Source organism: Bradyrhizobium sp. SZCCHNR1002 (assembly GCF_032381435.1).
GTDB classification, from domain to species: Bacteria; Pseudomonadota; Alphaproteobacteria; order Rhizobiales; family Xanthobacteraceae; genus Bradyrhizobium; species Bradyrhizobium aeschynomenes.
Window position 1 is genome coordinate 626,413 of record NZ_JAUHIS010000003.1, and the last position, 55,195, is coordinate 681,607.

The 55,195-nt window shown below is 66.6% G+C and carries 54 protein-coding genes, 1 tRNA gene and 1 pseudogene (1 of these 56 cut by a window edge); 28 read left to right on the forward strand and 28 right to left on the reverse strand.

The genetic code is table 11. The features are described 5' to 3' along the window. A protein-coding gene (locus QX108_RS19150) for a primosomal protein N' (protein ID WP_315781298.1) crosses the window boundary here: on the forward strand, positions 1-50 show its 3' end. The gene continues 2,161 nt to the left of window position 1, outside the view; 50 of the gene's 2,211 nt are visible here — the last part of the coding sequence; the start codon falls outside the window, past its left edge; the stop codon is at positions 48-50. A 122-nt stretch (positions 51-172) separates the two neighbouring features. Here the strand turns inward: QX108_RS19150 and QX108_RS19155 are convergent, their stop codons facing one another. Further along, positions 173-718: a septal ring lytic transglycosylase RlpA family protein gene (locus tag QX108_RS19155; protein WP_315781301.1), complete on the reverse strand. Its 546-nt coding sequence runs from the start codon at positions 716-718 to the stop codon at positions 173-175. A 655-nt stretch (positions 719-1,373) separates the two neighbouring features. Between QX108_RS19155 and QX108_RS19160 the strand changes: the two genes are divergently transcribed. From QX108_RS19160 to QX108_RS19185, 6 genes are all read left to right on the forward strand, one after another. Then, entirely contained in the window at positions 1,374-1,934 is a 561-nt protein-coding gene (locus QX108_RS19160; RefSeq protein WP_315781305.1) for a F0F1 ATP synthase subunit delta, read from the forward strand. After that, entirely contained in the window at positions 1,934-3,466 is a 1,533-nt protein-coding gene (gene atpA / locus QX108_RS19165; protein ID WP_172112905.1) for a F0F1 ATP synthase subunit alpha, read from the forward strand. The genes QX108_RS19160 and atpA overlap by 1 nt, the downstream gene beginning before the upstream one ends. A 154-nt stretch (positions 3,467-3,620) precedes the next feature. Continuing rightward, positions 3,621-4,499 (forward strand): F0F1 ATP synthase subunit gamma, encoded by an 879-nt coding sequence (locus QX108_RS19170; RefSeq protein ID WP_172112904.1) that lies wholly within the window; start codon positions 3,621-3,623, stop codon positions 4,497-4,499. 96 nt (positions 4,500-4,595) lie between these two features. Continuing rightward, the gene (atpD, locus tag QX108_RS19175) at positions 4,596-6,038 is read left to right on the forward strand and encodes a F0F1 ATP synthase subunit beta (RefSeq protein ID WP_315723625.1); all 1,443 of its coding nucleotides are present in this window, start codon (positions 4,596-4,598) and stop codon (positions 6,036-6,038) included. 93 nt (positions 6,039-6,131) lie between these two features. Next, the gene (locus tag QX108_RS19180) at positions 6,132-6,539 is read left to right on the forward strand and encodes a F0F1 ATP synthase subunit epsilon (RefSeq protein WP_315723627.1); all 408 of its coding nucleotides are present in this window, start codon (positions 6,132-6,134) and stop codon (positions 6,537-6,539) included. Between the two features lie 165 nt (positions 6,540-6,704). Further along, positions 6,705-8,399, forward strand: a complete 1,695-nt coding sequence (locus tag QX108_RS19185; RefSeq protein ID WP_315781310.1) for an adenylate/guanylate cyclase domain-containing protein — start codon at positions 6,705-6,707, stop codon at positions 8,397-8,399. A gap of 231 nt (positions 8,400-8,630) precedes the next feature. Here QX108_RS19185 and QX108_RS19190 read toward each other — a convergent pair whose 3' ends face one another. The 10 genes and pseudogenes from QX108_RS19190 to QX108_RS19235 all read right to left on the reverse strand — a co-directional run. Then, a complete protein-coding gene (locus QX108_RS19190) occupies positions 8,631-9,137 on the reverse strand; it encodes an RNA pyrophosphohydrolase (RefSeq protein WP_315781313.1) in 507 nt (168 codons plus the stop codon). Positions 9,138-9,276: 139 nt separating this feature from the next. Continuing rightward, positions 9,277-9,783: an RNA pyrophosphohydrolase gene (locus QX108_RS19195; protein ID WP_172184337.1), complete on the reverse strand. Its 507-nt coding sequence runs from the start codon at positions 9,781-9,783 to the stop codon at positions 9,277-9,279. 83 nt (positions 9,784-9,866) lie between these two features. After that, positions 9,867-11,075: a divergent polysaccharide deacetylase family protein gene (locus tag QX108_RS19200; RefSeq protein ID WP_315781320.1), complete on the reverse strand. Its 1,209-nt coding sequence runs from the start codon at positions 11,073-11,075 to the stop codon at positions 9,867-9,869. A 185-nt stretch (positions 11,076-11,260) separates the two neighbouring features. Further along, positions 11,261-12,613, reverse strand: coding sequence for a S41 family peptidase (locus QX108_RS19205; RefSeq protein WP_315723636.1), 1,353 nt, complete (start codon positions 12,611-12,613; stop codon positions 11,261-11,263). Beyond that, entirely contained in the window at positions 12,610-13,995 is a 1,386-nt protein-coding gene (locus QX108_RS19210) for a murein hydrolase activator EnvC family protein (RefSeq protein WP_315723638.1), read from the reverse strand. Before QX108_RS19210 ends, QX108_RS19205 begins: the two co-directional genes overlap by 4 nt. A gap of 33 nt (positions 13,996-14,028) precedes the next feature. After that, positions 14,029-14,511, reverse strand: coding sequence for a 23S rRNA (pseudouridine(1915)-N(3))-methyltransferase RlmH (rlmH, locus tag QX108_RS19215; protein WP_315781375.1), 483 nt, complete (start codon positions 14,509-14,511; stop codon positions 14,029-14,031). 56 nt (positions 14,512-14,567) lie between these two features. Beyond that, positions 14,568-14,894 carry a ribosome silencing factor gene (gene rsfS / locus QX108_RS19220; RefSeq protein WP_315726552.1) on the reverse strand — a complete coding sequence of 109 codons (327 nt, stop codon included), beginning with the start codon at positions 14,892-14,894 and terminating at the stop codon, positions 14,568-14,570. Between the two features lie 360 nt (positions 14,895-15,254). After that, positions 15,255-15,866, reverse strand: a complete 612-nt coding sequence (locus QX108_RS19225) for a nicotinate-nucleotide adenylyltransferase (protein WP_311976384.1) — start codon at positions 15,864-15,866, stop codon at positions 15,255-15,257. 78 nt (positions 15,867-15,944) lie between these two features. Further along, entirely contained in the window at positions 15,945-17,234 is a 1,290-nt protein-coding gene (locus tag QX108_RS19230; protein WP_315781324.1) for a glutamate-5-semialdehyde dehydrogenase, read from the reverse strand. 154 nt (positions 17,235-17,388) lie between these two features. Next, a pseudogene (locus QX108_RS19235) lies at positions 17,389-17,746 on the reverse strand (PUA domain-containing protein); the annotation flags it as partial. A gap of 366 nt (positions 17,747-18,112) precedes the next feature. On the opposite strand from QX108_RS19235, the gene QX108_RS19240 reads away from it, so the two are divergent. Together QX108_RS19240 and QX108_RS19245 are read left to right on the forward strand one after the other, a co-directional pair. Further along, positions 18,113-18,787, forward strand: coding sequence for a hypothetical protein (locus QX108_RS19240; protein WP_315781327.1), 675 nt, complete (start codon positions 18,113-18,115; stop codon positions 18,785-18,787). A 144-nt stretch (positions 18,788-18,931) separates the two neighbouring features. After that, entirely contained in the window at positions 18,932-19,231 is a 300-nt protein-coding gene (locus tag QX108_RS19245) for a hypothetical protein (RefSeq protein ID WP_315723650.1), read from the forward strand. A gap of 115 nt (positions 19,232-19,346) precedes the next feature. On the opposite strand, the gene proB is transcribed toward QX108_RS19245, so the two are convergent. Beyond that, complete coding sequence (gene proB, locus QX108_RS19250) at positions 19,347-20,480, reverse strand: glutamate 5-kinase (RefSeq protein ID WP_315781330.1); 1,134 nt, start codon at positions 20,478-20,480, stop codon at positions 19,347-19,349. 145 nt (positions 20,481-20,625) lie between these two features. After that, positions 20,626-21,696, reverse strand: coding sequence for a GTPase ObgE (gene obgE / locus QX108_RS19255; RefSeq protein WP_315723655.1), 1,071 nt, complete (start codon positions 21,694-21,696; stop codon positions 20,626-20,628). Positions 21,697-21,897: 201 nt separating this feature from the next. On the opposite strand from obgE, the gene QX108_RS19260 reads away from it, so the two are divergent. Then, positions 21,898-22,815 carry a DMT family transporter gene (locus QX108_RS19260; protein ID WP_315781334.1) on the forward strand — a complete coding sequence of 306 codons (918 nt, stop codon included), beginning with the start codon at positions 21,898-21,900 and terminating at the stop codon, positions 22,813-22,815. Positions 22,816-22,976: 161 nt separating this feature from the next. Here QX108_RS19260 and QX108_RS19265 read toward each other — a convergent pair whose 3' ends face one another. From QX108_RS19265 to rplU, 3 genes are all read right to left on the reverse strand, one after another. Continuing rightward, positions 22,977-23,567 (reverse strand): GNAT family N-acetyltransferase, encoded by a 591-nt coding sequence (locus QX108_RS19265; protein ID WP_315781337.1) that lies wholly within the window; start codon positions 23,565-23,567, stop codon positions 22,977-22,979. 139 nt (positions 23,568-23,706) lie between these two features. Next, on the reverse strand, positions 23,707-23,976 hold the full coding sequence (gene rpmA, locus QX108_RS19270; RefSeq protein WP_315723661.1) for a 50S ribosomal protein L27: 270 nt from the start codon (positions 23,974-23,976) through the stop codon (positions 23,707-23,709). 132 nt (positions 23,977-24,108) lie between these two features. Beyond that, positions 24,109-24,492: a 50S ribosomal protein L21 gene (gene rplU, locus QX108_RS19275; protein ID WP_257170023.1), complete on the reverse strand. Its 384-nt coding sequence runs from the start codon at positions 24,490-24,492 to the stop codon at positions 24,109-24,111. A gap of 360 nt (positions 24,493-24,852) precedes the next feature. Here rplU and QX108_RS19280 point away from each other — a divergent pair, with 360 nt between their 5' ends. The 5 genes from QX108_RS19280 to QX108_RS19300 all read left to right on the forward strand — a co-directional run bounded on the left by QX108_RS19280 (position 24,853) and on the right by QX108_RS19300 (position 30,440). After that, positions 24,853-25,992: an ROK family protein gene (locus tag QX108_RS19280; RefSeq protein ID WP_315723664.1), complete on the forward strand. Its 1,140-nt coding sequence runs from the start codon at positions 24,853-24,855 to the stop codon at positions 25,990-25,992. A 459-nt stretch (positions 25,993-26,451) separates the two neighbouring features. Continuing rightward, positions 26,452-26,541 (forward strand) — tRNA-Ser (locus QX108_RS19285). 49 nt (positions 26,542-26,590) lie between these two features. After that, positions 26,591-27,349, forward strand: a complete 759-nt coding sequence (locus QX108_RS19290; RefSeq protein WP_315781345.1) for a DUF2786 domain-containing protein — start codon at positions 26,591-26,593, stop codon at positions 27,347-27,349. A gap of 162 nt (positions 27,350-27,511) precedes the next feature. Then, positions 27,512-28,414: an HNH endonuclease gene (locus QX108_RS19295; RefSeq protein WP_315781347.1), complete on the forward strand. Its 903-nt coding sequence runs from the start codon at positions 27,512-27,514 to the stop codon at positions 28,412-28,414. A 721-nt stretch (positions 28,415-29,135) separates the two neighbouring features. Beyond that, a complete protein-coding gene (locus QX108_RS19300) occupies positions 29,136-30,440 on the forward strand; it encodes an IS4 family transposase (RefSeq protein WP_315783851.1) in 1,305 nt (434 codons plus the stop codon). 138 nt (positions 30,441-30,578) lie between these two features. On the opposite strand, the gene QX108_RS19305 is transcribed toward QX108_RS19300, so the two are convergent. Then, positions 30,579-31,187 (reverse strand): hypothetical protein, encoded by a 609-nt coding sequence (locus tag QX108_RS19305; RefSeq protein ID WP_315787210.1) that lies wholly within the window; start codon positions 31,185-31,187, stop codon positions 30,579-30,581. A 203-nt stretch (positions 31,188-31,390) separates the two neighbouring features. On the opposite strand from QX108_RS19305, the gene QX108_RS19310 reads away from it, so the two are divergent. Further along, entirely contained in the window at positions 31,391-31,723 is a 333-nt protein-coding gene (locus QX108_RS19310; protein WP_315787212.1) for an MmcQ/YjbR family DNA-binding protein, read from the forward strand. 52 nt (positions 31,724-31,775) lie between these two features. Here the strand turns inward: QX108_RS19310 and QX108_RS19315 are convergent, their stop codons facing one another. The 3 genes from QX108_RS19315 to QX108_RS19325 form a co-directional block, all read right to left on the reverse strand. Further along, entirely contained in the window at positions 31,776-32,813 is a 1,038-nt protein-coding gene (locus QX108_RS19315) for a hypothetical protein (protein WP_315787213.1), read from the reverse strand. Between the two features lie 521 nt (positions 32,814-33,334). Continuing rightward, positions 33,335-34,363 carry a hypothetical protein gene (locus QX108_RS19320; protein ID WP_315787214.1) on the reverse strand — a complete coding sequence of 343 codons (1,029 nt, stop codon included), beginning with the start codon at positions 34,361-34,363 and terminating at the stop codon, positions 33,335-33,337. Between the two features lie 28 nt (positions 34,364-34,391). After that, positions 34,392-34,583 carry a hypothetical protein gene (locus tag QX108_RS19325; protein WP_315787215.1) on the reverse strand — a complete coding sequence of 64 codons (192 nt, stop codon included), beginning with the start codon at positions 34,581-34,583 and terminating at the stop codon, positions 34,392-34,394. Between the two features lie 124 nt (positions 34,584-34,707). On the opposite strand from QX108_RS19325, the gene QX108_RS19330 reads away from it, so the two are divergent. The 3 genes from QX108_RS19330 (at position 34,708) to QX108_RS19340 (ending at position 39,204) form a co-directional block, all read left to right on the forward strand. Beyond that, positions 34,708-35,205, forward strand: coding sequence for a YchJ family protein (locus QX108_RS19330; protein ID WP_315787216.1), 498 nt, complete (start codon positions 34,708-34,710; stop codon positions 35,203-35,205). Positions 35,206-35,814: 609 nt separating this feature from the next. Continuing rightward, a complete protein-coding gene (locus QX108_RS19335) occupies positions 35,815-37,323 on the forward strand; it encodes a bifunctional class I SAM-dependent methyltransferase/glycosyltransferase family 2 protein (RefSeq protein WP_315787217.1) in 1,509 nt (502 codons plus the stop codon). A gap of 282 nt (positions 37,324-37,605) precedes the next feature. Continuing rightward, a complete protein-coding gene (locus tag QX108_RS19340) occupies positions 37,606-39,204 on the forward strand; it encodes a hypothetical protein (protein ID WP_315787218.1) in 1,599 nt (532 codons plus the stop codon). Here the strand turns inward: QX108_RS19340 and QX108_RS19345 are convergent. From QX108_RS19345 to QX108_RS19360, 4 genes are read right to left on the reverse strand one after another with little or no spacing between them, the layout of a single operon-like run. Then, positions 39,144-39,674 carry a DoxX family protein gene (locus tag QX108_RS19345; RefSeq protein WP_409998532.1) on the reverse strand — a complete coding sequence of 177 codons (531 nt, stop codon included), beginning with the start codon at positions 39,672-39,674 and terminating at the stop codon, positions 39,144-39,146. The genes QX108_RS19340 and QX108_RS19345 overlap by 61 nt on opposite strands. Further along, on the reverse strand, positions 39,674-40,456 hold the full coding sequence (locus QX108_RS19350; protein ID WP_315787219.1) for a DNA-binding domain-containing protein: 783 nt from the start codon (positions 40,454-40,456) through the stop codon (positions 39,674-39,676). Before QX108_RS19350 ends, QX108_RS19345 begins: the two co-directional genes overlap by 1 nt. After that, a complete protein-coding gene (locus QX108_RS19355; protein WP_315787220.1) occupies positions 40,443-41,363 on the reverse strand; it encodes a DUF692 domain-containing protein in 921 nt (306 codons plus the stop codon). The genes QX108_RS19350 and QX108_RS19355 overlap by 14 nt, the downstream gene beginning before the upstream one ends. Before the next feature lie 39 nt (positions 41,364-41,402). Beyond that, on the reverse strand, positions 41,403-41,708 hold the full coding sequence (locus QX108_RS19360) for a DUF2282 domain-containing protein (protein WP_315723689.1): 306 nt from the start codon (positions 41,706-41,708) through the stop codon (positions 41,403-41,405). Positions 41,709-41,993: 285 nt separating this feature from the next. Here QX108_RS19360 and QX108_RS19365 point away from each other — a divergent pair, with 285 nt between their 5' ends. After that, positions 41,994-44,084 (forward strand): adenylate/guanylate cyclase domain-containing protein, encoded by a 2,091-nt coding sequence (locus QX108_RS19365; protein WP_315787308.1) that lies wholly within the window; start codon positions 41,994-41,996, stop codon positions 44,082-44,084. Between the two features lie 9 nt (positions 44,085-44,093). Here QX108_RS19365 and QX108_RS19370 read toward each other — a convergent pair whose 3' ends face one another. Further along, positions 44,094-44,834, reverse strand: a complete 741-nt coding sequence (locus QX108_RS19370; RefSeq protein WP_315787221.1) for a GntR family transcriptional regulator — start codon at positions 44,832-44,834, stop codon at positions 44,094-44,096. Positions 44,835-45,030: 196 nt separating this feature from the next. Between QX108_RS19370 and QX108_RS19375 the strand changes: the two genes are divergently transcribed. The 5 genes from QX108_RS19375 to QX108_RS19395 are packed head-to-tail and all read left to right on the forward strand — an operon-like array spanning position 45,031 to position 49,708. Continuing rightward, complete coding sequence (locus QX108_RS19375; RefSeq protein WP_315787222.1) at positions 45,031-46,065, forward strand: extracellular solute-binding protein; 1,035 nt, start codon at positions 45,031-45,033, stop codon at positions 46,063-46,065. Further along, on the forward strand, positions 46,062-47,138 hold the full coding sequence (locus QX108_RS19380; RefSeq protein ID WP_315787223.1) for an ABC transporter ATP-binding protein: 1,077 nt from the start codon (positions 46,062-46,064) through the stop codon (positions 47,136-47,138). The genes QX108_RS19375 and QX108_RS19380 overlap by 4 nt, the downstream gene beginning before the upstream one ends. Then, positions 47,135-48,001 carry an ABC transporter permease gene (locus QX108_RS19385; protein ID WP_315787224.1) on the forward strand — a complete coding sequence of 289 codons (867 nt, stop codon included), beginning with the start codon at positions 47,135-47,137 and terminating at the stop codon, positions 47,999-48,001. Before QX108_RS19380 ends, QX108_RS19385 begins: the two co-directional genes overlap by 4 nt. Beyond that, positions 48,001-48,798, forward strand: a complete 798-nt coding sequence (locus tag QX108_RS19390; protein WP_315787225.1) for an ABC transporter permease — start codon at positions 48,001-48,003, stop codon at positions 48,796-48,798. Before QX108_RS19385 ends, QX108_RS19390 begins: the two co-directional genes overlap by 1 nt. 4 nt (positions 48,799-48,802) lie before the next feature. Beyond that, entirely contained in the window at positions 48,803-49,708 is a 906-nt protein-coding gene (locus QX108_RS19395; protein ID WP_315787226.1) for a polysaccharide deacetylase family protein, read from the forward strand. A 3-nt stretch (positions 49,709-49,711) separates the two neighbouring features. Here the strand turns inward: QX108_RS19395 and QX108_RS19400 are convergent, their stop codons facing one another. Further along, the gene (locus tag QX108_RS19400; RefSeq protein WP_315723701.1) at positions 49,712-49,864 is read right to left on the reverse strand and encodes a hypothetical protein; all 153 of its coding nucleotides are present in this window, start codon (positions 49,862-49,864) and stop codon (positions 49,712-49,714) included. Between the two features lie 111 nt (positions 49,865-49,975). On the opposite strand from QX108_RS19400, the gene QX108_RS19405 reads away from it, so the two are divergent. After that, entirely contained in the window at positions 49,976-50,791 is an 816-nt protein-coding gene (locus tag QX108_RS19405; RefSeq protein WP_315787227.1) for an NAD-dependent protein deacetylase, read from the forward strand. A gap of 267 nt (positions 50,792-51,058) precedes the next feature. On the opposite strand, the gene QX108_RS19410 is transcribed toward QX108_RS19405, so the two are convergent. Next, complete coding sequence (locus tag QX108_RS19410; protein WP_315787228.1) at positions 51,059-51,232, reverse strand: hypothetical protein; 174 nt, start codon at positions 51,230-51,232, stop codon at positions 51,059-51,061. A 63-nt stretch (positions 51,233-51,295) separates the two neighbouring features. Next, complete coding sequence (locus tag QX108_RS19415) at positions 51,296-52,600, reverse strand: sorbosone dehydrogenase family protein (protein ID WP_315787230.1); 1,305 nt, start codon at positions 52,598-52,600, stop codon at positions 51,296-51,298. A gap of 361 nt (positions 52,601-52,961) precedes the next feature. Here QX108_RS19415 and QX108_RS19420 point away from each other — a divergent pair, with 361 nt between their 5' ends. Together QX108_RS19420 and QX108_RS19425 are read left to right on the forward strand one after the other, a co-directional pair. Further along, complete coding sequence (locus QX108_RS19420; protein ID WP_315787232.1) at positions 52,962-54,287, forward strand: DUF3422 domain-containing protein; 1,326 nt, start codon at positions 52,962-52,964, stop codon at positions 54,285-54,287. A 70-nt stretch (positions 54,288-54,357) separates the two neighbouring features. Beyond that, a complete protein-coding gene (locus QX108_RS19425) occupies positions 54,358-55,050 on the forward strand; it encodes a DUF2848 domain-containing protein (protein WP_315787234.1) in 693 nt (230 codons plus the stop codon). Positions 55,051-55,195: the final 145 nt, after the last annotated feature.

Below are 55,195 nucleotides of genomic sequence, written 5' to 3' on the forward strand. Positions count from 1 at the left end.
AGGGCAATCTCAAGCTCGAGGTCGACGTCGACCCGCAGAGCTTCTTGTAGCGGTCGGCACCGCTCTCTCCACCGTCATTGCGAGGAGCGCAGCGACGAAGCAATCCAGAGTCCCGACGAGGCTCCTGGATTGCTTCGCTGCGCTCGCAATGACGCGCGGATAGATGGGTGGCTTACGACACGACCTCGGCGGTCACGCGGCCGACGCCGGAGCGGGTCAGGCCGATGGCGCGGGCGGCGCCGGTCGAGAGGTCGAGCACGCGGCCGCGGATGAACGGGCCCCGATCATTGACCGTGACGATCACGCTGTTGCCGCCATGGGTCACGCGCAGCTTGGTGCCGAACGGCAGCGAGCGGTGGGCGCAGGTCATGGCGTTGGCGTTCATGCGCTGGCCGGAGGCGGTGCGGCTGCCGGACTCGTTGCCGTAATACGACGCGATGCCCGAGAAGGTACGGCCGGTGCCGGAGGTCGGCGCGACCGACGCGTTGGAATTCATCCAGGACGAGTTGTTGGACCAGCCGTTCGAAAAGGAGTCTGCCGCGGGCTGAGCAGCCTGACGCGCACTGTGGTGATGGTGGTGGCGCGCATGATGGTGGTGATGCCTGGACCGAGCCGAGGCTTCGGTGGCGGAGCCGCCGACGATCAGCGTGACGGCGACGGCGAGCGCGGTACGCGAGCCGGCGATCTTGCCAGCCGAGAGGTTCTTCAATTTCAGCATCTAGATCAGTCCCTCGAAACAGTATTGCTGCGTTCTGCAGCCAGTGGACCCCCGTCAGGTGTTGAGGCGGCCGCCGTTTGCTGGCGCAATGAGGCACGAATGGGGCAGTAGAAATTGTTCCGCTCGTCTCGCAATATCTTCGGGCTGGTGTCGTTCATCACGGAAAATTCCGTAATCCGACAGTTTAACATTCTATTAACTACTCAATACTTTCGATTACTGTTGAGTTAAGTCCTCATTGAGATTGATGCCCTCTTGACAAGTAATCCTGGCTGAAGCGGGCTGGTTGCGTTCAACCCTACTCCAGCACCAGGCAAGCCCAAACGAGCATAGCGGCCATGCAGCAACAGCTGGAACAAGATTGACGGGGAGCGGTATTTGGGGCGGGCGCAGCAGGCCGCGCGACGGCGGACTCGAATTGACTGCTGGCGCCATCGCATCGCGCCGCGGCAACAAGGTGCCGAATAGCGGGCCGCCGCTTGTTGCGGCTGCGCGTACGCTATGTTAGCAAAGCGCCGCTTTTCGTGATCAAGCTGCTTCCGCGGCGATCGAAAATCAAAGTCCTGCTTGAATTCCAAGGGCTTAATCGGTTTGCGCTGCAGCGGCGCGCCGGTTTCCCTCTTGTGGGTTGGGCACTTATAAAAAGAGCACGTCTGTGGCTGCTGAAGATCCCTCCGTATCCGGTGTGTCCGGTCGTTACGCGACGGCCCTGTTTGAACTGGCCCGTGACGAAAAGTCCGTCGATGCGGTCAAGGCCGATCTCGACAAGTTCAAAGCCCTTCTGGATGAGAGTGCCGACCTCAAGCGTCTCGTGCGCAGCCCGGTGTTCGGCGCGGACGTGCAGCTGAAGGCGCTCAACGCCGTGCTCGACAAGGCCGGCATCTCCGGCATCGCCGCCAACATCCTGCGGGTGCTGACCACCAACCGCCGCCTGTTCGCGGTGGCCGACGTGATCCGTGCCTTCAACGCACTGGTCGCCAAATACAAGGGTGAGGCCACGGCCGACGTCGTCGTCGCCGAGCCGCTCTCGGACAAGAATCTCGACGCCCTCAAGGCCTCACTGAAGACGGTGACCGGCAAGGACGTTGCGCTCAACGTGAAAGTGGATCCAGCGATCATCGGCGGGCTCGTCGTCAAGCTCGGCAGCCGGATGATCGACAGTTCGCTTCGCACCAAACTCAACTCGATCAAGCACGCGATGAAAGAGGCAGGCTGATGGACATCCGCGCCGCGGAAATTTCCGCGATCCTCAAGGACCAGATCAAGAATTTCGGGCAGGAAGCCGAAGTCACCGAAGTCGGACAGGTGCTGTCCGTCGGTGACGGTATCGCCCGCGTCTACGGTCTCGACAACGTCCAGGCCGGTGAAATGGTCGAGTTCGAGAACGGCACCCGCGGCATGGCGCTGAACCTCGAGACCGACAATGTCGGCGTCGTCATCTTCGGCGCCGACCGCGAGATCAAGGAAGGCCAGACCGTCAAGCGCACCCGCGCCATCGTCGACGCTCCAGTCGGCAAGGGCCTGCTCGGCCGCGTGGTCGACGCGCTCGGCAACCCGATCGACGGCAAGGGTCCGATCCAGTTCACCGAGCGCAAGCGCGTGGACGTTAAGGCACCGGGCATCATTCCGCGCAAGTCGGTCAACGAGCCGATGGCCACAGGCCTGAAGGCGATCGACGCGCTGATCCCGGTCGGCCGCGGCCAGCGCGAGCTGATCATCGGCGACCGTCAGACCGGCAAGACCGCGATCGCGCTCGACACCATCCTGAACCAGAAGCCGCTGAACGTCGCTGGCGCTCCCGAGAGCCAGAAGCTGTACTGCGTCTATGTCGCCGTCGGCCAGAAGCGTTCGACCGTCGCCCAGTTCGTCAAGGTGCTCGAAGAGCAGGGCGCGCTGGAATACTCGATCGTCGTCGCCGCGACCGCGTCCGATCCGGCTCCCATGCAGTATCTCGCCCCGTTCACGGGTTGCACCATGGGCGAGTACTTCCGCGACAACGGCATGCACGCCGTCATCATCTATGACGACCTCTCCAAGCAGGCCGTCGCCTATCGTCAGATGTCGCTGCTGCTGCGCCGCCCGCCGGGCCGCGAAGCCTATCCGGGCGACGTGTTCTATCTGCACTCCCGCCTGCTCGAGCGCGCCGCGAAGCTCGGCAAGGATCACGGTCTGGGCTCGCTGACCGCGCTGCCGGTCATCGAGACGCAGGCCAACGACGTGTCGGCCTACATCCCGACCAACGTCATCTCGATCACCGACGGCCAGATCTTCCTGGAGACGGACCTGTTCTTCCAGGGCATCCGCCCGGCCGTGAACGTCGGTCTGTCGGTGTCGCGCGTCGGCTCCTCGGCACAGACCAAGGCGATGAAGAAGGTCGCCGGCAAGATCAAGGGCGAGCTGGCGCAGTACCGCGAGATGGCGGCGTTCGCGCAGTTCGGCTCGGACTTGGACGCCTCGACCCAGCGCCTCTTGAACCGCGGCTCGCGCCTGACCGAGCTCCTGAAGCAGCCGCAGTTCTCGCCGCTGAAGATGGAAGAGCAGGTCTGCGTGATCTGGGCCGGCACCAACGGCTATCTCGACGCGTTGCCGCTCGGCAAGGTGCGCGCTTTCGAGGACGGCCTGCTGTCGCTGCTGCGCGGCAAGAACGCCGACCTGCTGAACGCCATCCGCGACAGCAAGGACCTGTCCGACGACAGCGCCGCCAAGCTCAAGGCGGTGGTCGAAGGCTTCGCCAAGACCTTCGCCTGATTGCGAAGGCGTGGCCGGCTCTCGCCGGCCATCCACGCCTTCGGGGTGGGACAACGTGACATCTCATGCCCGGCGCCAGGCCGGGCATGACCAATCTCAGGGTTGAGCGGTCGGGTCCTCCAGGGATCGGCCGCCGGGGTGAGCTAGACGAACAATGGCGTCACTGAAAGACATGCGGGTCCGCATCGCCTCGACCAAGGCGACGCAGAAGATCACCAAGGCGATGCAGATGGTCGCCGCCTCCAAGCTGCGCCGCGCGCAGCAGGCGGCCGAGGCGGCGCGTCCCTATGCCGAGAAGATGGACGCCGTGATCTCCAACATCGCGAGCGCCACCATCGCCACCGCCGGTGGGCCGACGCTGCTCGCGGGCACCGGGCGTGATCAGGTGCATCTGCTGCTGGTCTGCACCGGTGAGCGCGGCCTGTCCGGCGCGTTCAACTCCTCGATCGTGCGCCTGGCGCGCGAGCGGGCGCTGGCCCTGATGAACCAGGGCAAGGAAGTGAAGTTCTTCTGCGTCGGCCGCAAGGGCTACGAGCAGCTCCGCCGCCAGTTCGACAAGCAGATCGTCGAGCACATGGACCTGCGCTCGGTGCGCCAGATCGGCTTCGCCAATGCGGACGACATCGCCAAGAAGGTGATCGCGCGCTTCGAGGCCGGCGAGTTCGACGTCTGCACGCTGTTCTATTCGCGCTTCCGCTCGGTGATCGCGCAGATCCCGACGGCGCAGCAGATCATTCCCCTGGTGGTCGAGGCGCGTCCTGCCAATGCAGCGCCGCTCGCTCCTTACGAATACGAGCCGGAGGAGGACGAGATCCTCGCTTCGCTGCTGCCGCGCAATCTCGCCGTGCAGATCTTCCGCGCTTTGCTGGAAAACAACGCCTCGTTCTACGGTGCGCAGATGTCGGCGATGGACAACGCCACGCGCAACGCCGGCGAGATGATCCGCAAGCAGACGCTGATCTACAACCGCACGCGTCAGGCGATGATCACCAAGGAACTGATCGAAATCATTTCGGGCGCCGAGGCGGTCTAGTCGGATCGCGCAGCGCCCGTTGAAGCGCAACTCTAGGAACACATCCCGGTCGAGCCGACCGTGGTTTCGTATACGGATCGTAAGGAGAGAGACTCAATGGCTACCGCAGCCAACCAGATCGGTCGCATCACCCAGGTCATCGGCGCCGTCGTCGACGTGCAGTTCGAAGGTCACCTGCCGGCCATTCTCAATTCGCTCGAAACCAAGAACGCCGGCAACCGCCTGGTGCTCGAGGTCGCCCAGCATCTCGGCGAATCCACCGTGCGCACGATCGCGATGGACACCACCGAAGGTCTGGTGCGCGGCCAGGAGGTGACCGACACCGGTTCGCCGATCCGGGTGCCGGTCGGCGAGGGCACGCTCGGCCGCATCATGAACGTCATCGGCGAGCCGATCGACGAAGCCGGCCCGGTCAAGGCCGAAGGCCTGCGCCCGATCCACGCGGACGCGCCGAGCTACACCGACCAGTCGACCGAGGCCGAAATTCTCGTCACAGGCATCAAGGTCGTCGACCTCCTGGCGCCGTACGCCAAGGGCGGCAAGATCGGCCTGTTCGGCGGTGCCGGCGTCGGCAAGACCGTGCTGATTCAGGAACTGATCAACAACGTCGCCAAGGCGCATGGTGGCTACTCGGTGTTCGCCGGCGTCGGCGAGCGCACCCGCGAGGGCAACGACCTCTATCACGAGTTCATCGAGTCCAAGGTCAATGCCGATCCGCACAATCCGGATCCGGCCGTGAAGTCGAAGTGCGCGCTGGTGTTCGGCCAGATGAACGAGCCGCCCGGCGCCCGCGCCCGCGTCGGCCTCACCGGCCTGACCGTCGCCGAGCACTTCCGCGACCAGGGCCAGGACGTGCTGTTCTTCGTCGATAACATCTTCCGCTTCACCCAGGCGGGTTCGGAAGTGTCGGCGCTGCTCGGCCGCATTCCGTCGGCGGTGGGCTATCAGCCGACCCTCGCCACCGACATGGGCGCGCTGCAGGAGCGCATCACCACCACCAACAAGGGCTCGATCACCTCGGTGCAGGCGATCTACGTGCCGGCCGACGACTTGACCGACCCGGCGCCGGCGACGTCGTTCGCGCACTTGGACGCCACCACCGTGCTCAACCGCGCGATCTCGGAAAAGGGCATCTATCCGGCGGTGGACCCGCTCGACTCGACCTCGCGCATGCTCTCGCCGCTGGTCGTCGGCGAGGAGCACTACACCACCGCGCGCATGGTCCAGCAGATCCTCCAGCGCTACAAGTCGCTGCAGGACATCATCGCCATCCTGGGCATGGACGAGCTCTCGGAAGAGGACAAGCTGACGGTGGCCCGCGCCCGCAAGATCGAGCGCTTCCTGTCGCAGCCGTTCCACGTCGCCGAAATCTTCACCGGCTCGCCCGGCAAGTTCGTCGACCTCGCCGACACCATCAAGGGCTTCCGCGGCCTGTGTGAAGGCAAGTACGACCACCTGCCGGAGGCCGCCTTCTACATGGTCGGCAACATCGACGAGGCGGTCGAGAAGGGCAAGAAGCTGGCCGCTGAGGCGGCGTAAGAGGCGAATAGCGGATAGGGAGTAGCGAATAGTCGTTCGCTGCTCCCTTCTTCCCTACTCGCCATTCGCCATTCGCTACTCGCAGGTTTTCTCATGGCAACTTTCCATTTCGATCTCGTCTCGCCGGAAAAGATCGCCTTCTCGGGCGAGGTCGACCAGGTCGACGTCCCCGGCCAGGAGGGTGATTTCGGCGTGCTCGCAGGCCATGCGCCGTTCGTCGCCACGCTGCGGCCGGGCATCCTGACCGTGACAACGGGCGGATCGCAGCAGAAGATCATCGTGCTCGGCGGTCTCGCCGAGATCTCGGACAAGGGTCTGACGATCCTCGCCGACGTCGCGACGTCGCTGAAGGATCTGGACCACACCGCCTTCGCCGCCGAGATCTCCGGCATGGAAGCCAAGCTGAACGAGAAGCAGGGCAACGAGCTCGATCGCGCGATCGAGCGGCTCGATCACTTCAAGACGATCCAGCAGCAGCTCAACACGACGGCGCTTCACTGATCGAACAGCTGTCTCTGAATGAACGTTCATGGCCGGGCTCTGCCCGGCCATTTTCGTTGGCAGGCTCGAACGTTGCGCGCGTCGTAGGGACTACTTCATGGGATGCGGGTTGCGTGCTCACGGATCTGATTGCATGCTCCCGGCCGTTCGAGCGGACGTGGTGACATGGCAGAGCAGATCGTCCTGAAGCGCAAGATCGCGGCGATTTTCGCAGCCGACATCGCCGGCTATTCGCGCCTCGTCGCCGAGGACGAGGAGGAGACCTTGCGGCGTCTGGCGGCGTATCGCGAGGTCGTCGACGATTTCATCGCGCGTGCCGGCGGCCGCATCTTCAACACCGCCGGTGACGCCGTGCTCGCGGAGTTTCCGAGCGCGGTCGAAGCCGTCCGCTGCGCCATCGACATCCAGGAGAGCCTGCGGACGCGCAACATGGCGTTTCCGCCGAACCGGCAGATGAGCTATCGCATCGGCATCACCATCGGCGACGTCGTCGAGCGCAACGGCGATCTACTCGGCGATGGCGTCAACATCGCTGCACGTCTCGAGGGTCTCGCCGACGTCGGCGGCATCTGCATCTCGCGCGCGGTGCATGAGCAGGTCGCCAACAAGCTGTCGGTGCAGTTCGCCGACATGGGCGCGCGCGAGGTCAAGAACATCCCGACGCCGGTGCACGCCTATCGCGTGGCAATGCGCCGTGAGGACGGAACCTACGCAACGCCGAACGAGAAGAGCGCGCCCAAGTCTGTCGGCAGGCGCGTGCTCCAGGCCGGCGTCGCCATCGTGGTGCTGATGGTCGCCGTCGGTGTCGGCACGGCGCTCTACCTCGATCATCGCGACCCTCCTCATCCGGTGCAGCGCGATGCGGCGAAGGCCGCGGCCGAGGCGCTGTCGCGGCTGTCGGCGACGCCGAAGTCATCCGGGCAACCGTCAACTTCCGCGTCGCCATCGCCGGAGCCGTCGGCCTCGCCGAGCAGCGCGCAGGCCACCCCTTCGCTCCAGCCGCAACAATCTCCTCAGCCCGGCCCCGTCGTAGCGGCCGAGAAGTTCGCTCCCGATGCCGTGCCGTTCGTCAGCGAGCGCACGCGCATCGCTCTCGCACGCGACTACGCGCCGGCTCAGGGCTACAAGGCGTTCGCGACCACGATCAACGGCGTCAGCGCTTACGTCACAGCACAGTCCAGCGAGGAGGCCGCGAAGACGGCGGCGCTCGATCAGTGCCACCAGCGCGCCGAGACGTCGAACGGCCCACGCAAATGCGAGCTCTATGCGGTCGGCGACACGGTCGTTTATCCGCACAGCAAACCGCCTTTGCCGCCGTTGCCGTGGGTGCGGCACGATCCCACGACGGAGCGTGCGTTCAGCGCGGCCGAGATGCCGCTGGTGCGCGACACCGGACGCGCCCGGCTGGATGCGAACTACGGCGGCGCGCGACGCACCAAGGCGATCGCGCTCGGCCCGGGCGGCCAGTTCTTCTACAGCGTCGGCGGTGACCTCGTGGATGACGTGGTCCGGCGCAATCTCGAGGCCTGTGGTGCCCAGGCCGGCACGGCGTGCCTGATCGTTGCCCTGGATGATGCCTTCGTGGTGCCGGTGCCGACGGTCATGAAGGCGACCGGCTTCTTCCACGCGGCCAGTCACACCGCGATCGCCGCAGAGGCACGCGACGAGATCGCGCGGCGCCTGGCCGGCGCGGCGTCCGGCTGGAATGCGATCGCCGTCGGGACGGCCGGCCGTCCCGGCTACGGCCTGAACGGCGACCGCGAGGAGACCGCGATCGGCGGCGCCCTGGCCGATTGCTCAACGCGCGACAGCGACTGCCGCGTCATCGCGATCGGCCCATTCACGGTCGAGGATAATTAGCCGGACTCTCGCCGCCGTCATTCCGGGGCATCGCGCAGCGATGAGCCCGGAATCCATAGCCACGAGCGGAAGTTGTCTCGACGACAAGCGCCACATCCGTCTCGTGCCTCATGACATCCTGTGGTGATGGATTCCGGGCTCGCGCTACGCGCGCCCCGGAATGACGAGAGGAGAGAGCCCCGTTCACGGCCGTCTAAGCACCAATTGCGGGCGGCAATGGATATTGGCCGATCAATCGTCCGCCTTGGCCAGATGCGCGAACGCCAGGGCCACCGCGCGGTAAACCTCGCGACGGAACGGCACCACCAGCTCCGGCACGCGCGCCAGACACTCCCAGCGCCAGGCATCGAACTCGGCGGGCTGGCCGTTGCGCGGCGTCACCGGATCGATGTCGGCCTCGCGCCCGGTGAAACGCATCGCGAACCATTTCTGGCGCTGGCCGCGGAAGCCGGCGAGCCGGTGGTTGGGATCCTCGAACGGCGGAAATTCGTAGGTCAGCCAGTCCGTCTCGGCGAGAATGTCGGCGTCGCGAATGCCGGTCTCCTCCCACAACTCGCGCCGCGCGGCCGCCTGCAGGTCTTCGCCCGGATCGACGCCGCCCTGCGGCATCTGCCATTCCAGGCCGGGCAGCACGATTTCCGGACCGTCGTCGCGGAAGCGGCGCCCGAGGAAGACGAGGCCGTCGGCATTGAGCAGGGCGATGCCGACATTGGGACGATAGGGTCTGGTTTCGGTCATGGCTCGCATCCGGGGCGCGTCGTCGCGGATAGCAACGCAACGTGACGGCGTTGTCGCGACGGTTCTGCAGAGATTTTCTGCAGTGCAAGCGTATGACACGGTTTCACCGTCCGCGTCGTGAATGATCTGCGGGGCTGGCTCAGCCGCCCGCCAGCGTCGCGAATTCCTTGACCACGCGCTCATAAACCGGCCGCTTGAACGGCACGATCAGCGTGGGCAGGTTCTGCATCGGCTCCCAGCGCCAGGTGATGAACTCGGCCTTGTGGTGGCCGCCACCGGGACGCTCGACGTCGATCTCGGCGTCCTTGCCGGTGAAGCGCAGCGCGAACCATTTCTGGCGCTGGCCGCGATAGCGGCCTTTCCAGGCCCGCCCCGCCACCGTGCGCGGGATGTCGTAGGTCAGCCAGTCGTCGATCTCGGCGAGCTTCTCGACCGAGCGGACGCTGGTCTCCTCATACAACTCGCGCTTGGCGGCTTCCCAGGCATCCTCGCCGGGATCGACGCCGCCCTGCGGCATCTGCCAGACATGGGTGTCGTCGACATGCTCGATGCCGCCGGCGCGGCGGCCGATGAACACCAGCCCTTCCGCGTTGATCAGCGTGATGCCGACGCAGGTGCGGTAGGGCAGGTCCTCGTAGCGCGTCATTCCGTCTCGGCCTTCCTGCGTTGTGCTCTGCGCCTCGTCGCGCCGACCCCGCATTGCGTCGCCGCTGAGCGGCGTACGCCCGTTCAATTCGATTTTGATTTCAGCATCGCGGTTGTCAATGGCACCAGCAGAATGCCCTTGCGGTCGAGGCCCTTGATCCAGGTACCGATGCGGTCGATCGAGACCGGCAGCGCCGATGCCGTGCCGACCGCGACGCCGCGCTCCTTGGCGAGGCTCTCGAGCTTGGTCAGCGCGTTGTCGATCTCGACCGGCGTCGGCACCGCATCGATGGCGACGTCGCCCTTGGCGAACGGCATCGCGCGACCTGTGGCCAGCGACGCCGCCACGCTGCGCGGCGCAGCGCCATCGTCGAACAGCGCAAGGCCGCGCTTGGCGGCCTCGTTCACGATCGGCTGCATCGCCGCCTCGGTCGCGACGAAGCGCGCGCCCATGAAATTGCCGATGCCGACATAACCCTGCAGCCGGCTCATGTGCCAGAACAGCCGGTCGATGTTCTGGTCCGGCCCCAACGTCGCGAGCAAGGTCTGCGGGCCAGGATCGTTGTCCGGATAGTCGTAGGGCTCCATCGGCACCTGCAGCAGGATCTCGTGACGCTGCGCCCGGGCGCGCTCGGCGAGCTTGGTCGGATCGGCGCCATAGGGCGTGAAGGCCAGGGTCACTGCGGGCGGCAGCTTCATGATGGCGTCCACGGTCTTGGCCGCGCCGACGCCGAGGCCGCCGATGACGATCGCGACCGCCGGCATGCGCGCAGCCTTGGCGCGGTCGGCGTCGGCCGCGTAGGCGGTGAACGGCTTCACGCCGTCGGCCATCACCGGGATCATGCCATAGCGCGATTTCTCCAGCAGGCGCGGGTCGACGCCCGGCATCTGGCTTGTCGGAGCGGCAGCGCCCGGCTCGGCGGTGTCGCTTCCGGCCGGGCCGATCGCGACCTCCTGGCGGGCGCCGCTGGAGCCGTCGATGATGGTGACCGTCTTGCGCTCGCCACCCTCGGACTTGGCGGCGGGCGCCGCGCCGTGGTCCGGCTTGGCCTCGGGCTTGATCGCGGCCGGCTTGTCGTCGGGCTTGGCGCCCTCGTTGATCGCGACTCTGGCGACCGGCTCGCCGCCGAGCGGATTGTCGCTGAACATGGCAAAGCCTGCGAACACGACCAGGAACAGGCCGAGCAGCATGGCGAGGGCCTGCAACGCCGTGAAGGGAAGCCGAATGCGGCGCCTGCGACGCTTTTCCGTCTGTCCGAGCGGGGCGCTCAGCTCGTCGGCCGTCTCTGTCATCGAAATTCCCGAATCAATCGGGTCGACGATACCACGGCAGGGATTCGGGTGCAGGCGCAGTGTCCGCGAGCCCGTAGATCGGCGGAGCCTGACCCGGGAAACCCGCGGAAACAAAAAGGGCGGCCCGGAGGCCGCCCTTCAAACCCGATCTTGAGATCAGCCGGCTGCTTAGTTGGCTGCCTTCGTCAGTTGGCAGCCTTGGCCGGCTTGTCGGCCGCGGCCTTCTCGGTCGGCGCCGGCGTATTGGCGCTGTTCTTGATGCCGTGGAGCAGGTCGGCGGCGAGCTTGAGCGCCTTGTCGTCCTTGGCATCCGGCGGCACGTAGGACTGCGAGCCGGTCTTCTCGTCGCCGTCATTCTTGAGGTGGCCGCGCAGCGAGGCCTCGCCCTTGGTGTCGGTGCGCGACTTCAGCTCTTCCGGCACGTCCTGCAGGACCTCGATGTCGGGCACGATGCCCTTGGCCTGGATCGACTTGCCGGACGGCGTGTAGTAGCGCGCGGTGGTCAGGCGCAGCGCGCCATTGCCGGCGCCGAGCGGAATGATGGTCTGCACCGAGCCCTTGCCGAACGAGCGCGTGCCGACCAGCGTGGCGCGCTTGTGGTCCTGCAGCGCGCCGGCCACGATCTCCGACGCCGAAGCCGAGCCGCCATTGACCAGCACGATGACCGGCTTGCCCTTGGTGAGGTCGCCGGCATGCGCGGAGCGGCGCTGCGTCTCCTCGGCATTGCGGCCGCGGGTCGAAACGATCTCACCGCGCTCCAGGAACGCGTCCGACACGGTGACGGCCTCTTCGAGCAGGCCGCCCGGGTTGTTGCGCAGGTCGATGATGTAGCCCTTCAGCTTGTCGCCGATCGAGCCTTGCAGATCGGCGATGCTCTTCTTCAGGCCTTCGGTGGTCTGCTCGTTGAACGTCGTGATCCGGATGTAGGCGATGTCGTCGCTCTCGGTCCGCGAACGCACCGAACGGACGCGGATGTTGTCGCGGGTCAGCGTCACGTCGAGCGGATTGTCGGCGCCCTTGCGCATGACCTTCAGCTTGATCTTGGTGCCGACCGGGCCGCGCATCTTCTCGACCGCCTGGTTGAGGGTCAGGCCCTGCACGGCTTCGTCGTCGAGATTGGTGATGATGTCGTTGGCCTGGATGCCTGCCTTCGAGGCCGGCGTATCGTCGATCGGGGAGACGACCTTGATCAGGCCGTCCTCCATCGTCACCTCGATGCCGAGGCCGCCGAACTCGCCGCGGGTCTGCACCTGCATGTCGCGGAAGCTCTTCGCATCCATGTAGCTCGAATGCGGATCGAGGCCCGACAGCATGCCGCTGATCGCGGACTCGACGAGCTTGGAATCGTCGGGCTTCTCGACGTAGTCGCTGCGCACCCGCTCGAACACGTCGCCGAACAAATTGAGCTGGCGATAGGTATCGGAGGTCGCGGCGCGCGCGGTCGATCCCATCAACACCGCGCGCGGTTGCGACACGAACAACGTCAGTGCCGCACCGGTGGCCGCGCTCAGGAGAATTACCGAAGTCTTACGCATCATCCGCGTACCTTTTCGCCTTCATTTGCGGCCCACCATGGGCCTGGATCGATTGGAGTGCCATCCTTGCGGAACTCGACATAGAGCACTGGTTGACTCGCAGTGGTGGCGAGAATGGAGGCGACCTGGGAGGTAATACCCATTGTCGCGACCGGCTCTCCCGTCTGAACAAACTGCCCGATATTGACGGAAATGCGCTCCATCCCGGCGATCAGGACATGATACCCGCCACCGGCGTTGAGGATCAAGAGTTGTCCGTAGCTGCGGAAGGGGCCGGCATACACAACCCAGCCATCACACGGGGTTGTGACCTGGGCGCCCGGACGGGCTGCCAAAGAAATGCCTTTATCGGAGCCGCCGGCGCCGTCGGATGCGCCGAATTCGCGAATCTTGCTGCCATTGACCGGATAGGTCAGCATGCCCTTGGTCGAGGCGAACGCAATCGCCGGCGCCTTGCGGGCGGGATTGCGGAGCGCATTCGCGTCAGGCTTCGCATTCACCGGAACGCCCTGCAGGCTTGCCGTCGATGCGGCCTTGGCCGCGCTCTTGAGGTCCAGCTCCATCGTCGTGATCAGGCTTTGCAGCGAGTCGATCTGCTGCGCCAGCGCGGTGGCGCGCAGGCTCTCCGCTTCCATGTCCTTCTCGGCCGAGGCCTGCTTGCGCTGCCGCTCCTCGACGAGGGCGGCGAGACGGGTTTGATCGGTCCGCAGCCTGTCGCGGTCGGCGGCGACCTTGTCTCGCTCCGACGCGATGGTCTTGCGGATGGCGACGAGCTCGCCGAGATCGGTCGAGAGCTTCTCGGCACGAACGCGCATTTCCGGAATGACCGAGCCCAGCAGCATGGCGGTGCGCAGCGATTGGAGCGCATCCTCGGGCCGGACCAGCAGGGCAGGCGGCGTGCGGCGGCCTGCGCGCTGCAGTGCGGCCAGCACCTCGATGATCTCGGTCCGCCGCGCCTCCAGCGAGTTGCGCAGATCCTGCTCACGGCCGTCGAGCCCGCGCAGCCGTGTTTCGGCCTCGCCGACGCGGATCTCGACGCCGCGGACCTGGGCCGCGACGTCGATCAGCTGCTGATTGAGCTTGCCGCGGTCCTCGCCGAGCGCGGCGATATCGGCCTTCAGGCGCTCCTGGGCTTCGGCTGCCGCCTTCTGGGCCGCACGGGCAGCCTCCAGCTCCTGTTCGCGCTGCTTCAGCTGCTCGGGTGTCGCCGGCGTCGGCGAGGCGGTCGTCGGTGAGGCAGTACCGGGGATCGACGGACGAAGTCCTGTCTGCGGCATCGCGGGTCCGGTGGGAAGGACGATCAGCAGCGCGATCAGCGACGCGTGGCGCGCCCGGCGGCGGCGGACGGGAACAGGGGAGGGAGAAAGGGGCCGCGCGGCAAACATCGAGGTCCTTATTGTGCTCCCATCGTCCCTGTTTCAAGCGCGGTGATAGGGGTGACCAGCGAGGATCGTAGCAGTACGGTAAATCTGCTCGAGCAAAAGGACGCGGACGATCTGGTGCGGCCAGGTCGCAGCTCCGAACGCGATCCCAAGCTTGGCTCTGCGCCGGAATTCGGGCGAAAGTCCGTCTGCGCCGCCGATCACGAACGCGGCGGCCGGAATGCCCTCGTCACGCCAGCGTCCGAGGTGACCCGCAAAGGTTGCGCTGTCGATGTTCTGACCACGCTCGTCGAGGCAGACCAGGACGGACTTGTCGGGGATGGCAGCGGAGATCGCCGCGGCCTCCTCGGCCATGCGCGTCGCGGCATCGCGGGCGCGGCTTTCCGGAAGCTCATGGATGTCGAGGCCGCGAAAGCCAAGCTTGCGGCCGATGTCGTCGAAACGCTCGCGGTAACGCTCCGCGAGCTCTCGCTCGGGACCCTGCTTCAACCGGCCGATGGCGACCACGATCAGGCGCATGCGCACGGCCTAGCACGTGCGCGTTGCGATTCGCACCGCTCGCCGCGGCCGGCCGGCTAGACCGTCTTCGCCGGGTTCGGCCCCTGCGTCCACAACCGCTCGAGGTTGTAGAACTCGCGGACCTCAGGCCTGAACACGTGCACGATCACGTCGCCGGAATCGATCAGCACCCAATCGCAATTGGGCAGGCCCTCGATATGGAGCTTCTTGGTCCCGGCTTCCTTCAGGCCCTTGGCGACGTTTTCCGCGATCGATCCGACGTGCCGGTTCGAGCGGCCCGTGGTGACGACCATGTAGTCGGAATACGCCGATTTGCCGTGAAGATCGATGGTGACCGTCTCCTCCGCCTTCATGTCCTCGAGGCGGGAGAGGATCGTGCGCAGAGTCTTATCCGCGTCAGGCTTGTCGGCGTCGGGTTGCGCCTGCAAGGCCGCATCTTGGGTCGAAGCGTTACGCGCAGACTTGGCAACAGATTTGGCAGAAGCCGATTTCGAACTCGTTGCCTTCGTCTTGGGTAAGGCCGACTTGGACAATACAGATGTGGTCAGGGACCATTCCTTTCACTGTATCGCAGGCCGAATCCATCACGGCCTGCTGACCATACTAGGCATGTGGGGTGCATGGTTTCAACAATCCAGTCCCCCGCCACCCCGGTCCGGCGTCTTGCCTGCCGCCCCGCCTCGGACCCCCGACGGGACGGTAAGTTCCATGCACATCCGATGCCGCGGGTGCATGCGTCGATCTCAGAACGACTTCCAGCTGCCGTCCGGGTTCCTCAGCCCGGTCGACGACAGGCTCATTTTCAGCCCGGTGAGGTAGACCCAGGCTGGCGCCGCCCGCCCCGCCAGCCGGCTGGCCTCCGCTTCAGGAATGCGATACCGCGCCAGCGCGCGCGCGGCGGGGGCGTTCAGAGCGCGAAAGCTGCGGGGCGGACGGTCGACCACGGCAATCGGAACCTGAGCCGCGATGTGCTGCCACTTCTGCCAGCGATGGAACTGCGCGAGGTTGTCGGCGCCCATGATCCACACGAAGCGCAGGCGGGAGGCGCGCCGGCGCAGATAATCGATCGTGTCCGCAGTGTAGCGGGTACCGATGACGGATTCGAGACAGCTGATTTCGATGCGCGGATCGGCGGCGACCTTGCGTGCCGCAGCCGCGCGCTCGGCAAGCGCATGCAGCCCGCCATTGTCCTTGAGCGGATTGCCGGGCGTGACCAGCCACCAGACACGGTCGAGCTGCAGCCGCTTCAGCGCAAACAGGCTGATCGCGCGATGCGCCTGGTGCGGCGGATTGAAGGAGCCGCCGAGCAGGCCGATGCGCATGCCGTCGCTGGAGGGCGGCAGCGCCTGGCGGATCGCAGGGCGCACCGCGTCGTCGTCCGTCACGGTTGCCCCCGCTCGCTGGCCGTCCAACTCAACCACAGGCTGCGACGGTCATGGCCGCGTCTGCCCAGTGCCGTGGATCCGGTACTTGAAGCTGGTCAACTGTTCGACGCCGACGGGCCCACGTGCATGGAACTTGCCGGTCGCAATGCCGATTTCGGCGCCGAAACCGAACTCGCCGCCATCCGCGAATTGCGTCGAGGCATTGTGCAGCACGATCGCCGAGTCGACCTCGTTGAGGAATCTGTCGGCCGCGGCATTGTCCGCGGTGACGATCGCATCGGTGTGGTGCGAGCCATGCTCGTGAATGTGCGCGATCGCGCCATCCACGCCATCGACGACCTTGGCGGCGATGATGGCGTCGAGATATTCGGTGTCCCAATCCTCGTCGCCGGCGGGCTTCACGCGGGCATCGGCGGCGCGGACGGCGGCATCGCCGCGCACCTCGCAGCCGGCGCCGATCAGTATGTCGACCAGCGGCTCGATCTTGTCCTGCGCCGCCCGGTCGATCAGCAGCGTCTCGGCCGCGCCGCACACACCGGTGCGTCGCATCTTGGCGTTCAGCACGATCGACTTCGCCATCTCCAGATCGGCGGCGCCGTCGACATAGACGTGGTTGACGCCTTCGAGATGCGCGAACACCGGCACCCGTGCCTCGGCCTCGACACGCGCGACGAGGCTTTTTCCCCCGCGCGGCACGATCACGTCGACGCCGCCGTTCAGGCCGGACAGCAGCAGGCCCACAGCCGCGCGGTCGCGCGTCGGCACCAGCGTGATCGCCGCCTCCGGCAGCCCGGCCTCGCGCAAGCCGTCGACCAGGCATTGATGGATGGCGCGGCAGGAGCGGAACGAATCCGAACCGCCGCGCAGGATCACCGCATTGCCGGACTTCAGGCACAGCACGCCGGCATCGGCCGCGACGTTGGGGCGGCTCTCGAAGATCACGCCGATCACGCCGAGCGGAACCCGGACCCGCTCGATGGTCATGCCGTTGGGCCGCTGCCAGCTCTCGGTGACCACGCCGACCGGATCGGCGACGCCGCGCACCACGGCAATGCCATCGGCCATGCCGGCGACGCGCGCCGGCGTCAAGGTCAGACGGTCGACGAACGACGCCGCCATGCCGCCGGCCTTGGCCTCGGCGACATCCTCCGCATTAGCGGCGATGATCGTCTCAGCGCGGGCGCGGATCAGGCGTTCCATCGCCTCCAGCGCTCGGTTCTTCTGCTCGGCCGGCGCCAGCGCCAGCACCCGCGCGGCGGCGCGCGCCTGCTGGGCGAGGTCGTTCATCAGCGCGGGCAGGTCGGCGCTGCCGTCGATGGCTTTGAGAGGCGCGGTCATGGGCGGTTCAACCTTGAATTAAGGTCATGGTGTAGCACGGAAAACGGCCGGATGCGAAGTGCAGGTGACGCTGTTCGAAGCGGTCAGAGAGAGCCTCAAATCCAAGCGTTGGCTATGCTATGGTGCCGTGAGATCGAGGGCGGGAGGCGCCAGCCTATCCGGCGGATGCCACCCCCGCCAGCCCGATGACCAGGTCGTCGCGATGGATCATCTCGGCCCGGCCGGATATTCCCAGGATGACGGCGACGTCAGGTGAGGAGCGCCCCTTGATGCGCTCGGCGTCGTCGGCCTCGTAGGCGACGAGGCTGCGGCCGATCTCGTCGGTGTCCGGGCCGCGCACGACCACGGCATCGCCGCGGGCGAACTGGCCGTCGACCCGGGATCACGCTGGCCGGCAGCAGGCTCTTGCCGGCGCGGAGCGCACTGACGGCGCCGGCGTCGATCGTCAGTGTGCCCTTGGGCTCCAGCAATCCGGCGATCCAGCGCTTTCGTGAGGTGACCGGATTGGCCGGGATCCCGGGTCGGCGCCGCCCGGAGCACTGACGCGCTGCGGACGTGCCCGGCCCGACACCCATTACGTCGAAGTTGCGTTGTCGCACTTAGTGTCCCGTGGAAGAGCCCTGGCTTAGCGAGGCCGGGCAAGCGCCGGGACTTATGGCCTCGCCTCCGATGCACGCGTGGCGTGCAGACGCTGCCGACAGTCGCGCAACAAACAAAAAACACGGCTGATCGGCAAGATCACAATTTCGATCTAAAATTGTATAATCAATGAGCACTCTTTTTGATTGACAAAACTTCAAATTGTTTTAGCTTTAGTATGCTACCTTTCAGTTGTATGCCGATAAAGCGTTTCGTTGCCGCAATTGCTGAGGTGGCAAATGAACAAATGCGCGCTCGCGCCTCGCCTCGTTCTCATATGGCTCTCTGCCATCTGCGCTATCGCAAGCCTGAGCATCGAGCCTTCATCGGCGCAAGCGGCGAGCGCCGCGCTCCCATCCGACATGCTGTTCTTCATGCCAAGCAATACCTGCCCTGCTGGCAGCAGTCGGGCCAACACGAACGGACGCCTGTTGCTGGTTGCCAACGATGCTGGTGCGATAGGGCGTACCTACGGCGATCCTCTCAAGGACCAAGATGATCGCAAGCATCAGCATGATGCCGGTCTCACAGTCACGCTCGATAGTCACCACGTTGCGGGCTCCGGCAACTGCGGCAATGGGCAAGCGACCAGTCGCGGCGATCGCGTATTCGGCGGCAAGACCAAGGGGGCCACATTGGGGCTTCCCGTGGCGTATTTTTCAAAGGCCTGCCCCATCGGGTGGATTGATCTGGCTCAGGCCCTAGCGCGTCTAATGTACGGCCCTGGACGTGGCGAGAACCACTTCACTATCCCGATCGAGCTTCCAGCGGGAATAGACCCCAACTCGCTCATGGCGTGGGAGGTGCGTTTGCGTGAAGAGCAGACAACCGAGTCCGCTCAGGTTGCTGGCTTGCTGCCGGAGGGCCGGAAGCCGGTCACGAAACGGCGTCTAGCAGAGGCCGGACCGCACTGAGGCATACCCCGAAAAGTGCGAGCCGGTTTGAGATCACCCAATTTCGTCGGGCTCTTTGCGGCGTCTCGCCCGGTCGGGGCGGCAGCTGCTTCGATCACAGGATCGAAAGCAACCTCATCTTCAACAGCAAGGAGGACTAGTTCGATGCGCATACTTCTTTCGTCAATGACGATCACGGTACTCTTGTCGGTCGTTCCAACCGCCGTCGCCACGGCCGGGACCGTCACGGCGACGGCGAAACTCGTCAACCCCGGCGGGAAATGTCCGGTTGGGGATCACAACAAGACGGCGAAATTCACTGGACAAGGTTGCACCAAAGGAGCCTGCACGAGCGCCAAACAGACCGCGATGGCCCATCTCAAGGCCGAGGTGGATGCCGCCTGCGACACCTTCATACGCGCCCCCGGTGATTGCGTCAGGAGCGGATGCGCCGTCAAGAAATAGCATTGAACCGAACCCGAGCTTCTCGAGCGCAGCGATGCTTGAATCATCGCCGCGCTTGGGATTGTTGTCCGAGCACGACCTCCGCCGAAGGGCAGCTTCCCATTGAGATCACGGTCTAGCCCGCGGCACCGGCAGGCCCGATCACCAGGTCGTCGCGATGAATCATCTCGGCACGGCCGGAGATCCCCAGGATCACGGCAACATCCGGCGACGACCGGCCCTTGATGCGCTCGGCGTCATCGGCATCGTAGGCGACGAGGCCGCGGCCGATCTCGTGGGTGTCCGGGCCGCGCACGACCACCGCATCGCCGCGGGCGAACTGGCCGTCGACCCGGATCACGCCGGCCGGCAGCAGGCTCTTGCCGGCGCGCAGCGCGGTGACGGCACCGGCGTCGATCGTCAGCGTGCCCTTCGGCTCCAGCGAGCCTGCGATCCAGCGCTTGCGCGCCGTGACGGGGTTGGCGGGCGTGAGAAACCAGGTGCAGCGGCCGCCATTGGCGATCGCGGCCAGCGGGTGCTCGATCTTGCCGGAGGCGATCAGCATGTGAGTGCCGCCGGTCGTGGCGATCTTGGCGGCCTCGATCTTGGTTTTCATGCCGCCGCGGGAGAATTCCGAAGCGGCGCTTCCGGCCATGCCCTCGATGTCGGCGGTGATGCTCTCGACCACCGGGATCAGGCGGGCGTTCGGATCCTGGGCGGGCGGAGCGGTGTAGAGACCGTCGATGTCCGACAGCAGCACCAAGAGGTCCGCGCTCGCCATGGTCGCGACCCGCGCGGCGAGGCGGTCATTGTCGCCGTACCGAATTTCAGCGGTCGCCACCGTGTCGTTCTCGTTGATCACAGGCACCGCGCGCCAATCCAGCAGCTTGGCGATGGTCGAGCGCGCATTGAGATAGCGCCGGCGCTCCTCGGTGTCCTGCAGGGTCACCAGGATCTGGCCGGCGCCGATGCCGTGCGCGCCGAGCACCTCGGACCAGATCCGCGCCAGGGCGATCTGGCCGACCGCGGCGGCGGCCTGGCTCTCTTCGAGCTTCAGCGGTCCGCGCGGCAGCTTCAGCCGGCTTCGCCCGAGCGCGATCGAGCCCGACGACACCACCAAGAGCTCGCAGCCGCGGCCATGCAGCCGCGCGATGTCGGCCGCCAGCGCCGTCAGCCAGGAGGCGCGGACCTCGCCGGCCTCGGAATCGACCAGCAGCGACGAGCCGACCTTGACGACGATGCGGTGGAAATTTTCGAGACGGGGTGCCATGGCGTGAACGGGGTCGGTTCGAGCTCTCGTCGCGTGTCGAGCGGTTGCGTGACTGGCACGCGGGCCGCGCGGGACGGAGCAAGGAGTGATTGATCGCGGCGGAGTGTCGCAAGCCAGGGCCCGCGAGGCAAGGTTGAGCTTCAGCTCAACCTTGTGGTGGCGAGGGCGCCGCCCATGGCTCTTCGGTTGCCGCGCTCTCGGCCGTGCTCTTGGCCTTGTTGGATACCGGCTGCTCGCTGATCACATCGGCGAGCTTGCGAAGGGCGTCCTTGACGCCTTCGCCGGTCGCGCCGGAGATCAGCAGCGGCGTCTTCTTGGCCGCGCGCTTGAGCCGGTCCTTCTGCTTCTTCAGCTCATCCGGATCGACGGCGTCGATCTTGTTGAGTGCGACGATCTCGACCTTGTCGGTGAGCTCGCCGCCATAGGCCTCGAGCTCGTGCCGCACCGTCTTGTAGGCCTTGCCGGCATGCTCGCAGGTGGCATCGACCAGATGCAGCAGCACGCGGCAGCGCTCGACATGGCCGAGGAAGCGGTCGCCGAGCCCGGCGCCCTCATGCGCGCCCTCGATCAGGCCGGGAATGTCCGCCAGCACGAATTCGCGGCCGTCGGCGTTCACGACGCCGAGCTGCGGGTGCAGCGTGGTGAACGGGTAGTCGGCGATCTTCGGCTTGGCGGCCGACACCTTCGACAGGAAGGTCGACTTGCCGGCGTTGGGCAGCCCGACCAGGCCGGCATCGGCGATCAGCTTCATGCGCAGCCAGATCCAGCGCTCCTCGCCGGGCTGGCCGGGATTGGCGTGGCGTGGTGCGCGGTTGGTCGGCGATTTGAAATGCGCATTGCCGAAGCCGCCATTGCCGCCCTCAGCCAGAACGAAGCGTTCGCCGACGGCGGTAAAGTCGTGAATCAGCGTCTCGCGGTCCTCGTCGAAGATCTGGGTGCCGACGGGAACCTTGAGCACCACGGACTTGCCGCCAGCTCCGTGGCAGTCCTTGCCGGAGCCGTTTCCACCCCGCTGCGCCTTGAAATGCTGCTGGTAGCGGTAGTCGATCAGGGTGTTGAGTCCGTCGACGGCCTCGATCACGACGTCGCCGCCGCGGCCGCCATTGCCGCCGTTCGGACCGCCGAACTCGATGAACTTCTCGCGCCGGAACGCAACGCAACCGTTGCCGCCGTCGCCGGAGCGCACATAGACCTTGGCTTCATCGAGGAATTTCATGATGCGCCTTACGTAGGCGAGGCGGGCCGCCGCGGCAACCGTGGAATGGGTTTAATTCGGCCGGAAGCCTTAATTTCGGGCGGTATCTCAGCGTTGCGCAAGGGGTGTGCGAGCGTTGCGCCGGGGTTGCGGCAGGGCTGCGTCACGCTTTCCGCGGAAGGGCTGGAGCCGGTCAGGCCTGCCTGATAAGGCAGCACCATCATGAGCGTGCTCTCCCGAATCTCCACCGCCACCGACGAGCGTTCGGCGCGACTGGCCGGCATCGGCCTGATGCTGCTGTCGATCGCGATGTTCTCGTTCGGCGACGCGCTGGGCAAGTTCCTGGTGTCGACCTACTCCGTCGGCCAGCTGTTGTGGCTGCGCGCCTGCGCGGCGCTGCTGCTGCTGGCGCCGTTCATCTGGCGCAACCGCGCCGCGTTCCTGCAGCTCGAGCGGCCCTGGCTGCAGCTGGTACGCGTGGTCCTGTCGACCCTGGAGGTCGCGGCGTTCTTCCTCGCCACCGTGTATCTGCCGCTCGCCGACGTCATCACCTATTATCTCGCCGGGCCGATCTTCGTCACCGCGCTGTCGGCGCTGGTGCTGCGCGAGCATGTCGGCTGGCGGCGCTGGACCGCGATCCTGATCGGCTTCTGCGGCGTGCTGATTGCGCTGCGTCCGTCGGCGCAGACCTTCAGCCTGCCGGCGCTGATCGCGCTCGGCGGCAGCCTGTCCTTCGCGGTTCTGATGCTGATCACGCGCTCGTTGCGCTCGACGCCCGACATCGTGATGGCCTCATCGCAGTTCGTCGGCACCTTCCTGCTCGGCGCCGCGATGTCCGCATTCGGCTGGGTCACGCCGACGCCCGGCAGCCTGGTGCTGTTCGCCGCCGCCGGCCTGATCTCGGTGACCGCGCTGTTCTGCGTCAACCGCTCGCTGAAGCTCGCGCCGGCCTCGGTGGTCGTGCCCTATCAGTACACGATGATCGTCTGGGCCGTGCTGTTCGGCTTCGTCGTGTTCGGCGACGTGCCGCATCCGGCGACGATCGTCGGCGCCATCATCATCATCGGCGCGGGGCTGTACATCTACCTGCGCGAGCGCGGCCTGGGGCAGGGCCAGGGGACAGTGAATCCGCCGGTGTAGCGGCACCCCCCGCCGTCGTCCCGGCCTCGAGCCGGGACCCAGACTCCGTGCAGCCCACGTCGGAGAAGGCTGTGGCTCCAGCGTGATCCCACCACCGATTTCGGTGGCTATGGGTCCCGGCTCGAGGCCGGGACGACCGTGAGTTTGGAGCGGTCGCCCGGCTAACTCCGCCGCCCCGTCTTGGCCCACGCCTTCAGCGAGGCCCACACCCCGCGCGTCAGCCGGAACGCATCGACCGGGGCCGACGAGCCGAGCACCTCGAAGCGGTGCAGCTCGACGCCGGTCCATTGGAAGCCGCACTTTTCGAGGATGTTGCGCGAGGCCGGGTTGCTGACCCGCGCATGCCCGATCAGGACATTGTCCTCGCTCGTCTCGAAGAAGTCGTCGATCGCGGCGCGCGCAGCCTCGGTGCCGAAGCCGCGGCCCCAATGCTCGACGCCAAGCCAGTAGCCGAGCTCCGCGCGGCCGGATGCCGGCCGGTTGATGCCGACCATGCCGATCGGCGCATCCAGATGCTCGATCACGAACGCGGTCTCGCCGCTCTGCTCCAGCGCACGCACGAAGCGGGCGGCATCGACCTCGGAATAGGGATGCGGCAGCCGGCGCGTGTTCTCGGCAATGCGCCGGTCATTGGCGAGCCGGGCGATGGCGGTCACGTCGGCGAGCACCGGCGGACGCAGGGTCAGCCGTTGTGTCTCGAGGACGCAAGGTCTCGCCTCGCGCAAGGTGGGAGTGGTGATGTCCTGCAGCATGTCGGGCTCCATCGACGCTTCGGGATCAATCGATCAGCGAAAATGAAAAGGGGAGGCCGGTTGTCCCGCCTCCCCTGGAGCCATCTGGCGCTCCGCCGGTTCGTCAGGACCCGGCGGACGCGAATTGTTCCACCGTATGTTACTCAGCAGCTTGGGCGGCTACCGGGCGTACCGAGATGAACGTGCGGTTGGCACGGTCATGGAACTCGACGACACCCTCGATTTTCGCGAAGATCGTGTGGTCCGTGCCCATGCCGACGTTCATGCCGGGGTGCCAGGTCGTGCCGCGCTGACGCGCAATGATGTTGCCGGGAATCACGCGCTCGCCGCCGAACGCCTTGATGCCGAGGCGCTTGCCCTTGGAGTCGCGTCCGTTGCGGGATGAACCGCCTGCCTTTTTATGAGCCATCGCTCGTCTCCGATCTCTCAGATCACCATTAGCGCGATTCCGCTAAGGGATCATTCACATTTGCTGGGCGCGGACGAAAAATCCGCGCGATGAAGGTTTGAAGCCGATGCGGCGCGCCACGCGCGCCAGCATTTACTCGGCGGCGTCGGCCGCCGGGGCTTCCGCCTTGGCCTTCTTCGGGCGCGGGCCCTTGGTCGGCTTGGCGTTGTCGGTCAGAATCTCCGAGACGCGGACCAGAGTCAGCTCGTCCCGGTAGCCGCGCTTGCGGCGGGAATTCTTGCGGCGGCGCTTCTTGAACGCGATGACCTTGGGGCCGCGCTTGTGGTCCAGCACCTCGACGGCCACGGACGCGCCGGCCACCGCCGGAATGCCCAGCACCGGGGTGTCGCCACCGACCACCAGCACTTCGTTCAGCTGCACGATCGTGCCGGGTTCACCGTCGATCTTGCCAATCTCGAGCACATCATCCGGGGCGACGCGGTATTGCTTGCCGCCGGTCTTGATGACTGCGAACATCGTTCTCATCCTTCGTGTTCGATCCCGGCCTCGGTGCGCGCTGGCCCCGGGTCGGCTTCTTGTTCAGTCGTTATGGTTCATGAGATCCGGCCCAATCGGGGCCGGCGTCGGCGTGTCCCTGGCATCGAGGCCAGTCCGATACGCGCAACGACAATCGGCGCGAGAAGCTCGCGCCGGTCGATCGGGGGCTTATAGCCGCTCGGGGCGACGAGTCAAGGAAAAGGGCGAATGGCGAATAGGGAGTAGCGAGTAGGGAAGGGCGCCGGCCGAGCCCTATTCGCCCTTCGCTACTCGCTATTCGCTGCCTCCCCCGAACCATCTGTTCCGTCCGCCGTTATCGCCGCACACACGGAGCAAGACATGGCCGACGACGTCATGACCACCACGGGCATCGCCCGCCACGGCGCCGCCCGGCTGCCGTCGGTCGAGATTGACAGCTTCAACATCGAGCTGAAGGATGAGGACGGTTTCCTCGGCGACCGCGCCTCCAAGGGCGCCTTCCGCAAGATCCTGGAGCGCTGGCGCAAGCCGTTGCGCAAATCCGGCAAGGATCCGTTCGGCGACGAGGACAGCGAGACCATCAGCAAGAAGGCGCTGGATGAGATCCTGGTCGGCGACGACACCGAGGCCTCGGCGGTCGTCCATTCCGCGACCGAGGAGTTCGCCCAGGAGCTCGCCCATGTCACCCGCCGATTCCTGCGCACCAAGGCTTGGGCCAAGACCGAATGCATCGTGGTCGGCGGCGGTTTTCGCGATTCCCGGCTCGGCGAGCTGGCGATCGCGCGCACCGAGATCATCCTCAAGGACGAGGGCTTTGGCGTCGAGCTCGAGCCGATCCGCTACCACCCCGACGATGCCGGCCTGATCGGCGCGCTGCATCTGGCGCCGTCCTGGATCTTCGAGGCCCACGACAGCATCCTCGCCGTCGACATCGGCGGCACCAACATCCGCTGCGGCGTGGTCGAGACTGCCTGGAAGAAGTCGCCGGACCTGTCGAAGGCGTCGGTGTGGAAGTCCGATCTGTGGCGCCATGCCGATGACGAGCCCACGCGGGAAGGTGCGGTCAAGCGGCTCGCCAAGATGCTGAAGGGGCTGATCGAGGAGGCCGACACCGAAGGGCTCAAGCTCGCGCCCTTCATCGGCATCGCCTGTCCCGGCGTCATCAACGAGGATGGCTCGATCGAAAAAGGCGCGCAGAACCTGCCGGGCAATTGGGAGAGCAGCAAGTTCAATCTGCCGGCCAGCCTGGTCGAGGCGATCCCGATGATCGGCGATCACGACACCGCGGTGCTGATGCACAATGACGGCGTCGTGCAGGGCCTCTCCGAGGTGCCGTTCATGCAGGAGTTCGAGCGCTGGGGCGTGCTGACCATCGGCACCGGCCTCGGCAATGCCCGCTTCACCAACCGGCGCAAGGAGAACGGCCGCAAGGACAAGGACGACAAGGCCAGGGAGGACAAGTCCGACGACAAGAAGGCGGCCAAGAAGAAGAAGGATTGAACGGGCATCTGCCCGTGGCCCGTCCGCATCCGGTGCAATATGTTGCGCAGCATGGATGCCGCGGCAGGCGCCGCCGCGATTCATCGCGTGCGAAAAAGTACCGTGCCACCAATCGGATAGATCGGCAGCCCCGGTAACCTTGACCGGTTAGGTTAAGGACCGGTTTGCGTTGCGGTGCACGCAAGGATGGCCCAGGGTCGGCCGTGTCGCTCAGGCCGGCCGGATTGACCCCCGTCTCTTCCGTCGGTTTCCCCAAGATGTAGCGGCACGGGACCGCCGGCATGTGTCAGCGTACGGCGGTCCCACCTGTCTGGGCCGCCCCCGCCGGCCCGCCTCGCAGCGCAGGCGCAGCCCGCGCTGCCGATTTCGGTTGGAATATCGCAAACCCCGCCTTGTCACCCCCGCCGCCGTGCCCTAGAACGGCGCCCGACCCGGGGGCGCCGCCCCTGATTTGCGCCTGGAGAGGTGGCAGAGTGGTTGAATGCACCGCACTCGAAATGCGGCATAGGTGCAAGCCTATCGGGGGTTCGAATCCCTCCCTCTCCGCCAGCTTTACCCGTCCGCTGCGTGCCGGCCGGGCCTCCTTGGGCCGAGACCGGTGAGCCAGACGTTCGATTCCCTCGCCTCCGATCCTGCCGCGCTCGACAAGCTGAAATCCCGCATCCAGGCGTTGCGCGCGAAAACCATCGCCAATGGCTGCACCGAGGACGAGGCGCTGTCGGCGGCCGCCAAGGTCGCCGAGCTGCTCGACCGTCACGATCTGTCGCTGTCGGATCTCGAGCTGAAGGCGTCGGCGTGCGTGCGCAAGGTCTACGAGACCCATCGCAAGAAGCGCATCCCGCTCGACGACTGCATCGGCGCGATCGCGCTGTTCTGCGATTGCCGGGTCTGGCGCGAGAAGACTGCGAGCGGCGACAACGGCTACGTGTTCTTCGGCCTCTCCGCCGATGTCGAGGTGGCGCATTATCTGGCCGAGCTGATCGACGGCGCGGTGCGCGCCGAGCTCGGCCGGTTCAAGACCTCGGCCGACTACCGCCGCTTCCGCCACCAGGACCGGCATCTCGCCAACGCCTCCTTCGCCCTCGGCATGGTCGCCTCGATCGGAGACCGCCTGGCGGTGATGAAGAAGAGCCGCGATCAGGTCAACGAAAGCACCGGCCGCGGCCTGGTGGTGCTCAAGACGTCGGTCGTGGATGCGGAGTTCGACAAGCTCGATCTCAATCTGCGGACGGCGCGCTCGACCAGCCGGATGGTGTCGATGGCGGCCTACGAAGCCGGCGGCGCCGCCGGCGCCACGCTCGCCATCAACACCGGCATCAGCGGCGCGCAGCGGACAGATTCGAAGGGCGGCGGGTAGGAACTCCGGCTTGGGCCGGTCTTCATATCGGTCTGGTGCGCGAGCGGCGCCTTGCGTTACTTTTTGGCGCGGGCAAGGTGCAGCCAGAGCAACGTCCGCCGCGAAAGTGCAGAATTGCGCTGGTCTGTAGTGCGCGAGGTGCCGATCCGCTAAGCTGGCTGCATGAGCTACTGCGTCTTCATGCATCGGACTGATTCGATCTACGACGACAGTCCGGCGGAGCAGTACCAATTCCCTAGGCAATATCTCGGTCGAGCCCAGGGGAGTATCGGAGATTGGATCGTCTATCTCGAACCCACGAAGGTTCCGGGCACGCGCGGCTATTTCGCAATCGCGCGGGTAGAGCGGATCATCCCCGATCCCAAGGCGCGCGACATGTATCTGGCGCTCATTCAGCCCGGCTCGTATCTCGAGTTCGTCAGTCCGGTTCCGTTCAGCGAGTTGAACAGTCCGATCGAGCGAGGCCTTCTCAATGAGGAAGGCAAGCTCTCAGGAAGAGCGCAGGCGGCCGTTCGCCCGATTTCGCCGGCAGATTTCCAGCGCATCATCGAGCGCGGTTTGGATGAGCGAGACGCGGTGTTACCGCGGGTCCCCGACACGGCCGATCCCGCTGCCGGGCTTGAAGAAGGCCAGACGCCTTTTGTGTCGGAACAGCTACGCGATCGCATACAACGTCTCACGTCACGGATCGTGCGAGATCGCCTGTTTCGGAAGATCGTGCTGCGGGCCTATCGCGAGCGTTGCGCGATCACCGGGTTGAAGCTGATTAACGGCGGCGGGCGAGCCGAAGTTAACGCTGCCCATATCCGTCCCGTCGAGGCGAATGGACCCGATCTGGTGACTAACGGCCTGGCGCTTTCGGGGACGGTCCACTGGATGTTCGATCGCGGATTGATCAGTCTGGGTGATGATCTCGCCATCCTGATCTCGCGGCACGTCAATGACGTCGATCGGATCCGCGGCTTCATCAATTCCTCTGGGTTTGCCCTTGCTCCGGATCGTGCGGGTGATCGGCCGCATCCGCACTTTCTTCAGTGGCACCGCGAGCATTGTTTCAAAAAATGAGCTGAGCCGCCGGCTCAGCCAAAGCGAGGCCGTCAGTTCACCCGAAGGCCATCTCGGCGTTGAGCTTGTCGGGCTCCTCCTTGAACATCGATGCGCGCTGTGCACGTCAGTTTCGAAGATCTGCAGGTTGCGGATTGTCGGGTCGCGCAGCGATTTTGAGTTCCCCGGCCGCATCGCTGATGCCCCCGTCCGGCGAGGCCGGTCGGGGCTACTGCGCAGTTTCACGCAGGCTAGAGCATGATGTGTTTCTTCGGAATCGCATCATGACGGCATGACGCACCTTTTCGATCCCGCAGCGCGCAGCTTCGAGGTCAGCCCCGCTCTCACCCTCCCCTGGAGGGCAGGGCTATCGCATGTGACGGTCGCAGCTTTGTGCTCATCTCTTTCCACGTCGTCATGGCCGGGCCTGTCCCGGCCATCCACGCCGGCCGGCATGCTGAGAACGACGTGGATGCCCGGGACAAGCCCGGGCATGACGGAGTAACTAACTTGCAGGATCGTTCGTCGCCATAGCCCGGAGTTTCCACATGCGACTGCCCTCCCCCTCCAGGGGCTAATTTCAGCACAGATCTTTTGGCGCTTTTTCAAGTATTTAGACTTGAAGCGAGGGAATCGACTGTGATTCTTTTTCTGCCGTCGCGATTCGCGCAAGCAAGCGGTGGCAGAAAATGAGTCTCGGATATTTTGGCGACGCGCGCCTTAAAAAAACGGCGCGCGCCTGTTGCAGCGCGTCTCCGATCGGCAGACGATCTGTCTGCGTCAGCTCGGCGACACGCGAGCGGAGCAGGTCGCGTTTCGACGCTTTGTGAGCAACGATCGGGTCACGGTCTCGAAGATGGTGGTGCACCAGAGGACACGGGTGGCCAAGGCATGCGCCGGCCGCCACGTGCTGGTGATCCAGGACACCAGCGAGATCAACTACGAGAGCCAACGAGGCCGCAAGCGTGGCCTCGGCACCGTCGGCAACGGCCGCGATGTCGGGCTGTTCGTGCATCCGATGCTGGCCGTTGATGCCGAACGCGGATATTGCCTGGGCCTGCTCGACGTCCAGGTCTGGCGACGCACGAAGGCCAAGAGCAAGAACTATCGTCGCCAACCGATCGAGGAGAAGGAGTCCATACGCTGGCTCAAGGGTCCCCAGCGTGCCAAGGCAGCGCTAGGGCAAGCCGCCATGGTCACGGTGATCGATGACCGCGAAGGCGACATCTATGAGAAGTGGGACCGTCTGCCGGACCGGCGGACGCACCTTCTGACCCGTGCGTCGCGTGACCGCGCGGTGGTGGGCGGTGGGACGCTGCTCGCGGCCATGGAGCAGCTTCCCCACATGCACAGCTACCAACTCGATCTGCCGGCACGGCAAGGCAAGCGCCAAGCGCGGCAGGCCAACCTGATCATGCGGTTCGGGCGGATCCGGATCCGCCGTCCCGGATCCTGTTCCGACCCAGACGCCCAGGCGGAGATCGAGCTGTCCGCCATCGAGGTGATCGAACAGAACCCGCCGGACGGCGAGGCGCCGGTTCATTGGCGCCTGCTGACGACCCATGCGGTCGACACGGTCGCCCAGGCCATGACGGTGATCGGCTGGTATCGGCAACGCTGGCACATCGAGCAATTGTTCCGGACCGTGAAGACCCAGGGCCTGGGAATCGAAGAGAGCGTCGTCGAGGATGGCGACGTGCTGGAAAAGCTCGTCGTCATCGCCTTGATCGGCGCAACGATCAGCATGCAATTGGTGCTCGCGAGGGCTTCCCCCCATCACGACCAGCCAGCCAGTCACGTCTTCGACGACAGACAGATCGAGGTCCTCACCGCGCTACAGGCCAAGCTTCAAGGCAAGACCGTCAAACAGCAGAACCCCTTTGCGCCCCAAAGCCTCGCCTGGGCGGCCTGGTCGATTGCGCGCCTCGGCGGATGGACCGGCTATGAAAGCGAGCGATCCACCGGGCCAATCACCATGTCCCGCGGACTGACCCGCTTCAACGCAATCACCGAAGGTTACTTCCTCGGAGATGTGTGCTCAGACTAGCCCTCCAGGGGAGGGTGAAACTGAATTCGCGGGCCTTCCGTCGCCCCTATCAGCACGTTGGCGATGAGAGCATGATGCGTTTCCACATCATCGCATCATGCTCTAGTGGCGTCTCTGACAAATGGTCTCGGCGTCGGCTCAGCTCTTCGGGCCGCTCCCCTTCAACGCATTCCAGGCGGCCTGGTTGGCCGCGTCGAAGGCCTTGCGGGATTCGCTCAAGGCGGCGCTGAACACGGACCAGGATTGAGAGCCGGTCTGTTTCAGCGTCTCGAGATGAGCCCCGGCCTGGGCCGCATCGGATTTGAGCTGCGTGAGCACGGCGTCGAGATCGGTGGTGCCGGCGGTCGTCACCTTGGTGGCCGCCTCGCGAAACCTGTCGGCGGACTCGCGCCACGCCTTGGCCTGCGCTGCCGCGATGTCCTTGAAGGTTGCCTGCTGCTGCTCGGCCTGCTTGCCGGCGGTGTCGAAGAAGCTCTTCATCTGGGTTTCGAAGCCGGCCCAATGCTGGTCCAGCTCGATCTTCGCGCTGGCCAGCGCGGCCTCGCCGGCTTCGACTTGCGTCTTGAGCAGGGCCTCGAGATCGCTGCGGCGCTTCTTCAGGTCCGCGATGATCTCTTGCGCCTTGACCTTGGATGCCGCCTCGGCCTCGGCGGCCTTGACGTCAAGCGAGGCGAGCGCGGCATCCATCTCCTGGATGCGCTCCCTGGCCCAGTTCAAATAGACGCTCATGCTGCTCTGCTCTGACATCGTCGATCTCCCTTGATCTGCCCGGAAGTGAGCATATAAAAACAACACCGTATAGTTTTGACCTGCGTCAAGCCGGACGCTCCGGTGAGTTCACGTTCCGGTGCGCGGTTCCCGGCAACTCGGCCGCGGAGCGATCCGCACCGCGTGGCCCTGCGCCGCCGAAAGATGCTAACCGTGTCGCCGAGCATACGGGAGCGTTTTGAATGACCGGTGACGAATTCCGCGTCCTCGCCCTGTCGTTCGCGGGAACGACGCAAGCGCCGCATTTCGACCGCACGGCGTTCAAGGCCAAGCGCATCTTCGCGACCCTGGCGGCGGACGGACGATCCGCCAACCTGCTGCTCACGCCGGAGGAGCAGGAGTTCTACAGCGGCGTCGATCCGGCCGGCTTCCGCCGGCTGCCCAACAAATGGGGTGACCAGGGCTGGACCTGCGCCACCCTCGCGGATGTCGATCCCGGCCTGATGCGCGACGTGCTCGCCAAGGCCTGGCAGCTGGCAAGCCCGTCGAAGCCGGCGCGATCCCGCCGCAAATGAGCTCGGCTGCCGATCCGTCGCGGCCGCCGGCGCTTGCCGGGCGCTGACGCCCTCACACCCGCCGTCCCACCATCAGCAGGATGCCGCCGATCTGCGGCAGCAGCGCCAGCAGGATCAAACGCAGCATGACGAAATCGTCGGCCGACGGCTTCACCGCGCCGCGCGACACCCAGGCCACCAGCTTGATCGCGGCCTCGGTCTGCGGATCGGCGGTCTGGCTCACCGTGGCCATCGCCGCGTCCAGCGCCTGCCGCCGCTCGGCGACCGCCGCCTCGCGCTCCCGACAGAACTTGCCGACGCCGCCCTTGCACTCGCGGTCGCGCGCGATCATCGCGTCGCTCAGCGCGGTCTGTGCCGCCTGCACCGCCGGCGTCACCCGCGAGGCGCGCGCCAGCGTGACGTCGCTGATGTTGGTCGAGGCGAAGCCGATGCCGGCGGTCACCGCGAACACGAAGGTCATCAGCCACACCAGCCATCCCGTCAGCGCCGAGGCGCGGTGCCGTCCCTGCCACAGCCGGGCCGCGCAGGTCGGCATGACCAGCGCGACCAGGTCGGCGGTGACGCCGACCGCGAGAAACATCCAGCCCGCGGTGCTGTTCGAGCCCAGCGAATGCGCGAACCAGCCGTTCATGGCCATGCCGACGGCAGCGAGCGCCAGCGCGGCCAGCTGCAGCAGGACCGAGGAGGCGGTGATGCCGACACGCACAGGCTTCGCCGGCGCGACCGGCGCGGCGGCCGGGACGACCTCGCCCGCGATCGCGGCCGACGCTTCGCGCGGCGGCAGCGCGGCCGGCGGCGGCGCTGCGGCCGGAATCGCCGCGGCCGCCGCGCTGGCAGCCGCCTCCGTGCGCGACGCCTCGGCAACGGCCGGAGCTTTCGCCGGCTCGTTCACATAGTCCAGGAAGTCCGGCATGATCAGCGTTTCGGACGCCAGCATCTCGTCGTCGAGCGCTGACGCCTTGGTCTTCTCCGACCGCTCGGTTTTTGGCCGCGAACGCGGCTTGACGACCTTGGGACGCTTCGGGCGCGGCTTGGCCGTCTTCGGCTGCTGCCAGGGAATGATCGAGGCGACTACGGACTCATCAGCCATCGGGGCTGCTCCAATCGGTGGTGATGGGCGCGCGGCTGCGTTTGCACGCAGCGCTGATCGCGCCGGCATCGGGGTGCACGTCTGATCGGGAGGTGAGCAGCGGCCCGCATCGAGGGCGGGCTTGAGGTGTCTTGCGGCCTGGCTGGCGTCGCGCGAAGAAATCGTTGGCATCTCACGCGCCCTGAACCGCCGATGATGCGGTGGGCTGCGGTCACGGACGCCGCGTAATGAGGCGGCGCCCGGAAGGTTCTGGTCCGCGCGGGGCCGGGCCGGTCAGCAATCTGCCCAACACCCTTGTTCTTAACCAATGGTTAACACGGATTCGCCGGTTTCGAAACCGCGCGGCGCGTGTAGCGGGACGGTGCGAGCTGAAGAGTGGCGAGCTGCGGCTTTGGAGTCACAACCGGCGGATGAGAAGTGTTGCCAGGGCGCTGGCAACAGCGCTACGTGCGATAGTCGAACATGGTCTATGCGGCCGGCCTCAACATGAGCGCGTCATCCCTCGCCGGAGCGAGTGACATTCAGCGCGGCACCAGCATGGGTGTGCTGCCGCTCACCGAGAAGCGCCGGTTGGCGGAGGTCAGCAGCAACGCAAGTCCGGGAATGTCGAAGCTCACCGCAACGTCATTAACCGGCTTGAAGTTTGGGAGTGGAATCTGGCGCACCAGATCGCCCTGGCTAATCCTGTACAGGCCATCGTGCCCGACAGCGAGGAGATCCGAACCCGCCTGCTGCAGTCCGAAAAATGCCGTCTCCTGATCGAACCAATCCGTCGCCGTCTGCCCGTCAGGTGTCTGATAGGTGTGGGCCGGGATGACGTGCGTAAAGAGCTGGCGCAACGAGCTGTCGCACACTTCGACAATGCGTCCGTGCGCGGCCATATGGATCAGCCCGACCGCGACGGCGATGCAATGCGGCTTCCACGGAATGATGGCGATGCCGTTGACCGGATCGCACTCGGGGTTCAGCTTGCCGCCGCACAGGTCGCCCTCGACATCGTCGATATCGGAGACGATCCCGGTGATCCGATCGATCCGCTGTAGCCCGCCGCCCCATTCTCCGGCGTTGTAGCCGACGAACACATGTTTCGCCGTGAGGAGGACGCTGGCGGCCGGCGATCTCCGCAACGGCTTTTTGCGTTCCAGCGTTTGGTTGGAGGGAGGCATGAGGGGAGCCGCCTCCCATGGCATGCCTTCGGTGAGATCAATGGTCCTGCCGTCTTCCAGCAGCATGATGGCTCCGCCGAACCCGAAATGCTTGCCCTCGTTGAGCGGCCTTGGGGCGGCGCGCGACGACGTGGACGACGATGTAAGTGCCGTCTCCGCTAGTTCACCGCCGGTGAGGTCGATCATCCTGCTGTCTGTCAGGAAGAGGGTGGACGTCGCGGCCACGAACTTCTCGCCCTTCGTTGCGATATTGGCCACCGTTCCCCAGCCGTCGCCATCCCGTCGGCGCACCGTCCATCGCTCCACGGAGGTCCACGGCGCGCAGAACTCCTGCGGGCAAGTCACGATTGCCGCTCGTCCATCCTGGACGAACAACTCGATCACCGGCTCCGGCGTAGCAACGTCGCTTCGTTCACCGCCCTCCGGCATGCTCGACAGCCCGGCCGCCGGTATCGAGCAGCCAGAGCCGTCCCTGCGCAAACACGGCGCGCTGAATGGACGAACTCCGATCGAGTCCCGGCTGCCCGACGGCGACGCCGTAACCGGCGTGCATGGCGACCAGCGCGACAACGATCGAGACGAGCCGCACGACCATCATCCTCACGTTCCGAGCCTCCAAGCTGAATGGGCTTCGTTTCGTTACAACCACCGTCATTCCTGGCCAAGGCCGCAGGCCAGCCGTCGCCGTCAGATTTCATCAACCCAGAAAAGGGTGCTAGCGTCATTTCATGCCATGTCCCTGCGGCTCAGGCCTTCCCTTCGACCGCTGCTGCGGTCCCTATCTCAGTGGCGATGCGCTGCCGCCGACCGCCGAGGCTTTGATGCGCTCGCGCTACACAGCCTATACGCGCGGCGACATCGGCTACATCGCAGCGACGCTCGCGGCCGACCAGCGTCGCGCGTTCGATGCCGTCGCGGCAAAGAACTGGGCGACGCGTGCGACCTGGCTTTCCCTGCGCGTCGTCTCGACGACGCACGGCGGGGCTGACGACGCCGACGGCGTCGTCAGCTTCGTCGCCACCTATCGCGAGGGCGGCAGGACGATCGAGCACCACGAGGTCTCGCAGTTCCGCCGCGACGATGACGGCGCCTGGCGCTTCGTCTCGGGCGACACGCGCGCCGCGGTCACGGAGCAGAAGCGGGCGGCCGGCACGGCCAAGATCGGACGCAACGATCCCTGCCCCTGCGGCAGCGGCAAGAAATTCAAGTTCTGCTGCGGGCGGTGAGCCATTCGGAATGAACGAAATTTCTGTTGCTATTTTTCAGAAATCATGGTTTGATCCGCGCATCCCGTCCTCATGCAGAGGGACGTACGCGTCGTCACGATACGTAGAGGCGGGGAGCGGTGGCCGCGGGCCTGTCAGGTGCTTTTGGCGCTGGACGATTGGCAGCTCGCGGACGTTCAAGCCGTGTGGTCCTGGCGCCCCGACGCTGGCGCCAAGTCGGTGTGACATGACGTGTCGTACTGACGACGGGGGCAAACAAGCCGGTCCCCGGGGAGAGCTCGGAGCAGACGTTAAACCCATCGCGCAGGGAGGGCCGGGTCTGTCCGGCTGAACCTGTGGTACCTGCCGCCTGCATTTTTTTGAGCAGGCGGGCCACGGGCCTCAGTCGAGGTCCGGCCTTCCCTGCGCCCTCGCATTTGAGAGCGCGAACGACTCGCAAAGCTCGGGCGCGAATGCGCCGCGTGGACGATTGCGGCCGCCTGTTTCGCTTCGTGGCTGGATGGATCATGCCGTCGCATGCGCCGGGCGCAGCGCGTCTTGGCCCAGCCTTGACTCCGCCCAACCCGGCTGGCCTTAGAGAGGCGGGAAAAATCACGAGGACGGTATCAGGTGGCGGAGTTGGACGGTCAGGTCTTGCAGGACGAGCACGAGCGGCCCCCGGCCGCGGCAATCGCGACGCCTGCGCCGCAGGCGCTCTCTCCGCGGAAGGCGGCGATCCTCGATCACGTCAACCGCTTTGCCGCCGAACGCGCCGGCTGGCGCGACAAGGCGTCCTTCTTCCACGGCGAGGACGAGTGCTATCTGCGCTTCCTGATTCCGCCCGGCAGCCGCGTGCTGGAGATCGGCTGCGGCCTCGGCGACACCTTGGCGTCGCTCCAGCCCTCCTATGGCGTCGGCATCGATTTCAGCGAGGCCCAGATTGCGCTCGCCCGCACCCGCCATCCGAACCTCACCTTCGTCGCCGGCGATGCCGAGGACCCGGCGACGCTGGCCGCCGTCACCGGCCCGTTCGACGTCATCCTGGTGCTCGACACGATCGGTTCGCTCGACGATTGCCAGCAGTTCATCGAGCAGTTGCACCCCTTGTGCACGCGCGAGACCCGGCTCGTGATCGGCTATTTCTCGCATCTCTGGTATCCGCTGCTGAAGGCGGCCGAGGCGATGGGCCTGCGCATGCCGCAGCCCGAGCAGAACGTGCTGTCGCCGGCCGACCTGCGCAACCTCGCGCAGCTTGCGGATTTCGATCCGGTGAAATCCGAGCAGCGCGTGCTGTCGCCGCTGCGGCTCTATGGCCTGGGCCGCTTCGCCAACCGCTTCCTCAGCGTGCTGCCGGGCCTGCGCGCGTTGTCGCTGCGGCATTACCTCGTGGCGCGGTCGATGCGCTGCGTCTCCGACGACGTCCGCTCGGCCACGGTCGTCATCCCCGCCCGCAACGAGCGCGGCAACATCGAGCCGGCGGTGCAGCGCATCGCCGAGTTCTGCAACGACATCGAGATCATCTTCATCGAGGGCCACAGCAAGGACGGCACCTATGAGGAGATGGAGCGGGTCCGTGCGGCCTTCCCGGATCAAGACATCAAGCTGATGCGCCAGCCCGGCAAGGGCAAGGCCGACGCGGTGTTCACCGCCTTCGACGCCGCCCGCGGCGACGTGCTGATGATCCTCGACGCCGACCTCACCATGCCGCCGGAGCAGCTGCCGAAGTTCTTCGAGGCGCTGCGCTCGGGCAAGGGCGAGTTCATCAATGGCTCGCGCCTGGTCTATCCGATGGACGAGGGCGCAATGCGCTTCCTCAATCTAATCGCCAACAAGACCTTCTCCTACCTGTTCTCCTGGCTGCTCAACCAGCGCTACACGGATACGCTGTGCGGCACCAAGGTGCTCCGCCGCAGCGACTATCTCAGGCTCAAGGCCGGCAAGGCCTATTTCGGCGATTTCGATCCGTTCGGCGATTTCGACCTGATCTTCGGCGCCTCCAAATTGAACCTGAAGACCATCGACCTGCCGATCCGCTACGCCGCGCGCAGCTATGGCGAGACCCAGATCTCCCGCTTCCGCCACGGCTGGATGCTGCTGAAGATGGTCGTGTTCGCGTTCTTCAAGATCAAGGCGATCTGAGGATGGTGGATGCCGAACGGACGGGACCATCGAAGTTGAGCGCGCGATGGCCTCTGACGAATGGCGCCATCGCGGTACGAGCGTCTGCGAGTGCCTTGCTCCGTCATGCCCGGGCTTGTCCCGGGCATCCACGTCGTTCCGCGGGCGCAGGACAACGTGGATGGCCGGGACAAGCCCGGCCATGACGACGTGGAAACGGGTGGCCACGATACGTAAAGCGCTCTGTGCGGTCGCGCCGCAAGCGGGGCGAGAGGGCAGCCGCACAGTTGGCGGGACTCAGGTGTGACCAGGGATGGCGACCCGCTCGATCGTCTGACGCCGTTCGGCTGGCGCGGCGGCATCCTGGTGACGCTGCTGCTCTCGCTCGTCTCGTTCGTCGCCGCCGGCTATTTCACCGTCTATTGGCGCAACGCCGACATGGACTTCATGGTGATCTACAACGCGCTCGTCATGAATGACGGCGGCGCGCAGGCGTTCTTCGATCATCCGGCCTATCTCACCATCCTTTCGGTCAAGGCCTGGTTTGCGCAGCTGCACCGCGCAGGCCTGCTCGACGCCTGGACGCTCTCGGCGATTCCGGCTGCCTCGGATCGCGCCGCGTTCGACGCCGCGATGACGTCAGCGGTTCATGCCGGGCGTGTCGCCGCGCTGCTCACCGCATCCGGCGTCATCCTCGCTTTCGCCTTGCTGGCGCGCCGGCTGGTGTCCGACTGGCGGATCGCCATGCTGGCCGTCACCGCCTTCGCGTTCTCCGGCGGCGTGCAGATGCATCTGCGCATCCTGCGCAGCGAGATGATCGCGGCGTCGTTCTGCATCCTCGCCTTGATGCTTCTGATCGTCGCGGCACGCCGCGCCAGCCTCGCGCGTCCGCTCGCCGTCGGCGCCGCCGCGCTGCTCTGCATGCTCGGGCTCACGAACAAGGTCCACGCCATCCTGCTGATCGCGGCGATCCCGGTGCTGGTGCTGCCATTCGGATCGGAGGCGAGCGCAAGCGTGGCGTTCTGGCGAGGCTCGCGTGCGTGGGCGGCCGTCCTGGTGGCCGCCATCGCCGCGCTGGTTGCGGCGATCCCCGCCTGGCCGCTGCTCGCCGCCGGCTTTGACCCGGCCAATGCGACGGCCGCCGGCCTCAAGCCGCTGCTGCTCGGACGCTTCGGGGTCTATCAGCTCACGCTGCTCGGCGTCATCGCCGCCTGCATGGTCGCCTTCGCGCGGTTGTGGCGGGTCAGCGCGGTCGAGACGGTCGCTGCGCTGCTGGCCGCCATCGCCGGCGCTGCCCTGGGCCTGCTCGCCCTCGATCTGAGCTACGACATCAACGACGTCGTGGTCGTGCTCAATCCGCTGGAGAAGATGATCACCTATGTCGACGCGCCGCAGGAGGCCGGCAGTCTCGGGGGCGCCGTCGGCCTGCTGCTGTCGGGCGTCGTCGGGGTGATCAGGCGCTACACGTTCATCCTGCAATCGTCGGCACGGCCGACCGTGTTCCTGACCTGGCTGATCATCCCCGGCATCGTCGTCGCCGTCAGGCGCGGCGAGCGGCAAGCCGCCGTTCAGGCCACGCTGCTGCTGCTGGCCGCCATCGGCATCGACGCGCTCGGCGTCCGCCGCGGCCTGAAGGTCGAGTACTTCGTCTTCACCGATCCGCTGATCATCCTCGCCGGCATCGTCCTGCTCGACCGGCTCGCCGATCTCAGCGCCTCTCGCTTCGCCTATCCGATCGGCGTCACGCTGCTGGTGCTGCATGTCGGCATCAGCCAGGCCGAGCCGGTCAAGATGGCGCTGAAGCGCAAAGGACCCGAGGAGATCTGCGAGTGGAACGGCTACTACATGCCGCGGCTGGCGCTGCCCTGGTGCGCGCCGCCGAACAGCCCGCCGAGGACGTAATCGAGCGACAGCCTGCCACCGCCATGGGCGATCAGCGTCAGCGCCATCGCCGCCCAGGTCAGATGGATCGGCCAGCCATCGGGCACGGTGAGCTCGACGATGCAGGTCATGACCAACAGACCGAGCGCCGCGAAGCGGGTGCCGAGGCCGAGAATGAGGAGGACCGGCAAGGCGACCTCGCCGCAGCCCGACAGGAACGCCATGACCGTCGGCATGGGGAAGTGATACGGCCCGCCGGGCAGATGCAGCATGAACTCGTCGCTGAACAGCGTCACCGCGGTGTCGCTCAGCTTGAGAAAGCCATCCCACTTGAGGATGCCGGAGCGCCAGAACGGCACCGCGAGCGCGACCCGCGTGACGAACTGGACGAAGGTCAGTGGCGTCGCCGCCTGCAGCAGGCGCACCGCCCTGTCGGCCAGGGCAGGCAGCGACAGCGTCGGGCTCGGCGCCATGGAGTGATCCGTCGTCATCATGCGTCCTCGAAACAGATGTTCGTGAAGGCGCCGGCCTCGATCAGCCCGGCAATGTTGGTCGCGAGATCGAACTCCGGCGCCGCCTCGAACGCAGCTTCCGCCGCCGCGCCGAGCGGCTGCTGCGCGATCAGCAGACTTGTGAAGATCGCGCCGCCCGGCGGCAGATGGCGTACGGCGACGTCGAGCGCGGGCCGCGTGATCAGCGCATCCTCCGGGACCGAGCCGTCAATGCGCGGCACCGGGGCATCGCTGCGGTTGGCCGAGAAGATCTTCACTGCCGCGAAATCAGAGCGCACGAGGCGGGTGGCGGGATGAGCGGCGAAGCGCAGCTCCGGCAGCCGCTCGGGCGGCACCGCCGCCAGCGCGGCACCGTCGAGCGGCACGGCGTCCGCCGCGTGATAGGCGTCGAGCCAGGCCCGCTCGATCCGCGCCACGTCCGGGAGAAACGGCATCGCCTCGGCGTGCTCGTAGCGCCCGACGAAGCAGGGGAAATCGCGACCATAGTCGAACAGCAGCGGCGATGTCGGCGGCGTCTCGCGCACATGCGCCCGCGCCATCGCGCGGAAGAAGTCGGGCCCGGTGATGCGCTGCACCGCGGGATAGATCGCAATCAGCGCCTCGATCAGGCTGACCGTGACGTTGTTGCGGTAGACATTGAACCGCCGCCCGGCGGCCTTGGCCCCGGGGCCCATGACGGCAACGGGCGTCGCGCCATCCGGCGTCAGCAGCGCCGCAGCGAACTGGGCTGCGTAGCCGGAGGCCTGCTCAGGCTGCAGCATCGCGCACCTCCTGCGAGCAGTCCCGTGCGTGGTCATCGAGGATCGTCTGCGCTGCCGCGGCCTCTGCCTTCAGCACCGGCCAGTCCGGAATGTTGCCGTCCCATTCGATCAGCGTCGGCACCGGACCGTTGCGCGCGATCACGCTGGCGAACAGAGCCCACACATCATAGGCGACGGGGCCGTCATGGCTGTCGATCAGCAGCGGCGCGCCTTCATCGTCGGCCTGCACGGCGTGACCGGCGAGATGAATCTCGCCGACGGCGGCCAGCGGGAAGTCCGCCAGATAGTCCTGCGGTGAGAAGCCATGATTGATCGCGGACACGAACACGTTGCTGACGTCGAGCAAAAGCCCGCAGCCGCTGCGGCGGACGATGGCGCGGATGAAATCGGTCTCGCTCATCGTCGACTCGTGAAAGGCCACGTAGGTCGACGGGTTTTCCAGCAGGATCGGCCGGCGGATCGCGCTCTGGACCTCGTCGATATGGTCGCAGACCCGTGCCAGCGTGGCGGCCGTGTAGGGCAATGGCAGCAGGTCGTTGAAGAACGTCGTCTCGTGCGTCGACCAGGCCAGATGCTCGGACACCAGGCTCGGCTGATAGCGGGCGACGAGCTTGCGGAAGCGCGCGAGGTGCTCGCGATCGAGCGGCTGCGGACCGCCGATCGACATGCAGACGCCGTGGATCGACAGCGGATGATCCCTGCGGATCGCCTCCAGCTGATGGTGCGGCGGTCCGCCGGCGCCCATGTAGTTCTCGGCATGCACCTCGAAGAAGCCGCGCTGCGGCGCCTCGGCGAGGATCGCCGTCAGGTGCGACGGCTTGAAGCTGGTGCCGGCGACGCCGCCGAGGGGCGGCGGAAAGCGAAGCGGCAGGGGCGGGCACGGTGCAGGGGGGGCATCGTTGCGCATGCTGCGTCTCCGCTTTCCGCTTGGGGTGAACGAGGTCGATTAGATCGGCTTCAGCGAGCCCTTCTTGCCGCCGGGCACGTCGATGCTGGTGCAGGTGCCGCCGGCAACGAACTTCCAGGCGTTGCCCTGATAGTCGGTGGTCGAGGTGCCCTGGCAGGTGGTGCCGGGGCCGGCGGCGCAATCGTTCTGGCCCTTCAGCGCAACGCCGAAGCACTTCTCCTTCTTGGCGGCCATGGCGGCATCGACCTGCTCCTTGGTCAGCGGGCCGGCCATGGCCAGGCTGGCGAGCGCGGTCGTGACGGCACCGGCGAGCGCCAGCGTGGTGACGGTTTTCTTGGCGGACATGACATTCCCTCTCGTGTTCTGCATCGCTCGCTTGGCGACGCGCTTCTCTCTTTCGCCCGCGGCCACGAGAACGTTACGTGGCGGCTCCGCTCACGAGTCCGTGAGCGGTATTGCGTGCTCCAGAGCCGTCTCCATTCGAGCGCAGGCCTGCTCGGCGAGCCAATGCTTTGCAGGCATCGTCGGCTTAGCCAGCCGGCATTTGCCGCTGATGCGGTTGGGGCGCAGCCTGCCGATGTTGTGGTGCGGACCTCGGCACCCCGGTCCGACGGAGATCGACCTGCGATGATGGGCAGCCCAGACGGCTCGGTACCGGGCGATGCAGGCGCCGGCGAGCGGCTGACCGTCAGCATTCGCTTTGCGGTCTCGGCGCTCGTGCTGACCGCGATCCTGTTGACCGCCTTTGCTTCGAGCCTGCTGTGGTGGCGGACGTCCGAGGCGATCAGCCGTCAGCTCGCCAGCACCATCAATGCGCAGATCGCGGGCGCGGTGCGCAAGGAGGTGACCGCCATCGTCGGCGAGGCGCGCGCCGCGCACACTGCCATCCGCACGCTGTTCCTGCAGAACGTGCTCGACACCCGCGAAGCCGACAAGCGCGAGTTCGTGTTCCTGTCGCAGCTGCAGTCGCAGGCGACGATCTCATGGGCGGCGTTCGGCTGGCCGGACGGCTCGTTCTTTGCGGCGCATAAGCTCGGTGACCAGCGTCTGGAGATGATGGAGATCTCGCTCACCGATCACCCCGGCCAGCGCCGCGTCGACGACTACGACGTCGTGCCCGGCGACATCGAGTTCGCGGCTCGTCGCTTCGAGCCGACCCACTTCAAGGTTGCCGACCAGCCCTGGTTCAAGGAGAGCCTTGCTGCCGACGAGCCGCGCTGGTTCAGCGTCGATGTGCATCCCGGCGGTGACCGTCCTGCCATCGCGCTGGCCGGGCCGATCGACGTCTATCAGGAGCGGCAGGGCGTGCTCGCCATCATCATCGAGCACGCGCGCATCGCCCGTTTCCTCGCGCAGCTCCATGTCGGCAGCACCGGCAGTGCCTTCATTCTCGAGCGCGACGGCCGCGTCGTTGCTGCGCCGGACGAGCGCGCGGACGAGGTCAATGCCGGGCAGGTCCGCCAGCCGCTGCTGCCGGTGGCGCAGCAGGCGATGCGGCTCTCGCCGGGAGGTGACGAGGCCTGGCGCGGGCGCGTGCAATCGGGCGATGACGCCTTCGAGGTGGCGCGCACGGCGCTGCCGTTTCCCGGCTGGTCGCTCGTCACGGTGATTCCGGAAGCGGAGTTTCTCGGCCCGGTCGACGCGGCGCTCAGGCGCGTCATCATCGGTCTCGGCATCGGCGCCGTGCTCGCGGCCCTGGTTTCCGCCGCGCTGGCGCGCGCGGTGATCGCAGCGCCGCTCGGGCGCGTGGTGGCCGAGCTGCGTCACGTCGAGGCCTTCGCGCTCGAGCAGGTGCGCCGTCATCCTTCACGGCTGCGCGAGATCGCCAGCCTGTCCGGCGCCATTCACGACATGGCCGGCGGCCTGTCGTCATTCGGAAAATTCATCCCGGCGGATCTCGTTCGGCAATTGCTGCGGCAGGGCGTCGATGCCAAGCCGGGCGGCCATGTCCAGGAGCTCAGCGTGATGTTCATCGACATCGCCGGCTTCACCGGTCTGTCGGAGCGCATGGGCGACCGCGTCGTGCCGTTGCTGTCGCGCTATCTCGATGTGATCTCGACCGTGATCGTCGATTATGGCGGCACCATCGACAAGTTCATCGGCGATGCCGTGATGGCGTTCTGGGGTGCGCCGGCGGCGCAGCCGGATCATGCAGCGCTGTGCTGCCGCGCCGCGCTGGCCTGCCGTGCCGCCGTCGCGGCCAGCGGCCTGTGCGACGATGACGGCCGGCCGCTGGCGATCCGCATCGGCATCAACTCCGGCGCCATGCTGGTCGGCAACATCGGCTCGGAGCTGCGCCTCAACTATACGGTGATCGGCGACGCCGTGAACGTGGCGAGCAGGCTGGAGGGCGCCAACAAGACCTACGGCACCGCCATCCTGATCGGCGAGGGCACCGCGCGGCTCGCAGGCGCGGGGTTTCTCACCCGCGAGATCGACCGCATCGCCGTCTATGGCCGCGAGGAGGGGCTGCGGGTCCATGAGCTGATCGGGCTCGCGCCGGATGCATCAGCAGACATGCGCTGGATCGCGCATTATGCGCGCGGATTGCAGGACTACCGCGCGCAGGACTTCGCGGCGGCCATTGCGGCCTTCGAGGCCGTTCTCGCCTTCAGGCCAGGCGATCGCGCCGCACAGCTCATGATCGCGCGCTGCCGGACGCTGTCGCAGACGAGGCCGGGTCAGGGTTGGCGGGCGGTGACGGCACTCACGACCAAATGAGACCCTCCGTCATGATCCGGCCGACCGCACCTTGCCGCGCAGCCGCCGCTCCGCAAACACGGCGGCGAGATCCTCGGTCGGCGTCGATCCCTCCGCATCGAGCCGCAGCCGGCCTTCGACATGCAGGAAGTGCTCGCGTGACACCGCGATGGCGCGCAAGAGGTCGCGATCGCGCAGCGCCGCGACGATCGCGCCGTGCTCGTCGACCGCGCAGATCGACTGCGCCGCCGGCTCGTAGACCGAGACCATCACCGAGGAGCGGCTCAGCAGGTCGCCGAGCATGCGCGACAATTCGGGATTGCCGAGCGCTTCGACGAGATGGACGTGGAAGGCGCCGGACAATCTGACAGAGGCGGCGCGATCGCCGCGCTGGGCGGCCGCGCGCTCTTCCGCGAGATGCGCATCGAGCCGGGCGAGCAGGAGATCATCGACCCGCAGCACCAGCTGGCTGAGCACACCGGCCTCGAGCACGCGATGCGCCTCATAGACCCGCCTGACGTCATCGAGCGTCGGCCGCGGCACCCGGGCGCCGCGGTTCGGGATCATCTCCAGCCGTCGCTCCGCGCCGAGGCGGTGAAGAACTTTCCGGATACGCTCGCGCGAGACGCCGAAGATCGCGGCGAGCGGCGTCTCCGCCAGCTTGGTGCCGGCCTTGAGCTTGCCCTCCAGCAGCGCGCGCAGGATGGCCTGGTACACCGCCTCGTCCTCGGCGGGATTGGCCTTCCCGATTCGCTGCGCTCGCATCGCCATGGCGAACTGCTAGGCCCAAAGGCGCGGCACGTCACCTCCAAAAAATGTGCACATTCTGCCTGTCGCCGGGGCCGGCATGTCGGGCACGACTGCCCCAAGAGACTGAGATATCACATCAAAGTAAAAATGTGCACATTTGGCACGGCGCTTGCTGATCCCTGTTGCCTGCCCTCGACAGCACACACGGGATCTCCTCATGAATGCCTTCTCCCGACGCAGCCTTCTGAAGACTGGTGCGGCCTTCGCCGCCACCTTCGCCGCACCCTCCCTGGTGCGCGCCGCCCCGAAAGAGATCGTGATTGGCGGCCCCGCCGGCGCCGCCAAATATTTCAACACCGACCTGTTCCCGGTGCTGGAGAAGAAGCTCGACTGCAAGGTGCTGTACGAGGGCACCAACTCGCTGACCAATTTGCAGAAGATGCAGGCCGACAAGGCGAGCCCGAAAATCTCGGTCGTGATCATGGACGATCCGGTGATGCTGCCGGCGGCGGCCGAAGGGCTGATCACCAAGATGTCGTCCTCCAGCATTCCCAATCTCGGCAAACTGGTCGGCGACGCCGTGCACCAGGACGGCATGTGGGCCAACTACCAGAAGCCGTGGGCCGGCATTGCCTATTCCACCAAGCGCGTGAAAACGCCGCCGGTGAGCTGGGCAGAGCTGTGGGACGCGAAGTACGACTCCAAGATCGTCGTGCCGTCGCTGTCCAACACCGAAGGGTTCTGGACGCTCCTGGCGGCCGCGCATCTCGAGACCGGCAAGCCCTACAAGGAGGCGCAATACGACATCGACGCCGGCTTCAAGAAGATGAAGAGCCTGAAGGCCAATCTGCTGAACGTCTATACCAACGCGCCGCAGGCCATCAACTTGCTGGAGCAGGGCGAGGCCTGGATGATCGGCGGTCAGTTCTCGGCCTACACCTTGATCCGGAAGGCGGATGGTTCGCCGGTCGATCTCGCCATTCCGAAGGACGGCGGCTTCTCGATGCCGTCGGGCATTGCCAAGGTGACGGGCGCTCCGGCCGGCGATCTCGCCGACGCCGTGATCGACTTCTATCTCAGCCCGGAGGCGCAGAGCATCCTCGCCAAGACGGCCTTCATCGCCCCGACCAACCAGGCAACGCCGCTTCCCGCCGGCTATCCCGATCCCGCATCCTTGTTCGCGCCGGACTGGGCGTTCATCGCCAAGAACCGCGCCGGCTGGGTCGACCGCTGGAGCAAGGAGATGACATGAGCGCCGCGCCGCATCTCGTCATCAGCGGTGTCTCCAAGCGTTTCGGCGCCGCGACCGTGCTCGACCGTGTCGATCTGACGATCCGCCGCGGTGAGCTGGTCACCTTGCTCGGCCCCTCCGGCTGCGGCAAGACCACGCTGCTGCGCGCGATCGCAGGGCTCGCGCCGCCGGACGGCGGCACGATCGCGCTCGCCGGGCGCGACGTCACCCATATGCCGCCGCACCGGCGCAATGTCGGCGTCGTGTTCCAGAGCTACGCGCTGTTTCCGCATCTCACCGTCGCCGGCAATGTCGCGTTCGGGCTGAAGGTGCGCGGCACGCCGAAGGCCGAGATCGAGCGCGCGGTCGAGCGGGCGCTTTCGCTGGTCAAGCTCGGCCACCTCGGCGGCCGCCGCATCTCGGCGCTGTCGGGCGGCCAGCAGCAGCGCGTCGCGCTGGCGCGCGCCATTGCGGTCGAGCCGGACGTGCTGCTGTTCGACGAGGCGCTGTCGGCGCTCGATCGCAAGCTGCGCGAGGAGATGCAGGTCGAGCTGCGCCGCCTGCTGCAGGAGGTCAAGGCGACCGCGATCTTCGTGACGCATGACCAGGACGAGGCGCTGACGATGTCGGATCGCGTCGCGGTCATGAACAAGGGCCGCATCGAGCAGCTGGCCGCGCCGCGCGAGCTGTATGCCCGCCCGGCCAGCCTGTTCGCGCTCAACTTCGTCGGCCTGTCGACGCGTATCGCGGGACAGGTCGTCGGCGGTCAGGACGGCATGGTCGAGGTCGTGACGCCGGTCGGCCGCCTGTCGGCGCGCGGCGCATTCCAGCTTGGCGCGTCGGTGATCGTGGCGACACGGCCGGAGCAACTGCGTCTCGGTGCTGTCGATGGCGCGAACTCCGCGGCCGGCCGCGTGCGATCGGTCGTGTTCCAGGGCTCGCGGACTCTCGTCGATGTCGACGCCGGGGCCGGCGCCAGCTTGCTGGCCGAGCTGTCGGGCCGCGAGGCGGAGCTGCCGCGCGTGCATGACGAGGTCCGTTTCGCCTGGCCGGCGGCCGAGACCTTCGCCTTCGCCGCGGAGGCATCGCCATGACCGACGCCGTGCTGCCGGCGCCCGTCGTCAAGCCCGCGCCGGATCGCGAGCGGCTCGCCGCGTTCGGCTTCGTCACGCCCTCGTTGCTGATCATCGCGCTGGTCTTCGTGCTGCCGCTGGCGCTGCTGCTCGGCGTCAGCGTGCTCGACCCGAAGGGCGGCCTCACCGTTGCACATTATGTGCGGCTGCTCGGCACGCCCTATTATCTCGGCGTGATCTGGAATTCGCTGCGGCTCGGCCTGCTGACGACATTGATCGCCTTCCTCGTCTCCTATCCCGCGGCGTTCGCGCTCGCGCGTGCGCGCGGGCCGTTGCGCTCCATCCTGCTGGCGACGCTGTTCCTGCCGCTCGCCGCCTCGGTCATCGTCAAGGCGTTCGCCTGGACCATCCTGCTGCGCAGCGACGGCCTGATCAACACCGTGCTGATCGCGCTCGGGATCATCGAGGATCCGATCCGGATGATCTTCACCCAGACCGCGCTGATCGTCGGCGCGGTCAATATCTTCCTGCCGTTCATGGTGCTGCCGATCTACGCCGTGGTGGCGCAGCTCGACGGCCGCTACGCGGAGGCCGCGGCGACGCTCGGCGCCTCGCCGCTCGTCGTGTTTTTTCGCGTCATCCTGCCGCTGACCCTGCCCGGCATCATCGCCGGCGTCGCGCTGGTGTTCTCGCTCTCGGTCTCCGCCTATGTCGTGCCGACGCTTCTGATCGGCGAGAAATATCCGACGCTCGCCACCACCATTGCGAAAGCCTATCTGCTGGCGCGCGAGCCGGGCTTCGGCGCCGCCGCCGGCGTCGTGCTGCTCGCGATCGCGGTGATCGTCGTGGCGCTCAGCGCCATGCTGTCGCGGGAGCCGAAATGATGACGCGCACAGCCATCATCATCTGCTGGGTGCTCGCGATCGGTCTCGCGCTGTTTCTGCTGTTGCCGCTGGTCGTGATCGCCGCCGCCTCGTTCTCGCCGACGCCGGTGTTCGACCTGCCGCTTTCAGGCGCATCGACGCGCTGGTATGGCCGCATCGGACGGCTCGACGGCTTCTGGCCGTCGCTGTGGCTGTCGCTGCAGATCGCCGTGCTGTCCACTGCGCTGTCGCTGGTCGCCGGCACGCTCGCCGCCATCGCGATCGCCCGGGGCAGGCTGCCGGGCGCGACCGCACTCGGCACCCTGCTGGTGTCGCCGCTGATGATGCCCGGCCTCGTGCTCGGCATCGCGCTGCTACAGTACTTTCGCATGATCGGCTTCACCGCGACCTGGAGCGCGCTGCTCGTCGCGCATCTCGTAGTGACGCTTCCTTACGTCGCGCGCACCATGATCGCCGGCCTCTCGCGGTTCGACTTCACCCTGATCGAGGCCGCGCGCACGCTGGGCTGCACCTATGCCGGCAGCGTGCTGCGCGTGATGGTGCCGGCGCTGGCGCCGTCGTTCCTGATATCGGGCCTGTTCAGCCTGCTGGCCTCGTTCGACAACTATCCGGTCTCGATCTTCCTCACCGATGTCCGCTCCAAGACGCTGCCGATCCGCATGCTGCAATATATCGAGGAGGCGCCCGATCCGACGCTCGCCGCGCTCTCCACCCTCATTCTCGCCGGCACGCTCGTGCTGCTGCTGATCAGCGATCGCCTGGTCGGCCTGCACCGCATGGCCGGAACCGCGGATTGACCCGATGAGCTCGCAACCCGCCTTCCGTCGCGATTTTTCCGGCTATGCCGGCCATCCGCCGCACCCGCGCTGGCCGAACTCCGCCCGCGTCGCGGTGTCGCTGGTGGTGAATTTCGAGGAGGGCTCGGAGTTCTCCATCTCCGACGGCGATGCCAGCAACGAGGCGATCTATGAGGTCGTGCACCGGCTCGACGGTCCCGATCCCTGCATCGACAGCCATTTCGAATACGGCACGCGCGCCGCGTGGTGGCGCATCATGGACCTGTTCGATGCCCATGGCGTGAAAGCGACGGTCAGCGCCTGCGGCCGCGCCGTGGAGCGCTCGCCGAATCTCGCGCGCGATGCGGTCGCGCGCGGCCACGAAGTGTCGGCGCATGGCTGGCGCTGGCAGAGCCACGCTGGCCTGGGCGAGGTCGAGGAGCGGCGCGTGATCGCGCGCACGGTCGAGACCATCCAGCGCGTCACCGGCAAGCCGCCGCTCGGCTGGCACACGCGCTCGGCGAGCTCGTCCAACACCCGCCGGTTGCTGGTGGAGCAGGGCGGTTTCCTCTACGACAGCGACGCCTACAATGATGATCTGCCGTACTACGTCGACGTCGCCGGGCATCCGCATCTCGTGCTGCCCTACGCCTTCGACAGCAACGACATGCAGTTCTTCAACGGCTCGCGTTTCCGCGGCGCCGATTTCGCCGACTACGTCATCGACGCCTTCGACTGGCTCGCGCGCGAGGGCGCGAGCGCGCCGAAGATGCTGTCGGTCGGGCTGCATCTGCGCATGATCGGACGCCCCGGCCGCATCGGCGCGCTCGACCGCATTCTCGCGCACATCACCGGCAGCGGGGCTGCCTGGGTCGCCCCGCGCGCCGACATCGCGCGGCACTGGCTCGCGAACGTGCCGCCGGCGCGCTGAGGCTCAGTCGTCCTCGGCGAGGTCGTCCGGCGTCAGCGGCAGCTCGATGTCGCCGCCTTCGCCGGTGGCGAGATCGCGCCCGTCCTCCGCCGGCAGCTCGCCCTCGGCTTCGTCGAGCGGCCAAAGGCCGCGGTCGTGTCCGTTGCGTGGCGTCATGGCAGGTCCTCCCGGCGGGATAAGACCTGCGGCGCGCATTGGTTCACGCCGACGCGTCCGTGCTGCGACGGTCTGGCGCAGCCCGGTTCCGGCGACTACATGTGCGAGGCCATGGTCGATCCATCAGCCCTGAAATCCTTTCTCGACAGCCACAGCCGCATCGTCGTTCTCACCGGCGCCGGCTGCAGCACCAATTCCGGCATTCCCGATTATCGCGACACCGACGGGCAGTGGAAGCGCACGCCGCCGGTGACCTATCAGGCCTTCATGGGCGCGGAGGAGACGCGCCGGCGCTATTGGGCGCGCAGCATGGTCGGCTGGCGCCGCTTCGGCCGTGCCCAGCCCAACGACGCGCATCGCGCGCTGGCGCAGCTGGAGGCGCAGGGCAAGAGCTCGCTGCTCGTGACGCAGAACGTCGACCGGCTGCACCAGGCCGCTGGCGCCAGCAACGTCATCGACCTGCACGGGAGGCTCGATCGCGTGCGCTGCATGGGCTGCGGCGCGACCCTGTCGCGCGCCGAATTCCAGGACGAACTGGCGCACGCCAATCCGCTCTGGCTCGCGCATGATGCGGCGGATGCGCCGGATGGCGATGCCGATCTCGACGGCGTCGATTTCGCCGATTTCACCGTGCCGGCTTGCCAGGCCTGCGGCGGCATCCTCAAGCCCGATGTCGTGTTCTTCGGCGAGACCGTGCCGCGCGACGTCGTCGCGACCGCGCGCGATCACGTTGATCACGCCGACGCGATGCTCGTCGTCGGCACCTCGCTGATGGTCTATTCCGGCTTCCGCTTCGTCCGCGCCGCCGCCGACCGCAACATCCCCATCGCCGCCGTCAATCTCGGCCGCACCCGCGCGGATGATCTGCTGTCGCTGAAGGTCGAGGCACCGTGTGACGAGGCGCTGGCGTTTTTGTTGGAGGGGTAGGCCTGAGTCTCACTTCGGGGGTGAGGCGCGAACGTCCTTCCGCTTGCTCAGTGCAACCTCGCCCCGCTTGCGGGGAGAGGTCGGATGTCATCGAAGATGACATCCGGGTGAGGGGGTACAGGTCTATCCGCGAACACTTCCGATGCGCGGGTCCAACTGATACCGCCCGCGCGGCTGCCCCTCACCCCAACCCTCTCCCCGTGAAGGACGGGGAGAGGGAGCGCACCGTCTTCGGTGCGAGAGCTGGGCTCACACGAGCCAAACAACTCACCGCGACTGCGGCTCCTCGCGCTGCTCGATGCGGTCCTTGTTGTTGACCTGCTCGCCTTCCGGCTTGCCGACATCGATGGTCTTCCCGGCCTGATTGCCGGGATTGTAGTGGAACTTGCCTTCTTGATGCTCGCCGGGCTGCTTCTGGTTCGGATTGACGTTGTCGGCCATGGTGATCTCCTCGGGACTGTTCCGTTGTCCCGGCGACAACGGGCCGAGGCCGGCCCGGTTCCGCTACGATCCCGTGACCCGCCAGATGCAGTTGCCGACATCGTCGGCCACCAGCAGCGCGCCGTCCGGCCCGAGCGTCACGCCGACCGGGCGGCCATAGGAGAAGCTCTCGTCGGGCGCCAGGAAGCCGGACAGGATGTCGCGCGCCGGGCCGGAGGGCTTGCCGTTCTCGAACGGAATGAACACCACCTTGTAGCCCGACAGCTTGCTGCGATTCCACGAGCCGTGCTGGCCGATCACCATGCCATCGGGGAAGCCGGGCAGGGTGCCCTTGGGCAGCCAGCACAGGCCGAGCGAGGCGGTGTGGCCGCCGAGCGCGTAGTCCGGCGTCAGCGCGGTCGCGACCAGCGCCGGATCCTGCGGCACGCGGTCGTCGACCGTCTTGCCCCAGTAGCAATAGGGCCAGCCATAGAAGCCGCCCTCGCGCACCGATGTGAGATAGTCCGGCGGCGTCTCGTCGCCGAGCCCGTCGCGCTCATTGACCACGGTCCATAGCACTTTCGTGTTCGGCTCGAACGCCAGCCCGACCGCATTGCGCAGGCCGGCTGCAAAGATGCGGCTAGCGCCGCTGGCGATATCCAGCTCGTAGATGCAGGCGCGGCCTTCCTCGACCTCGAAACCCTGCTCGGCGATGTTGCTGAGCGAGCCGACGCCGGCATAGATCTTCGTCCCGTCCGGGCTGACCAGCAGGCTGCGCGTCCAGTGCCCGCCCGGCTTGAAAGTCGTCAGCCGCTTGCCCTGCGCGGTGATGCGCTCGGCACCGGCAGAGTAGGGGAAGGCGACGATGCCGTCGGTGTTGCCGACATAGAAGGTGTCGCCGACCAGCGCCATGCCGAACGGCTGGCTGAGATTCTCCATGAACGCGTTGCGCTTCTCGGCGGTGCCGTCGCCGTCGGCATCGACCAGCCGCGTGATGCGGTTGGCGCTGACGCCGAGCGCGGCGGCGCGGCGCATCGTCGCCTGCATCGCATAGCCGAACATGTTGCGCACCGGGCTCGGCACCTGCGTCGCCTCCGCGATCAGCACCGATTTGTCCGGCATCGCATAGATCCAGCGCGGATGATCGAGCCCGGTCGCGAACGCATTCACCTTCAGCCCCGGCGCCGCCACCGGCTTCTCGCCATCCTTCCAGCCGCGCGCCGTCGGCATCTTCAGGGTCGGCAGCATGCCTTGCGGCTTCGCCTGCGGAATCTGCGGCGCCGCCCCCCACGCCGGTGCCGGCGTATCGCCTTGCAGCTTGCGCCACTGCAGCGCCGCATTGCCAACCAGCGCGACACCGCGCGCGACGATGGAGGAAAGCGTGGTCATGGGAGTCCTGTCAGGCTTGGGCGACGGATGTGGTGAGTGGCCATCGGGCGATGGCGGAAAAGACCATGCTGTTTATGGTCTACCACGGCCAATGTGACAACTGCATGCGCTGCGGATGGGGGCTGCGGAGTCGCGGGCACGCCGGCCTCAACCGTTCTGCGGTCACCGTGGCGCAGTCACTGAATTGCGCTAAAGTGCCGACGGATGCAAAGCGCGCGGGTGCAAGGGGAGGTGAGATCGGCATGACGGGGGTGATCGTTCCAAGCGCGGCCTTGCCCGCGAGGCGCGTTGCGGCTGCAGGCGCGTCGTTGACGCAGGTGGCTGCCTCGACACTTCGACCTCGCGCACACGGAGCCCTGTGATGACCGCGCTCGACATGTCCGCGTTCACCCAGCACGCCCTGCGCGAGAGCGTGCTCAACGAGGTGCATGCGCGGCCGTTCACGCCGCTGATGCAGCCGGTCTCTGTCGTTCGCTTCGCGGTCATGGCGAAAGGCGACAGCGCGGATGCCGATCGCGACAGCCTTGCGGCGTTCTGTGCCCGGCATGGTGCGCCGGCGCCGGAGCCCGGCATCAAGCATCACCAGGTGGTCGTCGGCTCCGCGCGGCTGCGCTGGGAGCAGCATTCGGAGTTCGCGACCTTCACCTGGATCTGGAGCCCGCCGGCCGACGCGCCGAAGCTCGCCTTCGGCGAGATCGCGCCGGAGCTGCAGGCGTTGATCGCATCGCTCAAGCTGTCCGGCGAGCTGCTGGTCGCCGTCAAGCTTGGGGTCGAAAGCGTCACCGATCCGGTCAAGCGCGCGGAAGCGCTGTTCGACAAGAGCAGTTTGGCGCTGGTTGCGGTGAAGGGCTCGATCGGCGCGCTTGCCTCCGACTTCCGACTCGACGAGGAGGGCTTCACCCGCATCCTCGTGTGCATCGAGGGGCCGACGCCCGAACGTCTCGGCGCGCTGGTGCAGCGCGTGCTGGAGCTCGAGACCTATCGCACGCTGGCGCTGCTCGGTTTGCCCGCCGCGCTGGAGCTGGCGCCGCAGGTCGATCGCATCGAGCGGCGGCTCGGCGAGGTCTTGGTGGAGATGCAGGGCGCCGAGACGCTCAAGCTCAACAATCATCTGCTCACCGAGCTGACCGAGCTCGCGGCGTCGCTGGAGCGCGGCGCGACCGGCTCGCTGTTCCGGTTCGGCGCCAGCCGCGCCTATTGGGACCTGGTGCAGGCGCGGCTCACGGTGATCGAGGGCGAGCCGATCACGCCGTATTCGAGCTGGTCGTCGTTCCTGTCGCGGCGCATCGCGCCGGCGATGCGCACGCTCAACACCTTGGAGCGGCGGCAGGACAATCTGTCGCGCAAGCTTGCGCGCGCCGCCGACCTGTTGCGCACGCGTGTCGACGTCGAGCTCGAGGAGCAGAACCGCGATCTCCTGCGCTCGATGAACGAGCGCACCAAGCTGCAGCTGCGCCTGCAGAGCACCGTCGAAGGCCTGTCGGTGGCCGCGATCGGCTACTACGTCGTCAGCCTGTTCGGCTACCTCGCCAAGGGCGCGCATGACGCCGGCCTGCACGTCGAGCCGACCTTCGCTACCGCCGTCTTCGTGCCGGTCGCGATCGCGCTGATCTGGTTCACCACGCACCAGATCCGCAAGCGGCATCTGAAGGAGGACCACGAGGCCGAGAAGGCGGGCAAGGAGTGAGCGGACCGCGCTTGCCAGCATGCCCAGGGGCGGCTAAGCGGCAGGCTGGTTTTCAAGGGGCAATGCGACGATGAGCGGTACTCGAATCGAATTTCTGGTTCACGCTGACGGAACGGCGGCGCGGCAGCCGGTCACGCTGAACCGTCTCGTCATCGCCGGCTGGACCGGGCGCGATCCGGTCGCGCGCGACAAGCACATCGCCGAGCTGGAAGAGCTCGGCATTCCCCGCCCGGCGACGACGCCGATCTATTACGAGGTCGCGGCCAGCCGGCTGACGACGGCCGACGGCATCGAGGTCTCCGGCGGCGACTCCTCCGGCGAGGTGGAATTCGTGCTGGTGAAATCCGGCGGCAAGATGTTCGTCGGCGTCGGCTCCGATCATACCGACCGCAAGGTCGAGACCTACAACATCACCGTCTCCAAGCAGATGTGCGACAAGCCGATCGCGCCCGAGCTGTGGCTGGTCGACGACGTCGCCGCGCATTGGGACCGGTTGATGTTGCGTGCTTACGCGACCATCGGCGGCGAGCGCGTGCTGTACCAGGAGGGCGCGCTGAGCGGCATGCTGGCGCCGGCCGATCTGGTCGCGCGCCGCTATGGCGAGGCCGGGCTGCCCGAGGGCACCGCGATGTTCGGCGGCACCTTCGCAGCCCTGGGCGGCATCCGCCCGGCCGACCGTTTCGCGTTCGAGCTGGTCGATCCCGTGCTCAACCGCGTCATCCGTCACGGCTACGCGGTTCAGCAGCTCATCATCGCCGGCTGAGATCGACCCGCGATCACGATCGCGTGCGGCGGGAGCGTGTTGAAGGAGTCCGCGGCGCGTCGTCGCGGTCGTCGCTGCGCATGGCGTCATGCGCGCAGGCGTTGCGGGCGGCAAGGGCCTGTTAAGCAAGGCGGCCTATGGTGCC

Excerpts from the sequence above, each read along its gene's own strand:
- QX108_RS19155 (WP_315781301.1), bottom strand. The coding sequence starts at position 718 with ATGCTGAAATTGAAGAACCTCTCGGCTGGCAAGATCGCCGGCTCGCGT.
- atpA (WP_172112905.1), top strand. The coding sequence starts at position 1,934 with ATGGACATCCGCGCCGCGGAAATTTCCGCGATCCTCAAGGACCAGATC.
- QX108_RS19170 (WP_172112904.1), top strand. The coding sequence starts at position 3,621 with ATGGCGTCACTGAAAGACATGCGGGTCCGCATCGCCTCGACCAAGGCG.
- atpD (WP_315723625.1), top strand. The coding sequence starts at position 4,596 with ATGGCTACCGCAGCCAACCAGATCGGTCGCATCACCCAGGTCATCGGC.
- QX108_RS19180 (WP_315723627.1), top strand. The coding sequence starts at position 6,132 with ATGGCAACTTTCCATTTCGATCTCGTCTCGCCGGAAAAGATCGCCTTC.
- QX108_RS19185 (WP_315781310.1), top strand. The coding sequence starts at position 6,705 with ATGGCAGAGCAGATCGTCCTGAAGCGCAAGATCGCGGCGATTTTCGCA.
- QX108_RS19190 (WP_315781313.1), bottom strand. The coding sequence starts at position 9,137 with ATGACCGAAACCAGACCCTATCGTCCCAATGTCGGCATCGCCCTGCTC.
- QX108_RS19195 (WP_172184337.1), bottom strand. The coding sequence starts at position 9,783 with ATGACGCGCTACGAGGACCTGCCCTACCGCACCTGCGTCGGCATCACG.
- QX108_RS19200 (WP_315781320.1), bottom strand. The coding sequence starts at position 11,075 with ATGACAGAGACGGCCGACGAGCTGAGCGCCCCGCTCGGACAGACGGAA.
- QX108_RS19205 (WP_315723636.1), bottom strand. The coding sequence starts at position 12,613 with ATGATGCGTAAGACTTCGGTAATTCTCCTGAGCGCGGCCACCGGTGCG.
- QX108_RS19210 (WP_315723638.1), bottom strand. The coding sequence starts at position 13,995 with ATGTTTGCCGCGCGGCCCCTTTCTCCCTCCCCTGTTCCCGTCCGCCGC.
- rlmH (WP_315781375.1), bottom strand. The coding sequence starts at position 14,511 with ATGCGCCTGATCGTGGTCGCCATCGGCCGGTTGAAGCAGGGTCCCGAG.
- QX108_RS19230 (WP_315781324.1), bottom strand. The coding sequence starts at position 17,234 with ATGACCGCGCCTCTCAAAGCCATCGACGGCAGCGCCGACCTGCCCGCG.
- QX108_RS19240 (WP_315781327.1), top strand. The coding sequence starts at position 18,113 with ATGAACAAATGCGCGCTCGCGCCTCGCCTCGTTCTCATATGGCTCTCT.
- QX108_RS19245 (WP_315723650.1), top strand. The coding sequence starts at position 18,932 with ATGCGCATACTTCTTTCGTCAATGACGATCACGGTACTCTTGTCGGTC.
- proB (WP_315781330.1), bottom strand. The coding sequence starts at position 20,480 with ATGGCACCCCGTCTCGAAAATTTCCACCGCATCGTCGTCAAGGTCGGC.
- obgE (WP_315723655.1), bottom strand. The coding sequence starts at position 21,696 with ATGAAATTCCTCGATGAAGCCAAGGTCTATGTGCGCTCCGGCGACGGC.
- QX108_RS19260 (WP_315781334.1), top strand. The coding sequence starts at position 21,898 with ATGAGCGTGCTCTCCCGAATCTCCACCGCCACCGACGAGCGTTCGGCG.
- QX108_RS19265 (WP_315781337.1), bottom strand. The coding sequence starts at position 23,567 with ATGCTGCAGGACATCACCACTCCCACCTTGCGCGAGGCGAGACCTTGC.
- rpmA (WP_315723661.1), bottom strand. The coding sequence starts at position 23,976 with ATGGCTCATAAAAAGGCAGGCGGTTCATCCCGCAACGGACGCGACTCC.
- rplU (WP_257170023.1), bottom strand. The coding sequence starts at position 24,492 with ATGTTCGCAGTCATCAAGACCGGCGGCAAGCAATACCGCGTCGCCCCG.
- QX108_RS19280 (WP_315723664.1), top strand. The coding sequence starts at position 24,853 with ATGGCCGACGACGTCATGACCACCACGGGCATCGCCCGCCACGGCGCC.
- QX108_RS19295 (WP_315781347.1), top strand. The coding sequence starts at position 27,512 with ATGAGCTACTGCGTCTTCATGCATCGGACTGATTCGATCTACGACGAC.
- QX108_RS19305 (WP_315787210.1), bottom strand. The coding sequence starts at position 31,187 with ATGTCAGAGCAGAGCAGCATGAGCGTCTATTTGAACTGGGCCAGGGAG.
- QX108_RS19310 (WP_315787212.1), top strand. The coding sequence starts at position 31,391 with ATGACCGGTGACGAATTCCGCGTCCTCGCCCTGTCGTTCGCGGGAACG.
- QX108_RS19315 (WP_315787213.1), bottom strand. The coding sequence starts at position 32,813 with ATGGCTGATGAGTCCGTAGTCGCCTCGATCATTCCCTGGCAGCAGCCG.
- QX108_RS19330 (WP_315787216.1), top strand. The coding sequence starts at position 34,708 with ATGCCATGTCCCTGCGGCTCAGGCCTTCCCTTCGACCGCTGCTGCGGT.
- QX108_RS19345 (WP_409998532.1), bottom strand. The coding sequence starts at position 39,674 with ATGACGACGGATCACTCCATGGCGCCGAGCCCGACGCTGTCGCTGCCT.
- QX108_RS19350 (WP_315787219.1), bottom strand. The coding sequence starts at position 40,456 with ATGCTGCAGCCTGAGCAGGCCTCCGGCTACGCAGCCCAGTTCGCTGCG.
- QX108_RS19355 (WP_315787220.1), bottom strand. The coding sequence starts at position 41,363 with ATGCGCAACGATGCCCCCCCTGCACCGTGCCCGCCCCTGCCGCTTCGC.
- QX108_RS19360 (WP_315723689.1), bottom strand. The coding sequence starts at position 41,708 with ATGTCCGCCAAGAAAACCGTCACCACGCTGGCGCTCGCCGGTGCCGTC.
- QX108_RS19365 (WP_315787308.1), top strand. The coding sequence starts at position 41,994 with ATGGGCAGCCCAGACGGCTCGGTACCGGGCGATGCAGGCGCCGGCGAG.
- QX108_RS19370 (WP_315787221.1), bottom strand. The coding sequence starts at position 44,834 with ATGGCGATGCGAGCGCAGCGAATCGGGAAGGCCAATCCCGCCGAGGAC.
- QX108_RS19375 (WP_315787222.1), top strand. The coding sequence starts at position 45,031 with ATGAATGCCTTCTCCCGACGCAGCCTTCTGAAGACTGGTGCGGCCTTC.
- QX108_RS19380 (WP_315787223.1), top strand. The coding sequence starts at position 46,062 with ATGAGCGCCGCGCCGCATCTCGTCATCAGCGGTGTCTCCAAGCGTTTC.
- QX108_RS19385 (WP_315787224.1), top strand. The coding sequence starts at position 47,135 with ATGACCGACGCCGTGCTGCCGGCGCCCGTCGTCAAGCCCGCGCCGGAT.
- QX108_RS19390 (WP_315787225.1), top strand. The coding sequence starts at position 48,001 with ATGACGCGCACAGCCATCATCATCTGCTGGGTGCTCGCGATCGGTCTC.
- QX108_RS19395 (WP_315787226.1), top strand. The coding sequence starts at position 48,803 with ATGAGCTCGCAACCCGCCTTCCGTCGCGATTTTTCCGGCTATGCCGGC.
- QX108_RS19400 (WP_315723701.1), bottom strand. The coding sequence starts at position 49,864 with ATGACGCCACGCAACGGACACGACCGCGGCCTTTGGCCGCTCGACGAA.
- QX108_RS19405 (WP_315787227.1), top strand. The coding sequence starts at position 49,976 with ATGGTCGATCCATCAGCCCTGAAATCCTTTCTCGACAGCCACAGCCGC.
- QX108_RS19410 (WP_315787228.1), bottom strand. The coding sequence starts at position 51,232 with ATGGCCGACAACGTCAATCCGAACCAGAAGCAGCCCGGCGAGCATCAA.
- QX108_RS19415 (WP_315787230.1), bottom strand. The coding sequence starts at position 52,600 with ATGACCACGCTTTCCTCCATCGTCGCGCGCGGTGTCGCGCTGGTTGGC.
- QX108_RS19420 (WP_315787232.1), top strand. The coding sequence starts at position 52,962 with ATGACCGCGCTCGACATGTCCGCGTTCACCCAGCACGCCCTGCGCGAG.
- QX108_RS19425 (WP_315787234.1), top strand. The coding sequence starts at position 54,358 with ATGAGCGGTACTCGAATCGAATTTCTGGTTCACGCTGACGGAACGGCG.